The 55,669-nt window shown below is 70.6% G+C and carries 53 protein-coding genes; 32 read left to right on the forward strand and 21 right to left on the reverse strand.

The window, feature by feature from the left end; all coding sequences use genetic code 11:
• Window positions 1-107 precede the first annotated feature (107 nt).
• The 9 genes from ACH47Z_RS24440 to ACH47Z_RS24480 all read left to right on the forward strand — a co-directional run bounded on the left by ACH47Z_RS24440 (window position 108) and on the right by ACH47Z_RS24480 (window position 7,813).
• Window positions 108-764 (forward strand): HAD family hydrolase, encoded by a 657-nt coding sequence (locus tag ACH47Z_RS24440; protein ID WP_399077053.1) that lies wholly within the window; start codon window positions 108-110, stop codon window positions 762-764.
• Between the two features lie 93 nt (window positions 765-857).
• The gene (locus ACH47Z_RS24445) at window positions 858-1,559 is read left to right on the forward strand and encodes a VC0807 family protein (RefSeq protein ID WP_399077055.1); all 702 of its coding nucleotides are present in this window, start codon (window positions 858-860) and stop codon (window positions 1,557-1,559) included.
• Window positions 1,560-1,637: 78 nt separating this feature from the next.
• Window positions 1,638-2,849 carry an MFS transporter gene (locus ACH47Z_RS24450; protein ID WP_399077057.1) on the forward strand — a complete coding sequence of 404 codons (1,212 nt, stop codon included), beginning with the start codon at window positions 1,638-1,640 and terminating at the stop codon, window positions 2,847-2,849.
• Window positions 2,800-3,972, forward strand: coding sequence for an acetoin utilization protein AcuC (locus tag ACH47Z_RS24455; RefSeq protein WP_399077059.1), 1,173 nt, complete (start codon window positions 2,800-2,802; stop codon window positions 3,970-3,972). The genes ACH47Z_RS24450 and ACH47Z_RS24455 overlap by 50 nt, the downstream gene beginning before the upstream one ends.
• Window positions 3,973-4,048: 76 nt before the next feature.
• Complete coding sequence (locus ACH47Z_RS24460) at window positions 4,049-4,864, forward strand: phosphatase (RefSeq protein ID WP_399077061.1); 816 nt, start codon at window positions 4,049-4,051, stop codon at window positions 4,862-4,864.
• A gap of 129 nt (window positions 4,865-4,993) precedes the next feature.
• Window positions 4,994-5,206: a helix-turn-helix domain-containing protein gene (locus tag ACH47Z_RS24465; protein WP_121791081.1), complete on the forward strand. Its 213-nt coding sequence runs from the start codon at window positions 4,994-4,996 to the stop codon at window positions 5,204-5,206.
• A 133-nt stretch (window positions 5,207-5,339) separates the two neighbouring features.
• A complete protein-coding gene (locus tag ACH47Z_RS24470) occupies window positions 5,340-5,438 on the forward strand; it encodes a 30S ribosomal protein bS22 (RefSeq protein WP_003948845.1) in 99 nt (32 codons plus the stop codon).
• Between the two features lie 192 nt (window positions 5,439-5,630).
• Complete coding sequence (locus tag ACH47Z_RS24475; protein ID WP_399077063.1) at window positions 5,631-6,692, forward strand: NAD-dependent epimerase/dehydratase family protein; 1,062 nt, start codon at window positions 5,631-5,633, stop codon at window positions 6,690-6,692.
• Between the two features lie 14 nt (window positions 6,693-6,706).
• Window positions 6,707-7,813 (forward strand): lysophospholipid acyltransferase family protein, encoded by a 1,107-nt coding sequence (locus ACH47Z_RS24480; protein ID WP_399077065.1) that lies wholly within the window; start codon window positions 6,707-6,709, stop codon window positions 7,811-7,813.
• Between the two features lie 72 nt (window positions 7,814-7,885).
• Here ACH47Z_RS24480 and ACH47Z_RS24485 read toward each other — a convergent pair whose 3' ends face one another.
• From ACH47Z_RS24485 to ACH47Z_RS24495, 3 genes are all read right to left on the reverse strand, one after another.
• Window positions 7,886-9,112 carry a DUF5667 domain-containing protein gene (locus ACH47Z_RS24485; protein WP_399077067.1) on the reverse strand — a complete coding sequence of 409 codons (1,227 nt, stop codon included), beginning with the start codon at window positions 9,110-9,112 and terminating at the stop codon, window positions 7,886-7,888.
• Between the two features lie 237 nt (window positions 9,113-9,349).
• Window positions 9,350-10,132: an ECF subfamily RNA polymerase sigma factor, BldN family gene (locus ACH47Z_RS24490; RefSeq protein ID WP_399077069.1), complete on the reverse strand. Its 783-nt coding sequence runs from the start codon at window positions 10,130-10,132 to the stop codon at window positions 9,350-9,352.
• A 306-nt stretch (window positions 10,133-10,438) separates the two neighbouring features.
• Window positions 10,439-11,368, reverse strand: coding sequence for an HAD family hydrolase (locus ACH47Z_RS24495; RefSeq protein ID WP_399077071.1), 930 nt, complete (start codon window positions 11,366-11,368; stop codon window positions 10,439-10,441).
• A 118-nt stretch (window positions 11,369-11,486) separates the two neighbouring features.
• On the opposite strand from ACH47Z_RS24495, the gene ACH47Z_RS24500 reads away from it, so the two are divergent.
• The 5 genes from ACH47Z_RS24500 (at window position 11,487) to ACH47Z_RS24520 (ending at window position 17,181) form a co-directional block, all read left to right on the forward strand.
• Window positions 11,487-11,768, forward strand: coding sequence for a glutaredoxin family protein (locus ACH47Z_RS24500; protein ID WP_399077073.1), 282 nt, complete (start codon window positions 11,487-11,489; stop codon window positions 11,766-11,768).
• A gap of 280 nt (window positions 11,769-12,048) precedes the next feature.
• The gene (locus ACH47Z_RS24505) at window positions 12,049-12,825 is read left to right on the forward strand and encodes a redox-sensing transcriptional repressor Rex (protein WP_399077075.1); all 777 of its coding nucleotides are present in this window, start codon (window positions 12,049-12,051) and stop codon (window positions 12,823-12,825) included.
• Window positions 12,822-14,525 carry a glutamyl-tRNA reductase gene (locus tag ACH47Z_RS24510; protein ID WP_399077077.1) on the forward strand — a complete coding sequence of 568 codons (1,704 nt, stop codon included), beginning with the start codon at window positions 12,822-12,824 and terminating at the stop codon, window positions 14,523-14,525. The genes ACH47Z_RS24505 and ACH47Z_RS24510 overlap by 4 nt, the downstream gene beginning before the upstream one ends.
• On the forward strand, window positions 14,522-15,481 hold the full coding sequence (gene hemC / locus ACH47Z_RS24515) for a hydroxymethylbilane synthase (RefSeq protein WP_399077079.1): 960 nt from the start codon (window positions 14,522-14,524) through the stop codon (window positions 15,479-15,481). The genes ACH47Z_RS24510 and hemC overlap by 4 nt, the downstream gene beginning before the upstream one ends.
• Entirely contained in the window at window positions 15,478-17,181 is a 1,704-nt protein-coding gene (locus tag ACH47Z_RS24520; protein ID WP_399077081.1) for a uroporphyrinogen-III synthase, read from the forward strand. The genes hemC and ACH47Z_RS24520 overlap by 4 nt, the downstream gene beginning before the upstream one ends.
• Window positions 17,182-17,349: 168 nt before the next feature.
• Here ACH47Z_RS24520 and ACH47Z_RS24525 read toward each other — a convergent pair whose 3' ends face one another.
• Together ACH47Z_RS24525 and ACH47Z_RS24530 are read right to left on the reverse strand one after the other, a co-directional pair.
• Window positions 17,350-17,526 carry a DUF397 domain-containing protein gene (locus ACH47Z_RS24525; RefSeq protein WP_399077083.1) on the reverse strand — a complete coding sequence of 59 codons (177 nt, stop codon included), beginning with the start codon at window positions 17,524-17,526 and terminating at the stop codon, window positions 17,350-17,352.
• Window positions 17,523-18,356 carry a helix-turn-helix transcriptional regulator gene (locus ACH47Z_RS24530; protein ID WP_399077085.1) on the reverse strand — a complete coding sequence of 278 codons (834 nt, stop codon included), beginning with the start codon at window positions 18,354-18,356 and terminating at the stop codon, window positions 17,523-17,525. The genes ACH47Z_RS24525 and ACH47Z_RS24530 overlap by 4 nt, the downstream gene beginning before the upstream one ends.
• 139 nt (window positions 18,357-18,495) lie before the next feature.
• On the opposite strand from ACH47Z_RS24530, the gene ACH47Z_RS24535 reads away from it, so the two are divergent.
• The gene (locus tag ACH47Z_RS24535) at window positions 18,496-18,948 is read left to right on the forward strand and encodes an ATP-binding protein (RefSeq protein ID WP_399077087.1); all 453 of its coding nucleotides are present in this window, start codon (window positions 18,496-18,498) and stop codon (window positions 18,946-18,948) included.
• A 94-nt stretch (window positions 18,949-19,042) separates the two neighbouring features.
• The gene (locus ACH47Z_RS24540) at window positions 19,043-19,708 is read left to right on the forward strand and encodes a hypothetical protein (protein WP_399077088.1); all 666 of its coding nucleotides are present in this window, start codon (window positions 19,043-19,045) and stop codon (window positions 19,706-19,708) included.
• Between the two features lie 45 nt (window positions 19,709-19,753).
• Here the strand turns inward: ACH47Z_RS24540 and ACH47Z_RS24545 are convergent, their stop codons facing one another.
• A complete protein-coding gene (locus tag ACH47Z_RS24545; protein WP_399077090.1) occupies window positions 19,754-20,746 on the reverse strand; it encodes a phospholipase D-like domain-containing protein in 993 nt (330 codons plus the stop codon).
• Window positions 20,747-20,984: 238 nt separating this feature from the next.
• Here ACH47Z_RS24545 and hemB point away from each other — a divergent pair, with 238 nt between their 5' ends.
• The gene (gene hemB, locus ACH47Z_RS24550; protein WP_399077092.1) at window positions 20,985-21,977 is read left to right on the forward strand and encodes a porphobilinogen synthase; all 993 of its coding nucleotides are present in this window, start codon (window positions 20,985-20,987) and stop codon (window positions 21,975-21,977) included.
• A gap of 13 nt (window positions 21,978-21,990) precedes the next feature.
• Here the strand turns inward: hemB and ACH47Z_RS24555 are convergent, their stop codons facing one another.
• A complete protein-coding gene (locus ACH47Z_RS24555; RefSeq protein WP_399077094.1) occupies window positions 21,991-22,716 on the reverse strand; it encodes a DUF4232 domain-containing protein in 726 nt (241 codons plus the stop codon).
• A gap of 184 nt (window positions 22,717-22,900) precedes the next feature.
• Here ACH47Z_RS24555 and ACH47Z_RS24560 point away from each other — a divergent pair, with 184 nt between their 5' ends.
• Both ACH47Z_RS24560 and ACH47Z_RS24565 read left to right on the forward strand, forming a co-directional pair.
• On the forward strand, window positions 22,901-24,199 hold the full coding sequence (locus ACH47Z_RS24560; protein ID WP_399077096.1) for a helix-turn-helix domain-containing protein: 1,299 nt from the start codon (window positions 22,901-22,903) through the stop codon (window positions 24,197-24,199).
• Window positions 24,200-24,291: 92 nt separating this feature from the next.
• Window positions 24,292-25,515 (forward strand): PLP-dependent aminotransferase family protein, encoded by a 1,224-nt coding sequence (locus ACH47Z_RS24565; protein WP_399077098.1) that lies wholly within the window; start codon window positions 24,292-24,294, stop codon window positions 25,513-25,515.
• 12 nt (window positions 25,516-25,527) lie between these two features.
• On the opposite strand, the gene ACH47Z_RS24570 is transcribed toward ACH47Z_RS24565, so the two are convergent.
• Window positions 25,528-26,355, reverse strand: coding sequence for a DUF4253 domain-containing protein (locus ACH47Z_RS24570; RefSeq protein WP_399077099.1), 828 nt, complete (start codon window positions 26,353-26,355; stop codon window positions 25,528-25,530).
• Between the two features lie 141 nt (window positions 26,356-26,496).
• On the opposite strand from ACH47Z_RS24570, the gene ACH47Z_RS24575 reads away from it, so the two are divergent.
• Entirely contained in the window at window positions 26,497-27,654 is a 1,158-nt protein-coding gene (locus ACH47Z_RS24575; RefSeq protein WP_399077101.1) for a hypothetical protein, read from the forward strand.
• A gap of 20 nt (window positions 27,655-27,674) precedes the next feature.
• Here ACH47Z_RS24575 and ACH47Z_RS24580 read toward each other — a convergent pair whose 3' ends face one another.
• Window positions 27,675-28,337 (reverse strand): zinc ribbon domain-containing protein, encoded by a 663-nt coding sequence (locus ACH47Z_RS24580; RefSeq protein ID WP_399077103.1) that lies wholly within the window; start codon window positions 28,335-28,337, stop codon window positions 27,675-27,677.
• Between the two features lie 58 nt (window positions 28,338-28,395).
• The gene (locus ACH47Z_RS24585; protein WP_399077105.1) at window positions 28,396-28,782 is read right to left on the reverse strand and encodes a VOC family protein; all 387 of its coding nucleotides are present in this window, start codon (window positions 28,780-28,782) and stop codon (window positions 28,396-28,398) included.
• A gap of 71 nt (window positions 28,783-28,853) precedes the next feature.
• Here ACH47Z_RS24585 and ACH47Z_RS24590 point away from each other — a divergent pair, with 71 nt between their 5' ends.
• The gene (locus ACH47Z_RS24590) at window positions 28,854-29,801 is read left to right on the forward strand and encodes a helix-turn-helix transcriptional regulator (protein WP_399077107.1); all 948 of its coding nucleotides are present in this window, start codon (window positions 28,854-28,856) and stop codon (window positions 29,799-29,801) included.
• Between the two features lie 10 nt (window positions 29,802-29,811).
• Here the strand turns inward: ACH47Z_RS24590 and argS are convergent, their stop codons facing one another.
• A complete protein-coding gene (argS, locus tag ACH47Z_RS24595) occupies window positions 29,812-31,590 on the reverse strand; it encodes an arginine--tRNA ligase (protein WP_399077109.1) in 1,779 nt (592 codons plus the stop codon).
• Window positions 31,591-31,739: 149 nt separating this feature from the next.
• Between argS and lysS the strand changes: the two genes are divergently transcribed.
• On the forward strand, window positions 31,740-33,479 hold the full coding sequence (gene lysS / locus ACH47Z_RS24600; RefSeq protein WP_399077111.1) for a lysine--tRNA ligase: 1,740 nt from the start codon (window positions 31,740-31,742) through the stop codon (window positions 33,477-33,479).
• A gap of 60 nt (window positions 33,480-33,539) precedes the next feature.
• Here lysS and ACH47Z_RS24605 read toward each other — a convergent pair whose 3' ends face one another.
• The 3 genes from ACH47Z_RS24605 to ACH47Z_RS24615 all read right to left on the reverse strand — a co-directional run bounded on the left by ACH47Z_RS24605 (window position 33,540) and on the right by ACH47Z_RS24615 (window position 36,791).
• Window positions 33,540-34,781 (reverse strand): DUF2637 domain-containing protein, encoded by a 1,242-nt coding sequence (locus ACH47Z_RS24605; RefSeq protein ID WP_399077530.1) that lies wholly within the window; start codon window positions 34,779-34,781, stop codon window positions 33,540-33,542.
• Window positions 34,782-34,923: 142 nt separating this feature from the next.
• A complete protein-coding gene (locus tag ACH47Z_RS24610) occupies window positions 34,924-35,715 on the reverse strand; it encodes a DUF3558 family protein (protein WP_399077113.1) in 792 nt (263 codons plus the stop codon).
• Between the two features lie 218 nt (window positions 35,716-35,933).
• The gene (locus ACH47Z_RS24615) at window positions 35,934-36,791 is read right to left on the reverse strand and encodes a DUF3558 domain-containing protein (protein ID WP_399077115.1); all 858 of its coding nucleotides are present in this window, start codon (window positions 36,789-36,791) and stop codon (window positions 35,934-35,936) included.
• Between the two features lie 225 nt (window positions 36,792-37,016).
• On the opposite strand from ACH47Z_RS24615, the gene ACH47Z_RS24620 reads away from it, so the two are divergent.
• Window positions 37,017-38,210, forward strand: coding sequence for an RtcB family protein (locus ACH47Z_RS24620; RefSeq protein WP_399077117.1), 1,194 nt, complete (start codon window positions 37,017-37,019; stop codon window positions 38,208-38,210).
• A gap of 38 nt (window positions 38,211-38,248) precedes the next feature.
• Here ACH47Z_RS24620 and ACH47Z_RS24625 read toward each other — a convergent pair whose 3' ends face one another.
• The 4 genes from ACH47Z_RS24625 to ACH47Z_RS24640 form a co-directional block, all read right to left on the reverse strand.
• On the reverse strand, window positions 38,249-39,043 hold the full coding sequence (locus ACH47Z_RS24625) for an LAGLIDADG family homing endonuclease (RefSeq protein ID WP_399077119.1): 795 nt from the start codon (window positions 39,041-39,043) through the stop codon (window positions 38,249-38,251).
• Window positions 39,044-39,241: 198 nt separating this feature from the next.
• A complete protein-coding gene (locus tag ACH47Z_RS24630; protein WP_399077121.1) occupies window positions 39,242-39,424 on the reverse strand; it encodes a hypothetical protein in 183 nt (60 codons plus the stop codon).
• A complete protein-coding gene (locus tag ACH47Z_RS24635) occupies window positions 39,424-40,191 on the reverse strand; it encodes an SDR family NAD(P)-dependent oxidoreductase (protein WP_399077123.1) in 768 nt (255 codons plus the stop codon). The genes ACH47Z_RS24630 and ACH47Z_RS24635 overlap by 1 nt, the downstream gene beginning before the upstream one ends.
• Before the next feature lie 53 nt (window positions 40,192-40,244).
• Complete coding sequence (locus tag ACH47Z_RS24640) at window positions 40,245-40,583, reverse strand: YnfA family protein (RefSeq protein ID WP_399077125.1); 339 nt, start codon at window positions 40,581-40,583, stop codon at window positions 40,245-40,247.
• Window positions 40,584-40,693: 110 nt separating this feature from the next.
• Here ACH47Z_RS24640 and ACH47Z_RS24645 point away from each other — a divergent pair, with 110 nt between their 5' ends.
• Entirely contained in the window at window positions 40,694-41,182 is a 489-nt protein-coding gene (locus ACH47Z_RS24645; protein WP_399077127.1) for a hypothetical protein, read from the forward strand.
• Here the strand turns inward: ACH47Z_RS24645 and ACH47Z_RS24650 are convergent.
• On the reverse strand, window positions 41,170-41,574 hold the full coding sequence (locus ACH47Z_RS24650; RefSeq protein ID WP_399077129.1) for a winged helix-turn-helix transcriptional regulator: 405 nt from the start codon (window positions 41,572-41,574) through the stop codon (window positions 41,170-41,172). The genes ACH47Z_RS24645 and ACH47Z_RS24650 overlap by 13 nt on opposite strands.
• A 137-nt stretch (window positions 41,575-41,711) precedes the next feature.
• Here ACH47Z_RS24650 and ACH47Z_RS24655 point away from each other — a divergent pair, with 137 nt between their 5' ends.
• From ACH47Z_RS24655 to ACH47Z_RS24690, 8 genes are all read left to right on the forward strand, one after another.
• The gene (locus ACH47Z_RS24655; RefSeq protein WP_399077131.1) at window positions 41,712-42,602 is read left to right on the forward strand and encodes an NADP-dependent oxidoreductase; all 891 of its coding nucleotides are present in this window, start codon (window positions 41,712-41,714) and stop codon (window positions 42,600-42,602) included.
• An 86-nt stretch (window positions 42,603-42,688) separates the two neighbouring features.
• Window positions 42,689-43,786: an LLM class flavin-dependent oxidoreductase gene (locus ACH47Z_RS24660; protein ID WP_399077133.1), complete on the forward strand. Its 1,098-nt coding sequence runs from the start codon at window positions 42,689-42,691 to the stop codon at window positions 43,784-43,786.
• On the forward strand, window positions 43,783-44,358 hold the full coding sequence (locus ACH47Z_RS24665; RefSeq protein WP_399077135.1) for an FMN reductase: 576 nt from the start codon (window positions 43,783-43,785) through the stop codon (window positions 44,356-44,358). The genes ACH47Z_RS24660 and ACH47Z_RS24665 overlap by 4 nt, the downstream gene beginning before the upstream one ends.
• A gap of 170 nt (window positions 44,359-44,528) precedes the next feature.
• Window positions 44,529-45,266: a response regulator transcription factor gene (locus ACH47Z_RS24670; protein ID WP_399077137.1), complete on the forward strand. Its 738-nt coding sequence runs from the start codon at window positions 44,529-44,531 to the stop codon at window positions 45,264-45,266.
• Window positions 45,267-46,709, forward strand: a complete 1,443-nt coding sequence (locus ACH47Z_RS24675) for an ATP-binding protein (RefSeq protein ID WP_399077139.1) — start codon at window positions 45,267-45,269, stop codon at window positions 46,707-46,709.
• Between the two features lie 86 nt (window positions 46,710-46,795).
• Window positions 46,796-47,422, forward strand: coding sequence for a hypothetical protein (locus ACH47Z_RS24680; RefSeq protein WP_399077141.1), 627 nt, complete (start codon window positions 46,796-46,798; stop codon window positions 47,420-47,422).
• A 76-nt stretch (window positions 47,423-47,498) separates the two neighbouring features.
• Complete coding sequence (locus ACH47Z_RS24685; protein ID WP_399077143.1) at window positions 47,499-48,770, forward strand: ArgE/DapE family deacylase; 1,272 nt, start codon at window positions 47,499-47,501, stop codon at window positions 48,768-48,770.
• Between the two features lie 13 nt (window positions 48,771-48,783).
• On the forward strand, window positions 48,784-53,151 hold the full coding sequence (locus ACH47Z_RS24690) for a hypothetical protein (RefSeq protein WP_399077145.1): 4,368 nt from the start codon (window positions 48,784-48,786) through the stop codon (window positions 53,149-53,151).
• Here ACH47Z_RS24690 and ACH47Z_RS24695 read toward each other — a convergent pair.
• Both ACH47Z_RS24695 and ACH47Z_RS24700 read right to left on the reverse strand, forming a co-directional pair.
• Complete coding sequence (locus ACH47Z_RS24695) at window positions 53,114-54,943, reverse strand: phosphatidylglycerol lysyltransferase domain-containing protein (RefSeq protein ID WP_399077147.1); 1,830 nt, start codon at window positions 54,941-54,943, stop codon at window positions 53,114-53,116. The genes ACH47Z_RS24690 and ACH47Z_RS24695 overlap by 38 nt on opposite strands.
• 251 nt (window positions 54,944-55,194) lie before the next feature.
• Window positions 55,195-55,464 carry a hypothetical protein gene (locus ACH47Z_RS24700; RefSeq protein ID WP_399077149.1) on the reverse strand — a complete coding sequence of 90 codons (270 nt, stop codon included), beginning with the start codon at window positions 55,462-55,464 and terminating at the stop codon, window positions 55,195-55,197.
• Window positions 55,465-55,669: the final 205 nt, after the last annotated feature.

Raw genomic sequence — 55,669 nt, forward strand, 5'->3', positions numbered from 1 at the left:
ATGGTACTGCAGGGGGGACCCTGTGGGAGAGTAGGACGCCGCCGAACAAATTTTGAGAAAGGCCCACGCCATCCGGCGTGGGCCTTTCTGCGTTTATGCTCAACAGCATGCGCTACGACCTGGTCATCTTCGACAACGACGGGGTGCTCGTCGACAGCGAGCCCATATCCAATCGGCATCTCGCCGCTTATCTGACCGAGTTGGGGCACCCGACCTCGTACGAGGACTCCATCCGTGACTACATGGGGTCGGCGATGCACCGGATTCACGAGCTGGTGCTGGAGCGTACGGGGCAGCGGTTGCCCGACGACTTCGACGACGTCTTCCACGCGCGCGTGTTCGCCGCGTTCGAGCGGGAGTTGGAGCCGGTGGCCGGCGTCACCGACGTACTGGAGGAGCTGGCCGGGGACGGGGTGCCGTACTGTGTGGCCTCCTCCGGGAGTCATGCGCGGATCCGGGTGGGGCATCGGACGACCGGGCTCGACCGGTGGTTCGAGGAGGAGCGGATCTTCAGCTCGGAGGACGTGGGGCGGGGTAAGCCGTGGCCCGATCTCTTCCTCCACGCGGCCGAGCGGATGGGTGTCGCGCCGGAGCGGTGCGCGGTCGTCGAGGACTCGCCGCTCGGGGTGCTGGCGGCGCAGGCGGCCGGGATGGACGTGTACGGGTTCACCGCCATGACCCCGCCGTCGCGGCTGCTGCGCGCCGGTGCCGAGGCCGGGCAACTCTTCAGTGACATGGGGCAGTTGACTGACCTGCTGAAATGACAGCGGCCATCGGAGCGGGGCTGACAATTGTCATGCGGACCTCCGGACGATCGTTTCTACTGGCGGACCCCTCGCGGCGGCGAAGCTGAGGGCATGACGAAGAACACGGGGATCCAGAACTTCCGGCCGCTGCTCCTGGACGTGGCCGTGCCGCTCGGTTCGTACTACCTCTTCAAGGACGCCTTCGGGATGAGCACCTTCGCCTCCCTCGCCTGGAGCAGCGTGGTGCCGGCGGTGCGGACCCTGTGGGGCCTGGTGCGGGAGCGGAAGACCAACGGCCTCGCCGGTCTCATCCTGGTCGTCAACGTCGTCTCGCTGCTGCTGAGTCTCGTCTCCGGCGACCCGCGGCTGATGCTCGCCAAGGACAGTGGGGTCAGCAGTGTCATCGGCCTCGGGATCCTCGCCTCCGTCTGGCTCGGCAAGCCGATGATGACCGCCGGGATGAAGCCCTTCCTGGTGAAGGGCGACCCTGACAGGGAGGCCGCCTGGCAGCGGCTCGTCTCGGGGGCGTCGGTCCGCTCGGCCGCCTTCCGGAGCAAGGAGAAGGCCTTCTCGGCCGTCTGGGGGCTGGTGCTGCTCGCCGAGTGCGTGGCCCGCGTTGTGGGCGCGTACACCATTCCCGTGGACACGATGGTGTGGCTCGGCACCGTCTTCCTGATCGGCGCGATGGTGATCGGGTTCGTGGTCGGCGGAGGGCTGGCCGTCGGGCCGATGGAGGAGATGCTCGCCGCCGAGGTGGCGGACGGCGAGGCCCGGCAGGCGGCCGGACAGCCTGTGGTGGCTGTCGCCGCCTGAGACTCCCGATGAAGCTGAAGAAAATTCATCTTTGGCTGGATCTACCCACAGGTAGCCAGGGGCCCTACGCTCGCCGCCATGACTGATGTGCTGCGGCGCGGTAGGGCCTCGCTGGCGTTCAGCTTCTTCGCGCAGGGCGCCACCTTCGCGCTCCTGGTGACGCGGATCCCGGCCATCCAGGACCGGTACGGCGTCTCCGACGCGCTGCTGCCCGTCTTCCTGGCCGCCGTACCGATCCTGGCCGGGATCGGCAGCGTGACCACCGAGCAGCTGGTGAAGCGGATACGGCCCAGTCGGCTGCTGCGCTGCTCCCAGCCCGTGGTGCTGCTGGCGCTGTTCGGCGCCGGGGCCGGCGGGCAGATGGCCGAACTGGCCGTGGCGCTCGGGGTGTTCGGGCTGGCCGTGGGGGCACTGGACGCCTCCATGAACATGCTCGGGGTGAGCCTGCAGCGGTCGTACGGGCGCAGCATCATGCTCAGCTTCCACGCCGCGTACAGCCTGGGCGGGATCCTGGGGGCCTCGCTGGCCTGGGTCGGGGCGCACTGGCATCTCGCGCTGTGGGTGTCGTATCTGCCGGTGGTGGCCGTACTGCTGCCGGCGACGCTCGTGGCGAGCCGGTGGTACGTCGACGGGGATCCGGCGCCCTTGGAGGAGCAGGGCACCCAGGGCGGGGGCGTCGTCTTCAAGCTGCTGCTGCCGCTGTGTCTGGTGATGACCTTCGCCTACATCGGGGACTCGACCGTCTCCAACTGGAGCGCGAAGTATCTGAAGGACGTGCTGGGCAGCAGCGAGCAGTTGGCGACCGTGCCGTACAACGTGTACATGGTGACCACGTTGGTGGGGCGGGCCATCGGGGACTTCGGGGTGCGGCGGTTCGGGGCGGCGGCGGTCGTACGGCTCGGGACGCTGGTGGCGGCCGGTGGGTTCGCGGTCGTGGCCTCGGCGCCCGGGGCGTGGGTGGGGATGCTCGGGTTCACGCTGCTGGGGCTGGGGCTGTGCGTGCTGGTGCCGCAGACGTTCGCGGCGGCGGGGCGGCTGTTCCCGGGGGCTTCGGACGCGGCCGTCGCGCGGCTCAATATTTTCAATTACGTGGGTTTTCTGGTCGGTTCGCCGTTGGTGGGGGCCTTGGGCGATGCGTGGAGCTATCGCGGGGCCATGCTGGTGCCGATGGTGTTGGTGCTGGTGACGCTGGTGTACGCCAGATCGTTCGCCGCTCAACCGGACCGATACGGTGGCGGGCATGAGCGGCCGCGCACAGCTGATGTGGGACGAGGCAGTAACGGGCTATGACTTCGGCCCGGACCATCCGATGGATCCGGTCCGGCTGGCACTGACCCGGAAACTGGTGCGTGCCTTCGGGCTCGACCGGGAGATGGAGGTCGTCGCGGCGAAGCCGGCCGGGGAGTCGACGCTGCGGCTGGTGCATCGCGAGGACTACATCGACGCCGTGAAGGCCGCGTCGGCCGATCCGGCGGGCGCGGACGGGTCGTACGGGCTCGGTACGGTCGACGATCCCGCGTTCGCCGGGATGCACGAGGTGTCCGCGCTGATCGCCGGGCAGTCGGTGGGGGCGGCGGAGGCGGTGTGGCGCGGCGACGTCGAGCACGCCGTGAACTTCGCGGGCGGGCTGCATCACGCGATGCCGGGGGGCGCGTCGGGGTTCTGCATCTACAACGACGCCTCGCTGGCGATCGCCCGGCTGCTGGAGCTGGGGGCGGAGCGGGTCGCGTACGTGGATGTGGACGTGCATCACGGGGACGGGGTGCAGGCCGCGTTCTGGGAGGATCCGCGGGTTCTGACGATCTCGCTGCACGAGCATCCTCGTACGTTGTTCCCGCAGACCGGGTGGCCGGAGGAGGTCGGTGCCGGGGCCGGGGAGGGGGCCGCCGTGAATGTGGCGTTGCCCGCGGGGACCGGGGACGCGGGGTGGTTGCGGGCGTTTCACGCGGTGGTGCCGGAGCTGCTCGCCGAGTTCCGGCCGCAGGTGGTCGTGTCGCAGCACGGGGCCGACACGCACTTCGAGGATCCCCTGGCTCATCTGGCCGTTTCGCTGGACGCGCAGCGGGCGGTGCAGGTGGCGTGTCATGAGCTGGCGCACGAGTACGCCGACGGGAAGTGGGTCGCGCTGGGCGGGGGCGGGTACGCGGTGGTGGACGTCGTACCGCGGTCCTGGACGCATCTGGTGGGGATCGCCGCGGGGAAGCCGGTGGCTCCGGAGACGGTGATCCCGGAGGCGTGGCGGCGGGACGCGTTCGCTTTGACCCGGCAGTTGGGGCCGCAGCGGATGACCGATGGGCGGTGGCCGGTGAGCTGGGCGTCCTGGGAGGCGGGTTACGACCCCGCCGACCGGCTCGACCAGGCCGTACTGGCGACTCGGCGGGCGGCGTTTCCGCTGCGGGGGCTGTTGCCGTAGGAGGCCGTTACGCCAACCGTGCCCATTTCCCCCGTACCTCGTCCGCCGCCTGCCCCGATGCGCGAGCATCTCAGCCGTGGTGACCGCCGAGGGTCTGCGTGCGCATCTGGTGGCTGTGGGGCTGGCGGGGGAGGTGAGGACCTCTCGGGAGGACAGCCTGCGGAGTTATCGGTTGTTCGCTGCCCGGGATCCTCGGGTTCTGATCGGGATTGATCCCCAACGGTCGTGGGGGCAGCTGGACTTGATTGCTCTGATGGCGGAGAAGTGCGGGGTTTCGGCTGATCCTCGGCACACTTCCGGTCCCGACGTGATCGATCCGGAGCTGACCGTCGCCGCGCTGGACGCCTTCGCCGAGCGTATCCGGGACGTGGCCGGGCGGGGGGCGCCCGTGCTGTTCGGGACCGGGCATCCGGGGCGGCTGCTCGGGTTCTACGCCGGCTTGGCGGACGCGCTCTCGGCGGCGGGGTGTGAGGTGCTCACCTCGGCGCAGGGTCGCTGTGTCGACATATTGACCCGGTTCGGTCTACGTACCCACTACCTTGACTACGTTCGAGGGGTTGGCTTGGTGCGGGAACCAGGAGCCGAGCGCCCCGGTTGTGAGCCGGGTGTCCACAGTCATTCCCCGCTGCCGGTTCGGGTCGTGCTGGAGGCCGCGGCGGAGGGCGCAGGACCCCTGCCCGAACTGGTCGTCGGGGATCATGGATGGGTCTGCGGCGCAGGTCAGCTGGGGTTCGAGGCCATCGGGCTCGGTGATGTCGACGATCCCGCGCTGTTCGTGGGGGAGGCCGAGGGGGCCGTGTCCGTCGCCGTTCCGGTTGATGACGGTGTGCGGTCCGCGTACTACCGCCCGCTTACCCGCTACGTACTCAAACGAGCGTGTCTGTCACAGTAGGCCTGCGATGGGTGCACCTCTTCCCCACTCGCATCACCCGCCCCTACATTGGGGAGTGAGCACGCAGCGACGAAGAGTCACCGGAAGGGGAAGCCGGTGGCCGTCGAGTGCGGAAGGTTCAGGTGTGTCATGGCTGCAGCTGGCGAGAGGCCTCTGAACGAGGTTCAGTTCCTTACCGTGGCGGAAGTCGCCTCGGTGATGCGAGTGTCGAAGATGACCGTGTACCGGCTGGTGCACAGCGGTCATCTGCCCGCGATCCGGGTGGGACGGTCGTTCCGCGTCCCGGAGCAAGCGGTACACGAGTACCTTCGCGACAGCTATGTGGGGGTGGAAACGGCCTGACAACGCTTCCGGGAAGTTCCGGAGCACCCTCGATTACGACCTCGGCGCTCGGTTGGGTAGGCTAGCCCCTCGTAGGTCGTGTGGGCCCATGGCGCCCAAACAACCGAGTGATGAGAAGTGAGCGAGGGTAGTCGTGGGCTCTGTTATCAAGAAGCGGCGCAAGCGGATGGCCAAGAAGAAGCACCGCAAGCTGCTCAAGCGCACGCGCGTTCAGCGTCGCAACAAGAAGTAAGCGGCGGCGCGCGAGAGCGTGTCCCTGTGGCCTCCCATCACCATTGGTGGGAGGCCACAGGCATATCCGGTCGCATATTCGATCGATCCGATCGGTGAATTTCCGTCACCTCGCGCATCGGGGGGTCATCACAGCGCAACACCGACCCGCTAGGTTGACCGTACGCATCACGTACGAGGGAAGGCGCTGATCTTGGGGAAGGTCGTGCTCGTCACCGGAGTGGCCCGGCAGCTGGGCGGCCGGTTCGTACGGCGGATCCAGCGGGACCCGGAGGTCGACCGGGTGATCGCGGTGGACGCGGTGCCGCCGGCGCACCATCTGGGCGGGGCCGACTTCATCCAGGCCGACATCCGGCTGCCGACGATAGCCCGGGTGCTCGCCGAGACCGGCGCGGACACGGTGGTCCACATGGACGTGACGGGCACGGCGCTGGGCGGCGGCAACCGGGCCACGGTCAAGGAGACCAACGTCATCGGCACCATGCAGCTGCTCGGCGCCTGCCAGAAGTCGCCGGCTGTCAAGCGGCTGGTCGTCAAGTCCAGTACGAACGTCTACGGGTCCGCGCCCCGCGACCCGGCCGTGTTCACCGAGACGACGTCGGCGAAGTCGCTGCCGAGCGGCGGGTTCGCGAAGGACACCGTCGAGGTCGAGGGATACGTGCGAGGGTTCGCCCGGCGGCGGCCGGACGTCGCGGTGTGCGTGCTGCGCTTCGCCAACATCCTCGGGCCGACCGCGGACACCCCGCTCGCCTCGTACTTCGCGCTGCCCGTCCTGCCGACCGTGTTCGGCTACGACCCGCGGCTGCAGTTCGTCCACGAGGACGACGTCGTCGAGGTGCTGCGGATCGCCTCGCACGAGCCGCGCCGGGGCACCCTCAACAGCGGCACCTTCAACATCGCCGGGGACGGTGTGCTGCTGCTGTCGCAGTGCTCGCGGCGGCTCGGGCGGCCCACCGTGCCGCTGCTGCTGCCCGCGGTCACCTGGGCGGGTTCGCTGGTGCGTACGCTCGGTATGACGGACTTCTCACCGGAGCAGATCCGGCTGCTCACGCACGGGCGGGTGGTGGACACCGGGCAGATGCGCGAGACGCTCGGCTTCACGCCCCGGTACACGACGGCGGAGACGTTCGCGGACTTCGCACGCGGCCAGGGCCCGGGCCTGCTGCCGCCGGAGGCCCTCGCGGGGGCCGTCGACCGCGTCGCCGCGCTGGCCGCGAAGGGCGGCGGCCGGTCCACGACGCACAGCGCCAACTGAGGAGAGCGGCAACGATGGCGGATGCCAAGGTCATTCCGTTCGACGACGACCGGTCCCGCGGGGGCGCCGCAGCGCGCCCGGCGCGGCGCCGGAGTGCGGGCGGCCGGCGCGGCGGTCTCGGCGAGTCCGGTGAGTCCGGTGAGCGGCTGGGCGAGGTCCAGCCGCTGCCGGGGCGGGGCCGGGTGCGGGACGATGGGCGGGTGAGCCGTGCGGAGGAGCCGGAAGGGCCGGAGAAGCCGGAGGAGGCACCGGACCGGCCGTCGGGTGCCGACGGGCGGGACGGCGGTCTGGAGCGGCGTGTGGCGGCCGGGCTGGCCTTTCTGCGGCACCGGCTGACCGGGGACTACGACGTCGACGACTTCGGTTTCGACGAGGAGCTGACCGACCAGGTCCTGATGTCGCTGCTGCGGCCGGTGTACGAGAAGTACTTCCGGGTCGAGGTGAAGGGCATCGAGAACATCCCGGCCGAGGGCGGGGCGCTGATCGTCGCCAACCACTCCGGGACGCTGCCGCTGGACGGCCTGATGATGCAGGTCGCTGTCCACGACCACCATCCCGCCGACCGTCATCTACGGCTGCTCGCCGCCGACCTGGTCTTCGTGCTGCCGGTGGTGAACGAGCTGGCGCGCAAACTGGGTCACACCCTGGCGTGCGCGGAGGACGCGGAACGCCTTCTGGCGCAGGGTGAGCTGGTCGGTGTGATGCCGGAGGGGTTCAAGGGGATCGGGAAGCCCTTCGGTGAGCGGTACAAGCTCCAGCGCTTCGGCCGGGGCGGCTTCGTCTCCACGGCCCTGCGGCAGGGGGCGCCGATCATTCCCTGCTCGATCGTCGGGGCGGAGGAGATCTACCCGATGATCGGCAACGCGAAGACGCTGGCCCGGCTGCTGGGCTTCCCGTACTTCCCGCTGACGCCGACGTTTCCCTGGCTGGGCCCGTTGGGCGCGATTCCGCTGCCGACGAAGTGGACGATCCAGTTCGGCGAGCCGATCCTCACGGACGGCTATCCGCCGGAGGCCGCCGAGGACCCGATGCTGATGTTCAACCTCACCGACCAGGTGCGGGAACAGATCCAGCACACGCTGTACAAGTTGTTGGTGCAGCGGCGGTCGGTGTTCTTCTGACGTTGCCCGTACGACAGCGGGGGCGCCCATGCTCGGGTGGGGCGCCCCCGCTGTCGTAACCGGTGTACTGCCCTAGTTCGCGTCCTCACCCTCGATCCCCAGCCCCGGCAGGAGGCCGGGGAGGAGCGGGGGAAGGGTGACGTCCGGGGCCGGGGTCGAGGGGTTGCCGGTGGGTTGGGTGGTGGTGCCGCCCGTGCCTGTCCTGGGCGGGTCCAGGAGGCCGCCCGTGTTGCCGCCGAGGAGGCCGTCGCCGGTGGTGCCGGTGGCCGAGCCGGTCGGGTCGTTCGGGCGGGCGTGTTTGCCGGTGGACGGGGTGGAGCCGGACGCGCTGGGGGCGGTGGAGCCGCGGTGGTTGCCCGAGGGGTCCGGTGAGGTCGAGCCGGTGCCCTGGTGTGTCCCGGTGCCGGACGGGGGTTTCGGGAGGCGGGACTCCAGGGGGGCGACCTCTTGGTCTATGGCGTCGAAGACCGACGACACCTGCTCTTTGACGTCCCCGAGCTGCACCGGCAGCCTGTCGCTGAGCGCGCTCCAGGCCTCGCGGTGGGACCGGGAGAAGGTCGACAGGGCCTGGATGGGGCCCAGGGAGTCCGGGTCGGCCTCGTACGCCTCGTGCAGCAGCCGGTGGCCCTCGGTGACGTCGCGCTGCATGCCGGAGAGCGTGCGCCGGATCTCGCCGATGGACTCGTGGTCGAGGTGTCCGCCGCGGCCGCGCTCCATCAGCCGGCGGGCCTCGCTGAGCCGGGTGGACGCCTGGTCGAGGTAGGTCTGGCCGCGGGCGTTGTCGCCGTCGGTCAGGTAGTTGAGCTTGAAGTCCTCGATGCCGCGTTTGAGGCCGTAGAGGGAGTCACCGGGCAGGGCGTCGGAGCTGGCGGCGGCGACTCCGCCGAAGGCTCCGGCGGCCACGCCCACGCTCAGCCCGCCCGCCGCGAGCCCCTTGGTCAGCCGGGAACGGGGCCGGAGTTTGCCGAGCGGGCTCGCCCGGTGCGCACCCCGGCTTCTGGTCCGTTGTTCGGGTACCGACGCATCCGCCGCTCCGGTTCCCTCCTGGAGCATGGCCTCCATCGCGGCCACCAGCTGGGCGCGCTGGACGACCTTGACCTCGGGGTCGAGCTGCGGTTTGGGCAGCGCGCCGAGATCCGCCGCGAGGGCCAGCAGCTCGCCCTGCCCGGACGGTTCCTCGGTGGCCGGCGGTGATTCCGCCGGTGCTGACCGCTCGGCCGCCGTGTCCCGGTCGGACTGCTCGTCCAGGGCCTGGGCGAAGGCGTTCGCCCGCCGGTGCGCCGATACGTTCGCGATCACTGGCGGCACCTCCTCTCGTCATGACGGTCGACTCCCCAGGGGGTCCTGAGGGTTGCACGCCCGTGACCGATCCACACGATCGAGCGATCAGGGTCGGCCAGGACGTGACCACAGGGAGCCTGTATCCCGCACAACGACTGGCGCGGCACTTGGGTTACGGACGGCGGATGATCGGATCAGAAAGGCAACCGGCCTTCACAGAACGTGAGTTGAGCGTCGCCGAGCGTGGTGACCGTTTCAGCGGGCGTCGTCCGGCAGCAGCCGGGCCAGGGTGCGGACGGCGCGGTACTGGAGGGTCTTGATGGCGCCCTCGTTCTTGCCCATGACACGGGCGGTCTCGGCGACCGAGAGGCCCTGGAGGAAGCGGAGCGTCACGCACTCCTGCTGCTGGGGGTTGAGCCGCCGTACGGCGTCGAGCAGCGCGGCGTTCGACAGCGACTCCAGCACGGAGTCCTCGGGGGAGCGCTCGACCTCGTTGGCGTCGAGCATCTCGCCGGTCGTGACCTCCAGGCGGAAGCGGCTGGACTTGAAGTGGTCGGCGACGAGGTTCCGGGCGATGGTCACCAGCCAGGCGCCGAAGTCGCGGCCCTGCCAGGTGAACGTGCCGATCCGGCGGAGCGCCCGCAGAAAGGTCTCGCTCGTGAGGTCCTCGGCCGTGGCCCGGCCGCCGACGCGGTAGTAGATGTACCGGTACACCGTGTCGCTGTACTGGTCGTACAGCCGGCCGAAGGCCTCGGCCTCGCCGGCCTGCGCCCGCTCGACCAGGTCCATCATCCGGGCGCTGTCGCTGTCGGCGGCCGGGCGGCGGGCGGTGGTGGCGGCGCCGGAGGCGCGGCCTCGTCTGCCGACTGCGGCGCTGCCCTCGGCCAGTGCGTAGCACGGGCCGGCGGGCGCGGCGGTGGCGAAGGCGGGGACGGCGTACGCGGTCGGGACAAGGCCGCGCAGCGTCTCTTTGACCGTTGCGACTGTTGCGCGCAGCGTAGCCAGGCCCGAGGCGTCAACCCCGACGTGTGGGTACACGGGACTCCCAGAGGCAGAGCTTCCATCACGTGCAGTGCGGGACCATTCACCCGTCGTAGCGACGGAGGGGGTACCGGTTTGCGTCTGAGGAGAATAACGCTTCGTGCAGGCACTGCTACACCGAGTTGCTCAAATCATCGATTGCGTCGCTTCTGTTGCACATTGACGCCGTATCAAGTGCCGTAGCTTGATCGGTTGTTGATCGAAAACAGGCCTGTTTCGGTGAGGTACAGGGCGTGTTGAAATGGCCGCGGCATAATTCGGGCGCGCGCGGCCAGAGGTGGTTTCAGGGAGTGGTGGCGTCGCCTATCGGCGGCGTCGGCTCAGCGCGATCGCCGCCGCGGTGCCACCGGCGACCGCACCGACGCCCGCCGCCGCCGGGATGCCGACCTTCGCCGCCTTGCGGCCCGTGCGGTAGTCCCGCAGGCGCCAGTCCTTCTCCCGGGCGTGTTTGCGGAGCTTGGCGTCCGGGTTGATGGCGTAGGGGTGGCCGACCAGGGAGAGCATCGGGATGTCGTTGTGGCTGTCGCTGTAGGCCGCGCAGCGGGCGAGGTCCAGGCCCTCCGCGGCGGCCAGGGCGCGCACCGCCTCCGCCTTGGCCGGGCCGTGCAGCGGCTCGCCGACCAGCTTGCCGGTGTAGATGCCGCTGACCGACTCCGCGACCGTGCCGAGCGCGCCGGTGAGGCCGAGGCGGCGGGCGATCACCTGGGCGATCTCCACCGGGGCGGCGGTGACCAGCCAGACCTTCTGGCCCGCGTCCAGGTGGGCCTGGGCCAGGGCGCGGGTGCCGGGCCAGATGCGGTCGGCCATGTACTCGTCGTAGATCTCCTCGCCGATCGACTCCAGCTCGGCGACCCGGTGGCCCTTGACGATCGACAGCGCCGAGTCGCGGGCGTCCTGCATGTGCTCGGGGTCCTCGACGCCGGCGAGCCGGAACCACGCCTGCTGCCAGGCGAATCTGGCGAGGTCGCGGGTCTCGAAGAACTTGCGCTTGTACAGGCCGCGGCCGAAGTGGAACAGCGCGGCGCCCTGCATCACGGTGTTGTCGAGGTCGAAGAACGCGGCTGCCCTGGTGTCGCCGATGACCGGGAACTCCGGTTCCGCCCGCGCGACCGGCGCCTGCGCCTGCGCCTCCTGCGAGGACTTGCGGGCGGCCTCCGCCGAGGCCTCGCCTGCCAACACGCTCCGCGCCGTGGCGGAGCGCCTACGGGGAGTGAGCCATCCTAGAGCGGCCATGCCGTGAGCATAGCCAGTTTGTTCGGTGCTTCCGGAGTCGAGAGGTTGGAACGGTGTGAACAGTCCGCTACCGAGCCGTTAAGCAGGCGCGCGTACCGGCCGTCGGGCGCGCGCGAGAATGGCCGGCATGAGCCCACTCTTCCGCCGTAAGGCCGCCCCGCACGAGCGGCTGGTCACCCTGATCCGCAAGCCCGGCTGTCATCTGTGCGACGACGCGCAGCTGGTGATCGAGAAGGTCTGCGGTGACCTGGGGGTCCCCGTCGAGCAGAAGGACATCACCCAGGACCAGGCGCTGCACGATCAGTACTGGGAGCAGATTCCGGTCGTACTGATCGATGGTGAACAGCACACCTTCTGGCGCGTGAACGAGGAGCGACTGCGCCGGGCACTGACCGACTAGTCCAAACTGGCCGGAAAGTCGCTTAGGATCGACGGCGGTTTGGTCTCGGGGGCGGGATTTGTGAGGAGAGTGTGCGGTTTTGCCCCCTATACCGAAGGAACGGATGTGGTCGTGCGCCGGTTCCCGCCGAGGGTGCCGCGGTCGCGTGACCCCGGTCACTTCTGCCGGGCAAATCGGACACCATCTTTGTGCACGCGTTCACAAAGACATAGCCTGCTGTCGACGGGGCGGTCTGGGGACGTATGACCGCCTGCAGCCCCGCTCTACCCGCAGGAGCACCGTGGCAACTGGCCGAACACACCGACCGGCGACCCGTGGCCGAGGGATTCCCGAGGCCACCGTCGCCCGGCTTCCGCTGTACCTCCGAGCCCTGACCGCACTGTCGGAGCGCTCGGTACCCACGGTCTCCTCCGAGGAGCTCGCGGCCGCGGCGGGGGTCAACTCCGCCAAGCTGCGCAAGGACTTCTCGTACCTGGGCTCCTACGGAACGCGCGGTGTCGGCTACGACGTGGAGTATCTCGTCTACCAGATCTCCCGCGAACTCGGCCTGACCCAGGACTGGCCGGTCGTGATCGTCGGTATCGGTAACCTCGGCGCCGCGCTGGCCAATTACGGCGGTTTCGCCTCCCGTGGCTTCCGCGTCGCCGCGCTGATCGACGCCGATCCGGCGATGGCGGGCAAGCCTGTCGCCGGCATCCCGGTGCAGCACACCGACGACCTCGAGAAGATCATCAAGGACAACGGGGTCTCCATCGGCGTCATCGCCACCCCGGCCGGCGCCGCCCAGCCGGTCTGCGACCGCCTCGTGAGCGCCGGGGTCACCTCCATCCTGAACTTCGCGCCGACCGTGCTGTCCGTCCCCGACGGCGTCGACGTGCGCAAGGTCGACCTGTCGATCGAACTCCAGATCCTCGCCTTCCACGAGCAGCGCAAGGCCGGCGAGGAGACCACCATGGAGACCGCGGCCGGTGACGTCGGCTCCCTGCCCGCCGGCACCCGTGACGACTCCGCCGATCAAGGGCCCGACGGGGACGTACCCGCCGTGATGCCGGCATGAGTCTCCTCGTCGTCGGACTGAGCCACCGCAGCGCTCCGGTGAGCGTGCTGGAGCGGGCCGCGCTGAGCGCGGACGCCCAGATCAAGCTGCTGCAGGACACGGTCGCCGTCGAACCCGCCACCGAGGCCGCGGTGCTGGCCACCTGCAACCGCATCGAGCTGTACGCCGACGTGGACAAGTTCCACGCCGGTGTCGCCGAGCTGTCCACGCTGCTCGCCCAGCACAGCGGCGTCGGCCTCGAGGAGCTGACCCCCTACCTCTACGTGCACTACGAGGACCGGGCCGTCCACCATCTGTTCTCGGTGGCCTGCGGTCTGGACTCGATGGTCGTCGGCGAGGGGCAGATCCTCGGCCAGATCAAGGACTCCCTGGCCAAGGCGCAGGAGCTGCACACCGCCGGCCGCCTCCTCAACGACCTGTTCCAGCAGGCCCTGCGAGTCGGCAAGCGCGCCCACTCCGAGACCGGCATCGACCGGGCCGGCCAGTCCCTGGTCACCTTCGGCCTGGAGCAGCTGGCCGCCGGGACCGAGGTCCCCGGCTGGGCGCGGGGCAAGAAGGCGCTGGTCATCGGCGCCGGGTCGATGTCCTCACTGGCCGCCGCCACGCTCGCGCGGGCCGGGGTCGCCGAGGTCGTCGTCGCCAACCGCACCTTCGACCGCGCCGAGCGCCTGGCTCACCTGCTCGAAGAGCAATATGGACACAGCCTGACCGACGCCGACGACAACGCGGTCACCGCCCGCGCGGTCGAGATGTCCGCCGTGCCGGACGAGCTGACACGTGCCGACGTCGTCGTCTCCTGTACCGGGGCGACGGGCCTGGTGCTGACGGCGGAGGCGATCGTGCGGGCGGTCGAGGGACGCACCGGGCAGGCTGTCGCCGAGACCGCGTTCACCGCGGTGAGCACGAAGACGTTGCCCGCGCCCGCCGGCGCCTCCGCCGACGAGAACTGCCCCCTGGACCTGGCCGCCGTACAGCCCGGGTTCTCGCTCATGGGCGAGGCCGCCGTCGCCGGGATGGACGCGGCCACCCTGGAGCAGCACGCGGCCTGGGTCGCGGGCGGCACGGTGGACCGCCGGGAGCGTCGTACGCCCGAGGCGGATGCCGAGCTGATCACCGCGCTCGCCGCGACCGCCGCCACGGTGGGCCGGATCCCCGAGCGGCGCAGGCCGGAGCCGGTGGCCGAGCGCCCGGCGCCCTTCCTCTTCCTCCTCGACCTGGCCATGCCCCGCGACATCGACGCGGCCGTGCACCGGCTGGCCGGGGTGCGGCTGGTGGACATCGAGTCGCTGGCGGAAGCCTCCGCCGACGCGCCGATGGCGGCCGATGTGGACCAGGTCCGGCGTATCGTCTCCGACGAGGTCGCGGCCTTCGGCGCGGCACAGCGGGCGGCGCACATCACGCCGACCGTGGTCGCGCTGCGCACCATGGCCGCCGACGTCGTCGCCGGTGAGATCGCGCGGCTCGACGGCCGCCTGCCCGACCTGGACGAACGCCAGCGCGGTGAGATCCGGCAGGCCGTGCACCGGGTCGTCGACAAGCTGCTGCACGCGCCGACCGTACGGGTCAAGCAGCTCGCAGCCGAGCCCGGCGGCGCCGGGTACGCGGACGCGCTGCGCACCCTGTTCGACCTCGACCCCGAGACGGTCGCCTCCGTCTCCCGGGCCGAGGACAGCACAGACACGAAGGACCGACCGGCATGACTGAGAAGGCACTGAGGCTGGGGACCAGGCGCAGCAAGCTCGCCATGGCCCAGTCCGGCCAGGTGGCGGAGGCCGTCCGCCAGGTGACCGGGCGGCCCGTGGAGCTGGTCGAGATCACGACGTACGGCGATGTCTCCCGCGAGGCCCTCGCGCAGATCGGCGGCACCGGCGTCTTCGTGACGGCGCTGCGGGACGCGTTGATACGCGGCGAGGTCGACTTCGCGGTTCACTCGCTCAAGGACCTCCCGACCGCGCAGCCCGAGGAACTGGTCCTGGCCGCCGTACCGGAGCGCGAGGACCCGCGCGACGTGATCGTCGCGCGCGATGCCCTGAAGTTCACGGACCTGCCCCGCGGCGCGCGCATCGGCACCGGTTCGCCGCGTCGCATGGCGCAGCTGAACGCGTACGCCCGCACCCACGGCCTGGACATCGAGACGGTCCCGATCCGCGGGAATGTGGATACGCGGATCGGGTATGTGCGGGACGGCGAGCTGGATGCCGTCGTGCTCGCCGCGGCCGGACTGAACCGGATCGGCCGGATCGACGAGGTGACCGACTTCCTGTCGGTCGACACGGTTTTGCCCGCCCCCGGCCAGGGGGCACTGGCGATCGAGTGTGCCGCGGACAACGCTGCCCTGATCGCCGCGCTCGGTGAGCTCGACGACCCGTTCACGCGGGTCGCCGTGACCGCCGAACGGTCACTGCTCGCCGCCCTGGAGGCCGGTTGCAGCGCCCCTGTGGGCGCGCTGGCCGACCTCCTGGCCGACGGGCAGATTGTCAAGGAAATGCGCCTGCGCGGCGTCGTCGGCACGACCGACGGCACCCGCATGGTGCAGTTGTCCACCACCGGTCCCGTGCCCCAGACGGAGACCCAGGCGATCGCACTCGGCCGCGACCTCGCGACCCGGATGCTCGCCCAGGGCGCGGCCGGTCTGATGGGGGAGCGAGCACATTGAGCCCCACCACCCTTCCCGCCGGCCTCGAACACGGGCACGTCACCTTCCTCGGTGCCGGACCCGGGGATCCGGGACTGCTGACTCTGCGCGCCGTGGAGGCACTGTCGCACGCGGACGTCCTGATCGCCGAGCACGAGGTGCTCGACGTCATCCGGACGCACGCACGGCAGGGCGTCTCCGTCGTGTCGACGGACGCTTCTTCCATGTCGCCGCCGGGCACGGGCACGCCGCAGCTCACGGTCGTTGACGGCACGTCAACACCCGCCGCTGCCCCGTCTCCTGCCCGGGATGCCGCTCATCTTGTCATGGAGGCCGCGCGGGGCGGCAGGCGGGTCGTCCGTGCGGTGTCCGGGGACCCGGGACTTGATACGTACGCGGCCGAGGAAATGCTCGCCTGCGCCGCCGCCGGTGTGCCCTTCGAGGTCGTACCGGGTGTGGCGGCCGCGGTCGGCGTGCCCGCGTACGCCGGTGTGCCGCTGCGGGACGCGCAGGGCGCGGACGTCCGGTTCGTGGACGCCCGTACGGCCTCCGGCCGCTGCTGGACGGAGGTGGGCGCCTCCGACGGCACGGTGGTCGTGTCCACGACCCTGGACGCGGTGGCCGCGGCAGCGGGCGAACTGGTCTCGGCGGGCCGTAAGCCGGACACTCCGCTGACGGTCACGATCGCCGGTACGACGACGCGCCAGCGCACGTGGACGGCGACGCTCGGCACGATCGCGCAGACGCTGAAGCAGGCGAAGGTCCTGCCGTCCCCCGACGGCGGCCGGCCGGTGATAGCCGTGGTCGGTGAGCGTTCCGCCGCCGCCCAGCGCGACCAGCTGTCGTGGTTCGAGTCCAAGCCGCTGTTCGGCTGGAAGGTGCTCGTGCCGCGCACGAAGGAGCAGGCGGCGTCGCTCTCCGACCAGCTGCGGTCCTACGGCGCCGTGCCGCACGAGGTCCCGACGATCGCGGTGGAGCCCCCGCGCACCCCGCAGCAGATGGAGCGCGCGGTCAAGGGTCTGGTGACCGGCCGCTACGAGTGGATCGCGTTCACGTCGGTCAACGCGGTGAAGGCGGTCCGGGAGAAGTTCGAGGAGTACGGCCTTGATGCTCGGGCTTTTGCGGGTATCAAGGTGGCTGCGGTGGGCGAGCAGACGGCGAAGGCGCTGGTCGCCTTCGGCGTGAAGCCGGACCTCGTGCCGAGCGGTGAGCAGTCCGCGGCGGGCCTCCTGGAGGACTGGCCGCCGTACGACCCGGTCTTCGACCCCATCGACCGTGTCTTCCTCCCCCGTGCGGACATCGCCACGGAGACTCTGGTGGCCGGTCTGATCGAGCTGGGCTGGGAGGTCGACGACGTCACGGCCTACCGGACCGTGCGCGCCTCGCCGCCGCCGGCGGAGACGCGGGAGGCGATCAAGGGCGGCGGCTTCGACGCGGTCCTCTTCACGTCCTCGTCCACGGTCCGGAACCTGGTCGGCATCGCGGGCAAGCCGCACAACGTGACGGTGATCGCCTGCATCGGCCCGGCTACGGCGAAGACGGCCGAGGAACACGGTCTGCGGGTCGACGTCATGGCCCCGGAACCGTCCGTCCACAAGCTGGCGGAAGCGCTGGCGGAGTACGGCATGAAGCGGCGCGCTGCCGCCGCGGAGGCCGGGGACCCGGTGACGCGGCCGAGCGAGCGGCGACCGGGGGCTCGGCGGCGCCGTACGACGACCTGACGTTGCCCACCCGCCCACCCGAAGCTGTTGGCTGGAGGGTGGGCGGGTGAGCGGGGACGAGGCCGGGGATCAGGCATCGGGGCGGAGTGCGATCACGCCCGCGTACGCCTCTGGCGTCAGAGCCAGGGCGACACGCCCGCGCGGTACGGATCCGCCCATCCTCGTGCGTCAGCGCCCGGAGGCGTACGGCAGGAAGGTCGCCCAGGCTGTGGGGGTGAGGGCGAGGCGGGGGCCGGTGGGGTTCTTGGAGTCGCGGACGAGGATCTGGTCGGGGACGGTTGCGACCTCGACGCAGGACGGCCCGTCGTCCGTGCTGTAGCTGCTCTTTATCCACTCCAGCTTCATGTCTCTCCAAGCACTTTCTCGATGAGGGCCATCGACTCCCGTGGACTGAGAGCCTGTGCCCGGATGATTCCATAGCGCATGTCGAGGAGTTGGGCCTCTTTCGGGTCTGCGATCACCCGGCTGATGTGCTGCACCTCGACGAGTCCGACCGTGGTGCCGTCCTTGAGCCTGAGCATCCTGAACGAGCCGGCCAGCCCTGAGTTCTCCTCGCGACCCAGCGGAAGCACCTGGAGGTCGACGTTATGGAACTCGGCTGCCTCCAGTAGTCGTTCGAGCTGCCCACGCATGACCATCTTGCCGCCGATGGGCCGACGGAGCGTCGACTCACACTGGACAAAATTGAAGACGGGCCGAGCCGTCCTGTCGTCGATGATCCCCTGGCGTGCCACACGGGCCGCCAGTCGACGCTCCAACTCGTCCGCGGTGAAGGGCGGCCGACGAGCGCTGAACACTGACCGCGCGTACGCCTCGGTCTGCAACAACCCGTCAATGACAGAGTTGTTGTACGCGCACAACTCGACCGCGTCCGCCTCCAGCTTCTTCAGATCCCGCACCTTCTTCGGGTACCGGGCCTCCGCCACGTCCTTCTTCATCGCCGCGATCTTGCCGCCCGCACCCAGGACCTCGTCCGCCGCGTCCAGATACTCCGGCCGTGGAATGCGCCGCATCCGCTCCACGGAGGAGACCGACTCCTCCTCGTATCCGATCGCCGCCCCGAACTGGGCCTGGGTGAGGCCCGCCGCCTCTCGCCACAGCTTCAGTTGCCGTACGACGGCTCGCATCGCGCCCCCGGCCTCGTCGTCGTCCAGCCCTGCGTCCCAGTCGCTCACGTCCGCCGTCCTCCCGCCGCACCTTCCCCGCCCAGCCACCCCGTACGGCCCGGACCGAACCGGACACCGCACGGACAGTAACCGTCCGCACGGGCTGCCGTTCTTCACAAGCTATGCATGCGTGGACACGCTGAGTGATGTGAATGAGCAAATCTCCACCCTCCGCACCCCAACGCACCGGTTCTTCGTCCCTCTCTCCCCGACCCGTCGCGGCGCCCGTCTCGCCCGGCTGCTCGCGGCCGAGCAACTGCGTTCGTGGGAGCTGCCGTTGGACCCGGCTCGGCTGATCGTCGCCGAACTGGTGGCGAACGCGGCGCTCCACGGCCGCGTGCCCGGCCGGAGTTTTCGGCTCACACTCTCCGTCACGGCCCCGCGACTCCTGCGCATCGAGGTGACCGACGCCCGAGGTGATCACCCGCCTGCTCTCGGTACCTCGGCCGACGTACCCGCCGAGTCCGGCTATGGGCTGCTGCTGGTCGAGACGTTGGCCGACCGCTGGGGCGTCCAGCGCGGGCCGGTGCCGTGCAAGACGGTGTGGGCGGAACTGGATCTCCCCGCTGCCGCTGTCTGCGATGCTGACCCGCATGGGTGAGGGAGATCGGGAGCGGCGCTCGGGTGGGGCTCATTGGTTACGGCGTCGTGCCGCCGCATTGGTGTTGACATGCGTCGGCGCAGGACTCGCGGTCGTGCACGTCCTGGCGCCCAGCCTGCGGATCGACGGGGTCACGGTGACGCTGCTGGTGGTGGCCGTGGTGCCGTGGCTCAGCGAGTTGTTCCGGAGCATCGAGGTGCCGGGCATCGGGAGGATCGAGTTCCGGGACATCGAGCGCAGGATCGAGGCCGTCCAGCGGACGGCGAACGCGGCGCTCGTCGGTGACGGTCCCGAGGGCGGGACCGTGGACGACACCGCCGCCTGGGACGCGGTCCGGGAACTGGCCGCCGAATACGTGAACGTACGTCTGCAGCGGCGCAGCGGCCCGGCGCGGAATCACCGGATGGACCAGATCTTCGCCCGCTTGGTGCGCGCGACACAGCGGGTGCGTGACTTCGACGCCGGCGCGTTGCTCGGCTCCCAGGACGCCGGACTGCGCCTGGCGGCCTACGCGCGCCTGTACGCGCTGCCGGAGCCGGAGGTGCTCGGCGCGCTGGTGGAGGCGGCGACCGGCGAACCGTTGCCCTTCAACCAGTACTGGGCGCTTCAGGCGGTGGGCAGATGCGTGGACGACATGGAGGCGGAGCGGGTTCCGCTCAGTGTGATCCGCCGCCTGGAGCAATTCCGTTCCGGGCTGCTGCGCGCCAACGACCGGAGGGAGATCGTCGATCGTGTGCTCGCGGGGTTCGGTGGACGCTGAGGGGCGGGTGGGTGCCCAGGTCGGCACCCAGCCGCCCCTCTTCGGTCACGCCCCCGTGCCGCCCGCGTAGTCGCCGGCGAACGTCGTCTCGATCGTCTGCGCCACCGGCTGGGCCACGCCCGTGCCGGTCAGGATGATGCCCAACTCCCGGTTGTTGCTCAGGGAGTTGCTGCTGATGTTCATGGAGCCGGCCTCGACCTCCTGGGTGGCGAGGCCGTAGTCGGCGACCATCGCCTTGGCGTGGATGTAGAAGCCGTTGGGGTCGGAGTAGCCGACGACCGTGCCGCCGGCGGCCTTGATCTCGGAGACCTCGGTGGAGTAGCTGGAAGGACTCTCCAGGACCACGCGGACCGTCACGCCGGCCTTGGCGCGGGCCACGATCGCGTTGACGACCGTGCTGTCGCTGAACTCGAGTTCCTCCACGTCCAGGGTCTTGGTCGCGGAGTTGATGAAGGACACCAGGCGGCTGCGGGCGTCCGTGGGGGACCACAGGAGGTGGTCGCCGTCGGTGGGGGTGACCGAGGTGCCGGCGTAGTCGGCGTTGAAGACCTTCTCTATCGCCGCCACATCCCGCGTGTCGTCGGTGAAGACGCCGTAGTCGCGGCCGGTCGGGTAGTACTGCGAGGTCAGGTTCCCGGTCAGGATCAGGGACTTGACGCCGTCGACCGTGATCGTCTTCTGGTGGGTGTAGACGTAGGCGGAGGAGGACCAGACGACGCCTATGCCCGCGTTCTTCAGGGACGTGTAGGCCGAGCTGTTGGCGCTCTGGTGCTGGCGGTCGAGGACGACCCGGACCGTGACGCCCTTGTTCTTCAGGGCTATGAGGTCGTTGACGGCCGTCGTGTCCTCCAGCTCGTACATCGTCATGTCGAGGGAGGTGGTGGCCGAGTTGATGAAGTCGTAGATCTGGGGCTGGCCGGTCGTCCGGGAGAAGGCGAACGCCGAGTAGCTCGCCGCGTTCGCGGGGACGGCGGTGACGACCACGGCCGCACCGGCGGTCAGGGCGATGGCCGCACGGGTGAGGACCTTCCGCAGCATGCGTGACTCCTGTGGGTGGGGAGAATGCGCCGGAGTGGGGGTGGCGCGGGCATGACACCACGCGCGTAGAACGCTGGGGAGGCCCGCGGTTCCAGAGACGGCCAGGGGAGCGCAAAGACTTCGTATGCGGGGGCCGCTATGCCCGTGAATGCGGTGTCTGTGGGTTCTCTATGGGCCCTTGACCGGGCCGACACCGTGTTGGCAAAGGGGGGTGCGGGGCGGGCGTAGCGTAGAAGGCATGACGAAGTACGGATCCTTTCCCGGTACGCGTCCCCGGCGGCTGCGGACCTCGCCCGTCATGCGCCGGATGGTCGCCGAGACCCGCCTGCATCCCGCCGACTTCATCCTTCCGGCGTTCGTCCGGGAGGGCGTGAGCGAGCCCGTGCCGATCGCCGCCATGCCCGGGGTCGTGCAGCACACCCGCGACAGCCTGAAGAAGGCCGCCGTGGAGGCCGTCGAGGCCGGTGTCTCCGGGATCATGCTGTTCGGCGTGCCGGAGGAGGGGAAGAAGGACGCCCTCGGGACCCCGGGGACGGACCCGGACGGCATCCTTCAGGTCGCCATCCGGGACGTACGCGCCGAGGTCGGCGACGATCTGCTCGTCATGTCCGACCTGTGTCTCGACGAGACGACCGATCACGGGCACTGCGGTGTGCTCGACGCGCAGGGGCGGGTCGACAACGACGCCACCCTGGAGCGGTACGCCGAGATGGCCCAGGTACAGGCCGACGCCGGAGCCCATGTCGTGGGCCCCAGCGGGATGATGGACGGCCAGATCGGCGTCGTCCGCGACGCGCTCGACCAGATCGGGCGGGAGGACGTGGCGATCCTCGCCTACACCGCCAAGTACTCCTCCGCGTTCTACGGCCCCTTCCGCGAGGCCGTCGCCTCCTCGCTCGAGGGTGACCGCAAGACGTACCAGCAGGACCCGGCCAACTGGCGCGAGTCCCTACGGGAGTTGGAGCTGGACCTGGCCGAGGGCGCCGACATGGTGATGGTCAAGCCGGCCGGGCCGTACCTCGACATCCTCGCCCGGGTCGCCGACAGCGTGGACGTGCCCGTCGCCGCGTACCAGATCTCCGGCGAGTACTCCATGATCGAGGCCGCCGCAGAGAAGGGCTGGGTGGACCGGGACCGGGCCATCTTCGAGACCCTGACGGGCATCAAGCGGGCCGGCGCCCGGAACATCCTCACCTACTGGGCGACGGAAGCGGCGCAGAAGCTGCGCTAGTCCCTTGCGGGGCTCACCAGTTGAGGGCGTCTTCCCGGTTCTGCTGCCAGTACGTCACGGTCAGCGAGCTGTCGTAGTAGACACCCTTCGCCGGCAGGGCCGGGATCGCGGCCGGGCCGCCGTCGCTGTTCGGCGTGCGGCCCTGGAACATCACCGTCAGCCGGTGACCGGTCGTCCCGCCCTCGCCGCTGCCGTCGGCGGCCGACAGCAGCACGCCCGCGTACCCCGACTCGCCGGGCTTCAGCGTCGTCACCGCCTGCGGCTGGGTGGCCTTCGCCCCCTGCGGCGCCCACTGCATCTCGTCGAAGCGCAGCACCGGGTAGTACGGCAGCTCACAGGTCCTGCTGCCCGTGTTCGTCACCGTGATCAGCATGTGGTTCAGGGGGCGGGTGACCGACCGGGCGGTGACGCGGGTGTTCGCGCCGTTGCAGAGGACGGGCGAGGAAGCGGTGCCGCTACCCGTGCCGGGTCCGGTTCCGGTCGTCTTGCCGCCGCCGCCCGGCTTGGTGCCCGGCCCGTGGGTGCTGGTCACGGACGTGCCGTTCGCCGTGCCTGCGCCGGCCGCGGTGGTGGGGGTGGCGGAGGGGGTCTGGCCGGCTGCCGCCGACGTCGTCGGGGACCCCGACCGCGCGGCGCCCTCGTCCTTCGTCCCCGTCCCGTTGCCGCCACACGCGCTGAGCGCGAGGGCGGTCACCGCGGTGCCGGTGGCGGCGAGCAGACGGATGTGGCGCATACGCATGGCAAGTCCTCTTTCGGGCTGGGCCGGTTGGCGTGTTTGGATGAGTCACAGCCTGTGCGGAGCCTTGTCCCGGCGGCCAGGGCCTACCGGCAATCCGGGACGCTGGAACGCCCGCATAGGCACTGACCTGCGCAAACATTCCCTCCCTGGAACGCCGGGATGGGACGAGGGGGAGAGGGAGACGGTGGCGGACAGCACCATGGACAGCGGTTTCGCCGGCCTGTTGCGGGAGTTGAAGAACCGCTCCGGACACAGTTACGGCACGCTCGCCAAGCGGCTCCACATGAGTACGTCGACGCTCCACCGCTACTGCAACGGGGACGCCGTACCGACCGACTACGCCCCCGTCGAACGCCTCGCCCGCCTGTGCAGGGCCACGCCGGAGGAACTGGTGGAGCTGCATCGGCGGTGGGTGCTGGCGGACGCCGGGCGGGGGAGGAAGGAGCCGGGTCCGGGTGTCCCGGAGGCGGAGCCGGAGCCGGAGCCGGAGGCGGTGCCTGTCCCGGAGCCCGAGGCGGTGTCCGTCCCGGAGCTGGTGCCGCCCGTGTCCGATGTCCCCGACCCGGTGTCCGACGCCCGGCCCCGCTCCCGGCGCCGTACCCGCACCGTCGTACTCCTCGCCGCCCTCGCCTGCACCGCCCTGCTCGGCACCGCGGCGCTCGCCCTCAGCCGGCCCTCCGCCGGCCCGGACATGGACGGAAACGGAAAGGGCGGCTCGGCCACCGCGGGTTCCGCCCCCGTACGGCAGAAGGCGCCGACGGCCGGTGCGGAGCACGGGACGGACTCCCCCCGCTCGGCCACACCGTCCTCCCCGTCCCGCACGTCGACCCCGCCCGGTGACAAGCCGAGCGGCGCCTCGGACACCGCCACCGGCGTGCCCCTCACGGTCACCACCCACCCGTACTCCTGGCAGAGCCCCTGCTCCCAGCACTATCTGATCGACCGCGCGCCGAACGACGTCTCCCCGCCCCCGCTGGAGCAGGACGCGCCCGCCTGGGTGGCCGTGCACAAGGCGGTGTCGGCGGGGGAGCAGTACGTCACGCTCACCGTGCAGGGAACCGGCGCCGACACGGTCGTACTCGAGGGGATGTCCGTACGCACGGCCGGCCGGCGGGCGCCGCTCGCCTGGAACGACTACGCCATGGGCTATCCGGGCGTGGGCTGCGGCGGGGGCGTGCCGACGCGTTCCTTCACGGTCGCCCTGGACGCCCTGCGCCCCCAGGTCGTACCGGAGTCCGGACACCAGAACTTCCCGTTCAAGGTGAGCCGTTCGGACCCCGAGGTCATCTATGTCACGGCCGACGCCTCCGCGTACGACGTCAGCTGGTACCTGGAGCTGTCATGGTCCAGCGGGACGCGGCACGGCACGCTGCTGATCGGCGACGACGGCCGGCCGTTCCGCACCAGCGGCGACAACGGGCGGCCCGGGTACGCCTTCCCGCTGGGCGGTGACACCTGGAAGCCGGCGGCCGAAGCCAACTGAGGGTCCGCATCTCGGAATTACCGGTGTAGACGGCACGCACCTTCTCTAAGGTGGCCGGATCCAGAACCGAAGCGCCGAAGGAGAGCCGCGCCATGCCCCTCACCGAGCCAGCCCCTGCCCCTGCCCTCGCTGAAAGAGCACCCGCCCCCGTCCCGCCGCTCGCCGCACGCGCCCGTACGGTGGGCGGATCGCCGGTGCGGGACATCCTCGCGGTCACCGCGCGCCCCGAGGTGATCAACTTCGCGGGCGGGCTGCCGGCGCCGGAACTCTTCGACCGCGAGGGCATCGCGGCGGCCTTCGAGGAGGTCCTGGCGCAGAGCCCGGCGCAGGCACTCCAGTACTCCACGACGGAGGGCGAACCGACGCTCCGCGCCGCCCTGGCCGCGCGCGTCACCGACCGGGGCCTGCCCACCGCCCCCGACGACCTGCTGATCACCACCGGCTCCCAGCAGGCCCTGTCCCTCCTCGCCACCGCCCTGCTCGAACCCGGCGACACCGTCCTCGTCGAAGACCCCTGCTATCTGGCGGCACTTCAGGTCTTCGGCCTCGCCGGCGCGCGCGTGGTCGCCGTGCCGGGCGACGCGGACGGGGTGGATCCGGCCGCCCTGGAGGAGACGGTCCGCCGCGAGCGCCCCAAGCTGCTCTACCTCGTCCCCACCTTCCAGAACCCCACCGGCCGTACGATGCCCGCGCCGCGCCGCGCGGCGATCGCCGCCGTGGCCGCCCGCGCGGGCCTGTGGATCGTCGAGGACGACCCGTACGGCGAACTCCGCTACGACGGCGAGCACGTCCCCTGGATCGCCTCCCTGCCCGGCGCCGAGGACCGGACGGTCCTGCTCGGCTCCCTCTCCAAGGTCATGGCCCCCGGACTGCGCCTCGGCTGGCTGCGCGCCCCGGCCGGGCTGCGCCGGGCGTGCGCGGTGGCCAAGCAGGCGGCGGACCTGCACACCCCGACGCTCAACCAGCTCGCGGCGGCACGGTACCTGCCCGGCCTGGACGCCCATGTCGCCCGGATACGCGAGGTCTACGGCGCCCGCCGGGACGCCCTGCTGGCGGGCCTGCCCGACGCCCTGCCGGCCGGCTCGCGGTGGAACCGGCCCGAGGGCGGCATGTTCCTGTGGGTCCGGCTGCCACCGTCGTACGACACCGTCGCCCTGCTGCCGCGCGTCGTGGAGCACAACGTGGCGTACGTCCCCGGCGCGCCCTTCTACGCCGGCACCCCCGACCCCGCCACCCTCCGGCTGTGCTTCGTCACCCAGACACCGGAGGAGATCGCGGAGGGGCTGCGGAGGCTGGAGCGGGGGCTCAGCGGCTGAGTCACGGGCGGGTCAGTCCCACCAGAAGGTCCAGAGGGGCTCGCCGATCAGGGACTTGGCGTACGCGCGCAGGCTCTCGGCGTCGTCGTACTCACCGTGGACGATGTTGTCCGGGCACAGCGCGAAGTGCTCCGCCGCGACCGCCTCGGCGGCCTCCTGGGTGGTCGGCGGGGCGGCGACGGACACGACGAGGGCGTCCAGGCCGAGGGCGACGACGCGGATGCCGAACCGGTCCTCCCAGGAGCGCAGGACCGCGCACATCCGGGCCACGTCGCTCTCGTAGTTCACCGGGCCGGTCCAGCCGATCGCCGCCGGTATGTCGGCGGACCGGCGGGCCGGGACCAGGGCGAGATGCGCCTCCTCGATCAGCATGCCCGGCCCGCTCTCCAGGGCGTCGGCGACCTGGGCGGCCCGGGTTTCCGGGTCGGCGGCGAGCTGCCCGGCGGGCGCGAGCCCGGGCCACTCGTCCCCGAACGGCGCGATCTCCGCACCGTCCGCCAGCTCCGCCGTCTCCTCCTCCCAGTACTCCCCGAGGACGACCTCGGCGTCGTGGTCGCCCGGATACGAGGGCTCGCCGGGCAGCAGTCCCCAGTCCTCCGGGCCGCTTCGACAAGCGCCCAGATCCACGAGCACGGGCAGGAGACCGACCCGGGCGCCCGGCGTGCCCAGTGCCTTCCAGGTGCCGGGCGCGGCCGGCTTCTCCGCGTGCCACAGCAGAGGCTCGTGCCAGGGCCCGTCGTCCGTCGCGTCGACCAGCCGTCCGGGAGGAAGCTGTAGTCCCAGGGAACGCCCGCTGGGGTCGGTGGAAAGTCTGGGCAGCGGGTTGGGAAGAGTCGCCATGCCCGTGACTGTAGGGGGACCCACTGACAATCCCGTTACCGAAGACCGGCACGATGAACCTGCGGCCCCTGTGGCCCCTCTTAACAGGCGGTGCAGTGACGGGAAGGACGGATACGAGACGTGCGGCTCGGGAATAGCCCGGTGCGGTGGCACATTGTGCTGCTCACGTTGTGGACGGCCGTGTGGTTCGTGGTGGCCGAACGCCACGCGGCCGTGTCCTGGCACTATCTGCGCGAGGGCGAGCAACTGCTCTTCGGCCAGCGGGGCGGTGGTGGCCTGGCCCTCTACGCCAACCACCCCGAGCTGCAGATAGGCCCCGTCAGCTTCCTGGTGGCCGGGCTCTTCGCACCCTTCCCCGACGCGATGGGCGAGAAACTCGCCGACGCGTTCATGTCCGGCCTCGGCCTGTACATGCTGGTGCTGATCGGCCGCGCGGCGGCGGACTACAACCGGGGCACGGGCCTGAACCACAAACGCCTCCAGCAACGGGTCCTGGTCGCGGGTGCGGCCTTCATCCCGATGTGGGTGGAGGTCTCGGTCCGCTTCGCGCATCTCGACGACGTCCTGGCGCTGTTCTTCACGACGCTCGCGATACGTGCGCTGGTGCGGGGCAATGCCACGGCGGTAGGCGTCTTCCTGGCCCTCGCGGTGGACTCGAAACCCTGGGCGGTGGGCTTCCTCCCCCTGCTCCTGGCCGTCCCCCGCCCGAACCGGCTGCGCTCGGCGTTCTGGGCGTTCGGCCTGGTGGCGGTGGCGTGGCTGCCCTTCTACCTGACCCACCTGGAAACCCTGCACGCCGCCCGCTTCACCATCCCCAACCAACCGGCGTCCGCCCTGCGCTGGTTCGGCGTGAACGACCCCGCGACACCCCCGTGGGACCGCCCCGCCCAGATGGCCCTCGGCGTGGCCCTGGGCGCCCTGGCCGTACGCCGCAACCGCTGGCCGGCGGTGGTGTTCCTGGCGGTCGACGCCCGCATCATGCTGGACCCGAGCGTGTACACGTACTACAACGCCTCGGTCCTCCTGGGCACCCTGTTGTGGGACTCCATCGGCCAACGCCGCCTGGTCCCCTGGGTCAGCTGGATCGCCCTCATCTCCCTCTACGGCAGCGCCCTGGTGGTCCCGTCCGACTCCACCAGGGGCCTCATCCGGCTGGCCTTCTGCATCGGGTCGGCGGCGTACGTCCTGCTGTGGCCCCAACGGACCCCACGGGCGAAACGGGGCCGACGGTCAGGTGAGCCGGGCCCGGGCGGAGGGAACGAGATGCGGGAGCGGCCGGTGGGAGGAGCCGTTCTCTGATTCCTCCCCGCGCCCCGCCGTCAGCGTCTGGTGCCGCAGGACGGGCAGAAGGCGGCGTCGTCCGGGAGGGCGCTGTTGCAGGACGAGCAGTGCGTGGTCTGCGCGAGACGGTGGCCGCAGCCATGGCAGAACGCGCCGCCCCTCGTCTCCGTACGGCAGTGGGGGCAGACCAGCTGGCGCGGGCTCGCGACGTCGTACCCGGTGCCCTGCTGCTGGCCGGCGTCGTACGCCCGCTGGGTGACCATGTCGTTCAGCCCCCGCTGCTGTGCAGCCTGCGCTTCCGCCGCGGTGTCCGGGGAGCAGTTCAGGCACAGCCCCTGCCCCGCGTTCCAGCAGCGGGCGCAGACGTAACTGGTGCAGCGCGCACAGCGGTTGAAGTGGCTCTGCGCGTTCCCGATCGCGCGGGTGAACGCCGCGTCCCGCTGGTTGCCGAAGCTCGCCCCCGCGAGCCCGTCCGCGGCATTGGTCACGCCCTGCGTGGCGCTGCCGCCGACGAGTGACCACGCCGCGTTCACGCCCCGGGACAGCCACCCGGCGACCTGCCCGGCCCGGAACGGCTCGAACGGCGACCGCCAGGTGTCCCAGCAACGCGAGCAGTTGAACTCGAACTGGAAACCCGCCCCTGTGCCGTGCTCTACGGACAGGTCACGGTAGTTGTTGCTGAAGTAGATCTCGGTGCCCATGGCGACCGTCCCCCCAGAGAAATGGAGCCCCCGCGGGGAGTGTATAGCCGGGGTGTCGTCAGACCAGGGTCGTGATGCAGAACGGGTGCCCGGCCGGGTCCAGCAGTACCCGCCAGCGGTCCGGCTGCGGCTGGAACTCCGGCTTGGTGGCGCCCAGTTCGAGCAGATGCTTCTCGGCGATGTCCAGGTCGTCCACGCCCAGCTCGATGTGCGCCTGCTTCTCCTGCGCCGGGTCCGGCCAGGTGGGCGGGCGGTAGTCGGCGAGGCGGTTGAAGCCGAGGCCGGCCGCGCCCTCCTTGCCGAGGAGGACGAAGTCGTCGCTGGAGTACAGGACCGGGAAGCCGAGCAACTCGCCGTAGAAGCGGGCCATTTCGGCGGGGTCGGCGCAGTCGAAGGTGACGGCGGCGTAGCGGAACGCGGGCGCGGAAGGGGTGTCTGTGCTCATGGGGACGACGCTAGGACATGACCAGGACAGTTCCGGTCCTGGTTGTCCCGATCGTGTGTGAGACTTCGGCCGTGATCGCCGCGTCCGCCCGCCTGCTCCGGCTGCTCTCGCTCCTCTCCTCCCGCCCGTCCTGGACCTGCGCCGAACTGGCCGAGCGCATGGAGGTCACCGACCGCACGGTCCGCCGGGATGTGGCGAGACTCAGGGAACTCGGCTACACGGTGGACTCCGAGGCCGGCCCCTGGGGCGGTTACCGCCTCCGCGCCGGCTCCCACCTGCCCCCTCTGATCCTGGACGACGAGGAGGCGCTGGCCGTGGCGGTGGGGTTGAGCGAGGCGGCGCTGGGCGGCGACCAGGCGGCCCTGTCCGCGATGCTGAAGCTGCGCCAGGTCCTGCCCCGGCGCATCGCCGACCGTCTCGGCGAGCTGGACGACGCCTTCGTACGGCTCCCGGGGACCGACGGACCACAGATCAGCCCCGGCCTGCTGCTGGAGCTGGCGGCGGCGTGCCGGCGAGGAGAGCGGGCCCGGCTGTCGTACACGGACGGAGCGGGGCGGGCCACCGTCCGGGACATCGACCCGTACCGCCTGGTCCACACCGGCCGGCGCTGGTACTTCGTCGCGCGGGACGTGGCCCGGGGCCAGTGGCGCACCTTCCGCGCCGACCGCGTCGACCGCGTCCAGCCCACCGGCCACCCGGCGGACCTCACCGACCCGCCGGACCCGGCCCACCTGGTCTCCCGCAACATCGCCAACGGCCCCTACCCGCTGACGGCGACCATCCGCCTCCCCGTCCCCCTCCGGGAAGCCCTGCGCCTCATCCCCGCCACGACCGGCACCCACCACCCCGACGGCCCGGACGCGACGGTCGTCGACATCGGCGGCCCGGACGCGGACGGCCTCGCCCGCTACCTCCTGGGCCTGGCAACACCCCTGCGCGTCCTCGCCCCGGACGCCGTACGACACGCCCTGGCCCGCCGCGCCCGGGAGCTCGCCGAGGAGAACGCGGCTCGCCCCTGAGGGCCCCGGGTCAGAGCTTTTCCGGGGTCCTGATGCCCAGGAGGGCCATGCCCCGGTGCAGGGTGCGGGCCGTGACGTCGCAGAGGAAGAGGCGGTTCTCCACCTGCTCCGGCGTCTCGGCCTTCAGGACCGGGCACTTGTCGTAGAAGGTCGTGTAGAGGGAGGCCAGCTGGTAGAGGTACGCCGCCAGCTTGTGGGGGGCGTGCTCCGACGCCGCCTCCGCCACCGTCTCCGCGAAGGCGTCCGCGTGGAGGCCCAGCGCGCGCTCCGCCGCCGCCAGTTCCAGCTCCGGGTGCGCGGCCGGACGGGTGTCGCCGGCCTTGCGGAGGATGGACCGGATACGGGCGTAGGCGTACTGGAGGTAGACGCTCGTGTCGCCGTTCAGCGAGACCATCTGGTCCAGGTCGAACTTGTAGTCCCGGTTCGCCGACGTCGACAGGTCCGCGTACTTCACCGCGCCGATGCCCACCTGGGCGCCCCGCTCGGCGATCTCCTCCGCGGACAGGTCCTGGGCCTTCTCCCGGACCACGGCCGAGGCGCGGTCGATCGCCTCGTCCAGCAGGTCGACCAGACGGACCGTCTCGCCCTCACGCGTCTTGAACGGCTTGCCGTCCTTGCCGAGAACCGTGCCGAACGCCAGCTGCACCGCCGTGACGTCGTCGTTCAGCCAGCCGGCCCGGCGCGCCGTCTCGAAGACCATCCGGAAATGCAGGGCCTGGCGGGCGTCCACGACATAGAGGAGCGTGCTCGCCTTCAGGTTGAAGACACGATCACGGATCGCCGACAGGTCCGTCGCCGCGTAGCCGTAGCCGCCGTCCGACTTCTGCACGATCAGCGGGACCGGGTTGCCGTCCGGGCCCAAGATGTCCTCGAAGAAGACACACAGGGCGCCCTCGGAGCGGACCGCCACGCCCGACTCCTCCAGCAGGCGGCAGGTCTCCGCCAGCATGTCGTTGTAGCCCGACTCGCCGACGATGTCCGCGTCCTGGATCTCCATGTCCAGCTTCTCGAAGACGGAGAAGAAGTAGATCTTCGACTCGTCCACGAACTTCTGCCACGTGGCGAGGGTCTTCGGGTCACCCGCCTGGAGGTCCACCACCCGGCGGCGGGAGCGCGTCTTGAACTCCTCGTCCGCGTCGAACTTCTTCCTCGCCGCCTTGTAGAGGCGGTCCAGGTTCGACATCGCCTCCTCGCCGGAGGCGGCCGTGTCCTCGGCGGACGCCTTGTGGTCCAGCTCGTGCGGGTGCTCCTCCAGGTACTGGATGAGCATGCCGAACTGGGTGCCCCAGTCGCCGATGTGGTGGCGGCGGACCACGTTCTCGCCGGTGAACTCGAGAAGCTGGACCACCGAGTCGCCGATCACCGCGGAGCGCAGGTGGCCTACGTGCATCTCCTTCGCCACGTTCGGCTGCGCGTAGTCGACCACCGTCGTACCCGGCCGGTCCGAGGTGGGCACGCCGAGGCGGCCCGTCTCGTCCGCGTACCGCGCGGCCAGGTTCCCGGTGATCGCCCGGTCCGCGATCGTGATGTTCAGGAAGCCGGGGCCCGAGACCTCGACATCCTTGATCAGCTCGTCACCCGTCACCACCTGGGAGACGACCTGCGTCGCCAGCTCCCGGGGGTTCGCCTTCGCCTTCTTGGCCAGGGCCAGGATCCCGTTGGCCTGGAAGTCGGCCCGGTCGCTTCGTCGCAGCAGCGGGTCCGCGCCGGCGGCCTCCGGCAGGGTGGCCGAGAGGGCGGACGCGAGGTGCTGCTGGACGGAATCGCTGAGGGACGTGACCGAGGCCATAGGAATGGGTGCCGTTCTCCTCGTGGGGATGGATAGTCCCAGCCAGTATCCCATGTTGGGTAAAGCGGTTTTCGCGGGCGCGATCCGGTCTGTGAGAATGGAGTGTCACCCCGATCAGATGGAGTGCCACCCCGTTCAGAAAGAAGGACGTGCCGATCGTGGCTCAGAGCACCGAGACCGCCGACTGGGTCTCCCGTTTCGCGGATGACGTCATCGAGGAGTCGGAGCGCCGAGCCCCCGGCAAACCCGTGGTCGTCGCGTCCGGTCTCTCCCCCTCCGGCCCGATCCACCTGGGCAATCTCCGCGAGGTCATGACCCCCCACCTGGTCGCGGACGAGATCCGCCGCCGTGGGTACGAGGTCCGGCACCTGATCTCCTGGGACGACTACGACCGCTACCGCAAGGTCCCGGCCGGCATCGAGGGCGTCGACGAGTCCTGGGCCCAGCACATCGGCAAGCCGCTGACCTCCGTCCCGGCACCGCAGGGGTCGTCCTACCCGAACTGGGCCGAGCACTTCAAGGCCGCCATGATCGCCTCGCTCGCCGAGCTGGGCGTCGAGTTCGACGGGATCAGCCAGACCGCGCAGTACACCTCCGGTGTCTACCGCGAGCAGATCCTGCACGCCATGAAGCACCGCGGCGACATCGACGCGGTCCTCGCCCAGTACCGCACGAAGAAGGCCCCGAAGAAGCCCCAGCAGAAGGCCGTCGACGAGGCCGAGCTGGAGGCCGAGGAGGGCTCCGGCGCGGCGAGCGAGGACGACGGCTCGTCCGGCTCCGCCGGCTACTTCCCGTACAAGCCGTACTGCGGCACCTGCGAGAAGGACCTGACGACCGTCACGTCGTACGACGACGACAGCACCGAGCTGGCGTACGTCTGCAACGACTGCGGCCACGCCGAGACCGTCCGGCTCAGCGAGTTCAACCGCGGCAAGCTGGTCTGGAAGGTCGACTGGCCGATGCGCTGGGCGTACGAGGGCGTGATCTTCGAGCCCAGCGGTGTCGACCACTCGTCTCCCGGGTCGTCCTTCCAGGTCGGCGGACAGATCGTCGGGATCTTCGGCGGCAAGCAGCCGATCGGCCCCATGTACGCCTTCGTCGGCATCTCCGGCATGGCGAAGATGTCGTCGTCGCGTGGTGGCGTGCCCACCCCCGCCGACGCGCTGAAGATCATGGAGCCGCAGATCCTGCGCTGGCTCTACGCCCGCCGCAGGCCCAACCAGTCCTTCAAGATCGCCTTCGACCAGGAGATCCAGCGGCTCTACGACGAGTGGGACAAGCTCGCGGCCAAGGTCGCCGACGGTTCCGCCCTGCCGGCCGACATCGCCGCGTACACGCGTGCCGTCGGTACGGCCGCCGGCGAGCTGCCGAAGACGTCGCGCGCGCTGCCGTACCGCACGCTCGCGTCCGTCGCCGACATCACCGCCGGCCACGAGGACCAGGCACTGCGGATCCTCTCCGAGCTGGACCCGGACCAGCCGCTCGCCTCGCTCGACGAGGCCCGGCCCCGGTACGACAAGGCCGAGGCCTGGATCAACACGCACGTCCCGGCCGACCAGCGCACCATCGTCCGGGACGAGCCCGACGCCGAACTGCTGAAGTCCCTCGACGAGGCGTCCCAGCAGTCCGTACGACTGCTGCTCGACGGCCTCGCCGAGCACTGGTCGCTCGACGGGCTGACCCACCTCGTCTACGGCGTGCCGAAGGTGCAGGCCGGGTTCTCCGCCGACGCCACGCCCAAGGAGCTGCCGCCGGAGATCAAGACCGCCCAGCGCACCTTCTTCGCCCTGCTGTACCACCTGCTCGTCGGGCGGGACACCGGGCCGCGACTGCCCACGCTGCTGCTCGCCGTGGGGCAGGAGCGGGTGCGGCGCCTGCTCGGGGAGTAGGGCCGCCGCTACGGCGATGAAGGCGCCCGGTGCCGTTCGGCACCGGGCGCCTTCTGCTGTTCATGCGATGTGGTCCTCTTCCAGTTCCGCGGTGTGGCGGACGGTGAAGTTGCTGACCATGCGCTTGGCCTCCGGGTCGGGGAGGCTGATGCCGAACTCGGCCTGCACGTTGTCGACGAACTGACCGGGGGTCGGGTAGCTGCCGTTGATCGACTGGCGAAAGACCTGGTAGTACGCCTCCTCGTCCGGTTCGGAGCCGCCTCCCTCCCCCAGTTCACGGGTGCGGTTCGCGGTGACCGGGATGGGGAAGCTGCCGGTCTCCTCCGGGGAAGGCTGCTGGAACTGCTCCGGCGGCTGGTCCTCGTACCACTCCCCGTACTCCTCTTCCGGGACGTACTGAGGCTCCGGGGGCGGGTCGTAGCTGGGGTCGTAGCCGCCGTGGTACTCCAGCTGCTGCTGGGCCTGGAACCAAGGGCTCTGGTCGTCCACGTCCGCGGGAGGTGCGGGGCGCTGCTCGCTGGGAAGCGCCGCCTGCTGGGGGACGGGCGCCGCCCCAGCGGCACGATCGCCCGCAGTCACGGCAGGCACGTCGGCCGCCGCCAGCTGCGGCTGCCGCGGCGCCGGCGGGAGCAGGACCGGCTCGATGCCCGCCGCCGCCAAGCCCGCCGGGGCCGTCTCCGTCAGCGGGACGCCGTACCGTGCCAGCCTCAGCGGCATCAGGGACTCCACCGGAGCCTTCCTGCGCCACGCCCGGCCGAAGCGGGAGTGCAGACGGGCCTGGTAGACGAGACGTTCCTGCTCCAGCTTGATGACCTGGTCGTAGGAGCGCAGTTCCCACAGCTTCATGCGGCGCCACAGGAGGAACGTCGGGACCGGGGAGAGCAGCCAGCGGGTGAGGCGGACGCCCTCCATGTGCTTGTCGGCCGTGATGTCGGCGATGCGGCCCACGGCGTGGCGGGCGGCCTCGACCGCGACCACGAACAGGATCGGGATCACCGCGTGCATACCCACACCCAGCGGGTCCGGCCAGGCGGCGGCGCCGTTGAACGCGATCGTCGCCGCCGTCAGCAGCCACGCCGTCTGACGCAGCAGCGGGAAGGGGATACGGATCCAGGTCAGCAGCAGGTCCAGGGACAGCAGGACACAGATGCCCGCGTCGATGCCCACCGGGAACACGTACGAGAAGTTCCCGAAGCCCTTCTTGAGTGCCAGCTCACGGACGGCCGCGTACGAGCCGGCGAAACCGATGCCGGCGATGATCAAGGCGCCGGTCACCACCACGCCGATGAGTACGCGGTGCATCCGGGTCAGCTGCGGTGGCGCGGCCACTCGTACTCCCCTCCCCTTGCCTGTCGTTCGCGCAACAGGGTGGCACACGCATGCGGCGAACGTGGCATCGGTCGGGAGTTCACCGACGCCACGCCCATCGGAGAGGGTCCCGCGGTCAGCCCTTCTTGTCCGCCGGCTTGGACGCGGACGCGCTGGAAGAGGGCGACGCGGACGCCGACTTGGAGGGGGAAGGAGAAGAAGAGGACGACGAACCGGACGACGACGAGGAGGAGCCGCCGTTGGCGGAGGACACCGCGCCGACCGCCTCCTTGACCGCCTTCTCCGCCGACTGCGTCAGATCGTCCGCGTCCGGCGTCTTGTCACCCGCGAGACCGGCACCGTTGAAGTCGAGCGTGACGACCACGTTCTCGACCCGGGCGACCACCGTCTGCTGCTTGAAGAGACCTTCCTTCTTCTGCAGGTCGTAGCGCACCGCCGCCGCCTCCGAACCCGTGCCGGACAGCGGCACCTCCTTGGTGTTCTTCGCGCCGTCCACCGCCTGGGCGTCCTTGACCTGCTGCGCGAAGTACGTGTGCGCCTGCGCCTCACCGGTGCCACGCGTGCTGTTCGAGTCGAACCGCAGCAGCGAGACGTTCAGCCAGCGGAACTGCGAGCCCTTCACACCGTTGTTGTCCAGGCTGCTCCAGGAGCAGGACGAGCGCAACGAGGGGTCGTCCGAACTGCCCTTCTTGCCCGAAATACCCTTCGGCACCAGGTCGGTGAGGGTGTTCTTCGACAGCACCGCGCACGGGTCGGGAAGCCTGCCGTACGCCGCCGCCTGCACCGTCGGGGACGCGCTCGCCGACGACTGCGTACCGGACGCGTCCACGGACTGCGTCGTACCGCTGCCGCCACCCTTGCTCTTGGAGTCACCCGAGTCCGACGAACAGGCGGCGGTGATCAGCATCGCGGGAACGGCTGCCGCGCAGACAAGCACACGGCTCAGGCGCTTGCCACGCACTGCTTGCTGGGCACGGTCGTGTCGCTGGGCTGCTCGCTGCATGGTTCCTTCACTACGCTCGGTGCTGGTGCGGGTTCCTGCCGGGCCACGGTACGCGGTGAAGGAGCTGTGCGGTTTCCGTTCGCGTTCATTGCGAGCGGGGCAACGGCGGGGTGCGCCGGGCGTCAGCCGCCCAGCGCGTCATCGAGCCTGGAGGCCAGATTACGGGCCCTGTCCTGCATTTCCTTGCTGTCCGGGACCGTTCCCGTCGCCGTCGGCTGCTCCTCGTACACGAGGGTGACGAGCACGTTGGACGTGCGGAACACCACAGTCACCGTCCGCTGTTCGGCCGTCGAACCGGACGCGGCGAGCTGGTCGTCCAGATACGCGTCGTCACCGAGATCGGTCAGCACACGCGGCTGCAGATCGGCCGGAGTGGAACCGGGGGACGACGACGCCGAACCGGAAGGAGAGCCGGAGGGGCTGCCGCTCGGGGAGTTGGACGGGGAACCCGACGGGGAGCCCGAGGGGGAGGGGGAGCCGGACGGGGTGCCACCGGAGTGGGACGAGGACGGGGACGGCGTCCCGCTCGGCACCGGCAGATCGGCCGCCGACTCCATGTCCGCGAACAGCTTCTTCGCCTGGTCGTCGTCGCTGACCCTGTTGTCGTACGACACCACGCGCTCGAAGTCGATCGACAGGCGGTCGGTGGCGTCGTCGGAGTCGACCTTCCAATGGCACCCGACCTTGCGGTCCGTGTCGTACGTCAGCTCCGCGTCGCCCTGATAGGCCTTGTCCTGCTGGCCGGGGTCGGTCATCTGCTTGATGCCGGGCAGCAGCGTGCCGAGGGTGTCGTGACCGACCGCGCCACAGGGCTCCGGCAGCGTACGGTACTTGCCCGGCTGCGCGGCGGCCGTCGTCGTACCGGCCTCGCCCGGGTTGGCGTTGTCCGTCGAGCCGTCGCCGCCGGAGCCGCTCGTGCAGCCGGCCAGCAGCGCCGCGAGGAGGGCGGCGGTGCCGGATACGTACGCCTTCCGCTGCACGGACGGGCTCCTCTCGGTGGGTCTGCGCTCGCATGCTGCTCCAGTGTCCCCGCTGGTTAATCGCTTGCCGCAGCGGGGCGCCCCCTGGAGACAATGTGTATCGCACGCACCGCGGTGGACGCCGGTCCCCTGTCCCATTTCACCTTCCTTGGCACTTGTTTTCCGCTATGCCGTGCTTGTTGCTTTTAAGCCTTTTGTTGTCGTAACCGGGGGAACGAGGAACGTATGTCGTACGTGGAGATGCCGGGCGCGAAGGTCCCGATCCGGATGTGGACGGACCCCGCGACGGTCGAGGACGTGGCCCTGCGCCAGCTGCAGAACGTGGCCACCCTGCCGTGGATCAAGGGCCTGGCCGTCATGCCGGACGTGCACTACGGCAAGGGTGCGACGGTCGGCTCGGTGATCGCGATGCAGGGTGCGGTGTGCCCGGCGGCGGTCGGGGTGGACATCGGCTGCGGGATGTCGGCGGTGAAGACGTCGTTGACGGCGAATGACCTGCCGGGGGATCTGTCGCGGCTGCGGTCGAAGATCGAGCAGGCGATTCCGGTGGGGCGGGGGATGCATGAGGATCCGGTGGAGCCGGGGGATTTCCATGGGCTCGCTACGGCGGGGTGGGGGGAGTTCTGGGGGCGGTTTGAGGGGGTTGCGGAGGCGGTCAAATTCCGTCAGGAACGGGCACATAAGCAGATGGGAACGCTCGGATCCGGGAACCACATGATCGAATTGTGTCTTGATCAGTCAGATTCGATCTGGCTCATGCTGCACTCCGGTTCCCGCAACATCGGCAAGGAACTGGCCGAGCACCACATCGGTGTCGCACAGAAGCTTCCGCACAACCAGGGTCTGGTCGACCGTGACTTGGCGGTGTTCGTTTCGGACACCCCGCAGATGGCGGCCTACAGGAACGATCTCTACTGGGCGCAGGAGTACGCCAAGTACAACCGTGCGCTCATGATGGCGCTCTTGAAGGATGTGATCCGCAAGGAGTTCAAGAAGGCCAAGCCGACCTTCGAACCGGAGATCTCCTGTCACCATAACTACGTTTCGGAGGAGCGGTACGAGGGCATGGACCTGCTCGTCACCCGCAAGGGAGCGATCCGGGCCGGCTCCGGTGAGTTCGGGATCATCCCGGGATCGATGGGCACCAGCTCGTACATCGTGAAGGGGCTCGGGAACGAGAAGGCCTTCAATTCCGCGTCGCATGGGGCGGGTCGGCGTATGAGCCGTAACGCGGCGAAGCGGCACTTCACGACCAAGGACCTGGAGGAGCAGACGCGAGGCGTGGAGTGCCGAAAGGACTCCGGGGTACTGGATGAGATTCCGGGTGCCTACAAGAACATCGACCAGGTGATGGCGCAGCAGCGTGACCTTGTGGAGGTCGTGGCGAAGCTGAAGCAGTTCGTCTGTGTGAAGGGCTAGCCAGGGAGCGGGGCGTTGCGCCTCACCCCCTGCGCTGGCTAGTCGGGAAGAGGGACCGCGCCGTCGAGCAATTTCGTGAGGCGCGCTCGACAGGCGTTCTGGGAGTGGCCCAACTCGGCGCAGGCGTCGTCGATTGTCGGTGCAGAGAGCAGGATCCTGTCCTTGTCGGAAGTCCACTCGATGCGTTCCGGACCGGGTTTCTTGGCTGGCGGACGGACCCAGTTCGTGATCCTGTCGGCGACAGCCTGCTTGCGCCCCAGGGAGAGGCCGTCCGGGTAGTAAAGGCGAGAAGTCAGTGCTTGCGCGGCCTTGCCTGTATAGAAGATGTTGTAGATGTCGTCGCGGGCATTGCGCTTGAGGATGCGCTCGGCACCCGACACGTCTCGGGCGTAGTCGCGCAGGCAGGACGCGATGGCGTCACTGGCCGTCGTCAGGGAGACGAAGGGGAACCCTTTGCTGGTGAAGCCGACTGACCCGTCTGCGTCGATCAGGCCTCGCAGATAGTCTCGACGTGAGAATTCGACGTCGGGCGGACCGATCGTCTTTGATTTGCGGCCGTACGGCAGGCCCAGCTCGTTGATCCTGGTCCTGGCTTCCAGGGAACACAGGCTCCAGACGGCGGCGTTGTGGGTTTCGGCGAAGTTGGTCGATCGGGTGCGCTCGGTGATGCTGCTGTTGTAGGGCGTCAGCTTCTGGAACTCCCGCAGGAGATCTATGTCTTGGGCGCTGATTTCGACGGCCAGTCGCCCTCGTTGCCGCGACTGTTGGGACAGATGCCCATCCGCCTGCAAGAACCCGAACATGTACGCGTACTCGGGCACCGTGAGGTCCATGAACCGGTGCGCGTTAGGCTCGCATTCAGCCACAGGAAGCCTCCACTTCCATGCTGGTGAGGCCCTCGGCCGGGACTGCCATCCCTGCCGAGGGCCGTCGAATTGATCGTGTGGCGCGAGCCTAGGGTGCCTGTTCGGTTGGTGATCGGGTGATCGGCGAGGTTCCCTCGTGTGAGTGAACGGAGCTGGACCGGCAGGTTACTTGCCGTGGCGGACGGCGTAGATCATGACGAAGGCCACGATGTGGATGCCGAAGAGGAAGTAGCCCAGGAACCACCAGACCCTTCGTTCGTCCTTCTTCTCCTGGGCCAGGCGGCGTTGTTCGAGGGTTTTTTCCAGAGAATCGAGGGAGTCGCGGGGCTCGGAGGCTTCTTCGGGCATCACAGCTCCCGGTGGACCTTGGTGTTGGAGGCCTGGGCGCGGGGGCGCAGGACCAGGAGGTCGACGTTGACGTGGCTGGGGCGGGTGACCGCCCAGGTGATGGTGTCCGCCACGTCGTCCGCAGTGAGCGGTTCCGCCACGCCCTGGTAGACCTTCTCCGCCTTCTCCTTGTCGCCTCCGAAGCGGGTCAGGGCGAACTCGTCCGTCTTGACCATGCCGGGCGCGATCTCGACGACGCGGACCGGGCGGCCCACGATCTCCAGGCGGAGGGTCTCGGCGAGGACGTGGGCGCCGTGCTTGGCGGCCACATAGCCCCCGCCGCCCTCGTACGTGCCGTGGCCCGCGGTGGAGGACACGACCACGATCACGCCGTCGCCGCTCGCCTCGAGCCTGGGGAGCAGGGCCTGGGTGACGTTCAGGGTGCCGATGACGTTCGTCTCGTACATCGTGCGCCAGTCCGCCGGGTCGCCGGTGGCCACCGGGTCCGCGCCGAGGGCGCCGCCCGCGTTGTTGACCAGGACGCCGATCGTCTGGAACGCCGTGGCGAACTCGTCCACCGCCGCGCGGTCCGTCACGTCCAGCGGGTACGCCGTCGCCGAGTGGCCCGCCTTCGTCAGCTCCTCGGCCAGCGCCTCGATGCGGTCCTTGCGGCGGGCGGTGAGGACGACGCGGTAGCCGGCCTCGGCGAGCTGCCGGGCCGTGGCGGCTCCGATGCCGCTGCTCGCACCGGTGACGACGGCGATGCGGGAGGCGGGGGCCGGGGCCATGGGCAGCTCCTGGGGTGTGGTCGTGGTGGGGCTGCGTCCAGCGTAAGTGAGGCTCAGGCGCCGTTCCTCGGCGCCCACATGATCACGGCCATTCCGGCGAGGCAGATCAGCGCCCCGGTGACGTCCCAGCGGTCGGGGCGGTAGCCGTCGGCGATCATCCCCCACAGGATCGAGCCGGCCACGAAGATCCCGCCGTACGCGGCCAGGATGCGGCCGAAGTGGGCGTCGGGCTGGAAGGTGGCGACGAAGCCGTACGCGCCGAGGGCCAGGACTCCGCCGGTCACCCACAGCCAGCCGCGGTGTTCGCGTACGCCCTGCCAGATCAGCCAGGCGCCGCCGATCTCGAAGAGCGCGGCGACGACGAACAGGGCGGCGGAGCGGAGGATCGGCATGGGGACCAGCTTGTCATCCGAGCTTGTCACCTGTTGGAGGGCGCCTGAGGGGCTGCCTCGGTGGCATACATCCGTACGACTGTCCGATCTTTCGTGAGGGTGGAGTGCGGGTGAGTGGCGTGCGGATGCGGATGCGGATGCGGGTGTGGGTGGTGTCGGGGGTGTGTGCCGGGGCCGGCCTGGTGGCGGGGGCGGCTGCCGTGGCCGCTCCCTTGCCCGAGGCCGATCTGGCCTTTCACGGGACCGCGCAGATGGCCGGGGACATGGTGGACGTGCGGCTGACGCCCCGGAACAACGGGCCCGCCGCCGTGACGGACGCGACCGTGCGGCTGCGCTGGTCGGTGCCGCTGGCCGTGGAGCAGCAGTTGCCCGCCCGGTGTGCGCGGGAGGACGAGCGGACGGTGGTGTGCTCGACGGGCGCGCTGGCGGCGAACGCGGTGGGGGAGCAGGTGGAGGTGCCGGTGCGGCTGAGCCAGAAGCCGTCGGACGTCACGCTGTCGGTCGACACGGCGTGGGGCGGGGGCGCGGTGGACAGGGATCACACGAACGACCAGGTGAAGGTGCTCGTGCTGGACACCGGGGACGCCTACGCGTTCTGAACGGTGTCGTAGCGCTCGCGGGCGTCGCGTACCTCCTCGAAGTGGGTCTCGGCCCACTCCTTCACGGCGGTGAGCAGGCCGGCGAGGCTGGTGCCGAGCGGGGTGAGGGCGTAGTCGACGCGGACCGGGACGGACGGGGTGACCGTGCGGCTGATGATGCCGTCCCGTTCGAGGGTGCGCAGGGTCTGGGTGAGCATCTTGGGGCTGACGCCCGCGATCCTGCGGCCGATGTCGCTGTAGCGCATGGGGCCGGGGGTCAGGGCGGCGACGACGAGGCTGACCCACTTGTCGCTGAGCCGGCCGAGGAGCTGGTTGGTGGGGCACTCGCGCAGGAAGGCGTCGTAGTCGGCGCGGGCCTGTTCGCGTCGCTCGGCGGCGGTCATGGTCGCCATGGGGGCTCTCTCCTTCGGGTCAGCTACGCACTCTCAGGTAACTACTACCTTATGGATAGTAGCTCTCCTACGGTTGGCGGTGCGGCCGGAAAGTGCCGCGAACGTCATCAAATGCCGTGAAAATGAGGAGAGTTGTCATGCGTGCTGCTGTGGTGCGGACGTTCGGTGGTCCCGAGGTCGTGGAGGTCGCGGACGCGGCGGTGCCCGAGCCGGGGCCGCGGCAGGTGCGGATCAAGGTGTCGGCCGGTGCGCTGAACCCGGTGGACGCGGCCGTGCGGGCCGGTTTCTTCGGCGGGGCCGGCAAGGCGCTCGGGCTCGGCTGGGACGCGGCCGGCACGGTGGACGCCGTGGGCGCGCCCGCCGCCTGGCAGGTCGGTGATCCGGTGGTGGCGCTGGTGCCGGGGGTGGACGTGCCGCTCGGCGGGCACGCGGAGTACGTCGTGGTCGACGCGGGCGCGGTGGCCAGGGCGCCGGAGTCGGTGGACGCGGTGCACGCGGGCACTCTGCCGCTGAACGGGCTGACCGCGATCCAGGCCCTGGACCTGCTGGATCTCGCGCCGGGGTCCACCCTGCTGGTGACCGGGGCGGCGGGTGCGGTCGGCGGGTTCGCGGTGCAGCTGGCCGCACGCCGGGGGATCGAGGTCGTCGGGCACGCCCGGGCGGGGGACGAGGAGCTGGTGCGGTCGCTGGGGGCGGCGCGCTTCACGGCGGACGGGGTCGAGCCGGGTGGCGTGGACGCGGTGCTGGACGCGGCGGTGCTCGGGGAGCGGGCGCTGGAGTGGGTGCGGGACGGCGGTGTGTACATCGGGGTGCGGCCCGGTGAGCACCCGGGTGCGGTGCGCGGGGTGCGGACGGGTTCCGTGGCGGTCCAGGCGGACGGGGCGCGGCTGGCGGAGCTGGTCCGGCTGGTGGACGAGGGGGCGCTGACGCTGCGGGTGGCCGAGACGTACGCCCTGGAGGACGCGGCGGAGGCGCATGCGCGGCTGGCGGAGGGCGGGCTGCGGGGGCGGCTGGTGCTGGTGCCCTGAGGGTGGCCTTGAGGGGGAATACCGCCGGGTGGGTGACCGTTGGAGGGGTATAGTTGAACGGTCAACAACCTGGAGGGTGAGCGACCATGCAGTTCGGGATCTTCACGGTCGGCGACGTCACGCCGGACCCCACCACGGGACGTACGCCGACCGAGGCGGAGCGGATCAAGGCCATGGTCGCCATCGCGCTCAAGGCCGAGGAGGTCGGCCTGGACGTCTTCGCGACCGGTGAGCACCACAACCCGCCGTTCGTGCCGTCGTCGCCGACCACGATGCTCGGCTACATCGCGGCACGGACCGAGAACCTGATCCTGTCCACGTCCACCACGCTGATCACCACCAACGACCCGGTGAAGATCGCGGAGGACTTCGCGATGCTCCAGCACCTGGCCGACGGGCGGGTGGACCTGATGATGGGCCGCGGCAACACCGGGCCGGTGTATCCGTGGTTCGGGCAGGACATCCGGCAGGGCATCAACCTCGCCATCGAGAACTACGCCCTGCTGCGCCGGCTGTGGCGCGAGGACGTCGTGGACTGGGAGGGGAAGTTCCGCTCCCCGCTGCAGGGCTTCACCTCCACCCCGCGCCCGCTGGACGGGGTGCCGCCCTTCGTCTGGCACGGCTCGATCCGCTCACCGGAGATCGCCGAGCAGGCGGCGTACTACGGCGACGGGTTCTTCCACAACAACATCTTCTGGCCCGCCGACCACACCAAGCGCATGGTCGAGCTGTACCGGACCCGGTACGCCCACTACGGGCACGGCACACCCGAGCAGGCGATCGTCGGCCTGGGCGGCCAGGTGTTCATGCGGAAGAACTCGCAGGACGCGGTGCGGGAGTTCCGGCCGTACTTCGACAACGCGCCGGTGTACGGCCACGGGCCCTCGCTGGAGGACTTCACCGAGCAGACCCCGCTGACGGTCGGCTCGCCGCAGCAGGTGATCGAGAAGACGCTGGCGTTCCGTGAGTACGCCGGTGACTACCAGCGCCAGCTGTTCCTCCTGGACCATGCGGGGCTGCCGCTGAAGACCGTGCTGGAGCAGCTCGACATGCTGGGCGAGGAGGTCGTACCGGTGCTGCGCAAGGAGTTCGCCGTCGGCCGCCCGGCGGACGTGCCGGAGGCGCCGACGCACGCGTCGCTGCTCAAGGCTCAGGAAGCTCAGGAAGGGGTGACCGTCGCATGAAGCTCGTCGTCGTCTCGGCGGGGCTGAGCGTGCCGTCGTCCACCCGGCTGCTGGGGGACCGGCTGGCCGCGGCGGTGGAACGGCAGGCCTCGGCCGGCGTCGAGGTCCAGGTCGTGGAGCTGCGCGAGCTCGCGGTGGAGATCGCGCACAACTTCACCAACGGGTTCGCGGGGCGTGCCCTGGCCGCCGCGCAGGAGGCGGTGTCGGGGGCGGACGGGCTGATCGTCGTGACTCCGGTGTTCAGCGCGTCGTACAGCGGGCTGTTCAAGTCGTTCTTCGATGTGCTGGACAAGGAGGCGCTGGCCGGCAAGCCGGTGCTGATCGCCGCGACGGGGGGTACGGGGCGGCACTCGCTGGTGCTGGAGCACGCCCTGCGGCCGCTGTTCGCCTATCTGCGGGCCGTTGTCGTGCCGACCGGGGTCTACGCGGCGTCGGAGGACTGGGGCGCGGAGGGGCTCGCTGAGCGGATCGAGCGGGCCGCGGGGGAGTTGGCCGCGCTGATGCCGCTGGCGGTGCGGGGGGCGGCGCCCGCGGTGGTGCCGTTCGCGGAGCAGCTGGCGGCACTGCGGTAACGCGGAGCCGGCAGCCCCCGGGATCGGTCTCCCCCCGAGCCCCTGTGTCGGTGAGAGGACGGTAGGGGGCAGGGGTGGGTTCCCCTGTGACGGTGAGAGAGGGGTAAAAAGGGTGATCGTAGGCCCGCCCGTCCCGGTCGAACCGCCGGAGGCCTTGGCAGACTGGGGACGTGCCCCAGACTGTGCTGCTCGCCGAAGACGACCGTGCCATCCGTCATGCCCTGGAGCGTGCCCTGACCCTGGAGGGCTACGCGGTGACGGCGGTCGCCGATGGCGTCGAAGCGCTGGCGCAGGCCCACAAGACGCCGCCCGACGTGCTCGTGCTCGATGTGATGATGCCCGGCATCGACGGGCTCCAGGTGTGCCGGGTGCTGCGTGCCGAGGGCAACCGCACCCCGATCCTCATGCTCACCGCCCTCGTGGAGACCGCCGACCGTATCGCGGGGCTGGACGCCGGCGCCGACGACTACGTCGTCAAGCCGTTCGACGTGGAGGAAGTGTTCGCGCGGCTGCGTGCGCTGCTGCGTCGTACCAGCCCCGTGCCCGCCGCGGCCGCTACCAGCGGTGGCGCCAGTGAGTCCCCGCGCGCCGACGTCCAGATCTCCGACCGGCAGGTCGAGGCCGCCGGTATCCGTATGGACCTCCAGGCCCGCCGCGCCTGGCGTGGCAAGCGTGAGCTGGAGCTGACCCGTACCGAGTTCGAGCTGCTCGAGCTGCTGGTGCGCAATGCCGGGATCGTTCTGGATCACTCCACCATCTACGACCGGATCTGGGGATACGACTTCGGTCCCGGGTCGAAGAACCTCGCCGTGTACGTCGGCTACCTGCGCCGCAAGCTCGACGAGCCCGGCGCGCCGCAGCTGATCCACACCGTGCGGGGCGTGGGTTACGTGCTCCGGGAGGACTGAGTGGGCCGCCTCAGGCGGCTCAGGCGGTTGCTGGCCCGGCGCCGGCCGGGGCTCGTCTCCCTGCGCACCACCTTCGTCGTCTCCTTCGCGGCCGTCACCGCGGCGGTCACGATCCTCGTCGGCATCCTGTCGTACAGCTCCGCCGCCCGTCTCGTCCGCGTCGACCAGCAGACGGTGTTCTCGCAGGTCGTGCAGGACGTACGGGACGAGGTGCGGCAGCACGAGATGGTTCCGGAGGACTTCTCGTCGTCGCGGCCCGGGCATGATCTGGTGCGGCCCGCCCGTACCGATGTGCAGGTGCTGGGAGCGCAGGGGCAGATCGTGGACCGCGGCGATCCGCGGCTGCCCGTCACCTCCCGCGACAAGGCGATGGCCCTCGCGCAGACCGCCGGGAAGGTGGTCCAGCACAAGGACGTGCCGGTGGACTCGGACCTGTACCGCATCGCCACCGTGTCGCTCGGTGACGGGCGGGGCGCGGTGCAGGTCGCGCAGGAGTTCAGCGACACCGAGGACCTGCTGCGCACGCTGCAGCGGCGCACGCTGGTGCTGATGGTCGTGGTCGTGCTCGCGGCCGGGCTGTTCGGCTGGTGGCTGGCCCGGCGGATCACACGGCGGCTGGTGATCCTGACCACCGCCGCCGAGGACGTGGCCCGCACCCGGCAGCTCGGCATCGAGGTGCCGGTGGCCGGACTGGACGAGGTCGGTCGGCTCGGACGCGCCTTCGACCGCATGCTGGGGCGGCTCGCCCAGTCGGAGGAGGACCAGCGGCGGCTGGTGCAGGACGCCGGTCATGAGCTGCGCACGCCGCTGACCTCCCTGCGCACCAACATCTCCCTGCTGCGCCGCATCGACGAGCTGCCCCCCGCCACCCGCGAGGAACTCGTCGCCGACCTCACCCAGGAGGCCCGGGAGCTGACCGACCTGGTCAACGAGCTGGTCGACCTCGCCGCCGGGCAGTCCGACACCGAGCCGCCGCAGCGCGTGGACCTCGCCGACATCGCCGAGGAGGTGGTGGGGCTGGCCAGGCGCCGTACCGGCCGTCAGATCGTGCTGCACACCAGCGGCGACACGACCACCGACGGGCGGCCCGGGATGCTCCAGCGGGCCATGTCCAACCTGGTCGAGAACGCGGCCAAGTTCGACCGGGGCGGGAAAGCGCCCATCGAGGTCAACATCACCGGGCCCGCGCGGCCGGGGACCGTACGGGTGGAGGTGCTGGACCGGGGCCCGGGCATCGCCGAGGGCGACCTCATCCGCATCTTCGACCGCTTCTACCGCGCCGCCGACGCCCGCTCCCTGCCCGGCTCGGGCCTCGGGCTGTCCATCGTCCGTGAGGTCGCCATGGCCCATGGCGGAGCCCCGTTCGCCTTCCGGCGCGCGGGGGGCGGCGCGGTCATCGGGTTCACCGTGGGCGGGGGGATCGTGAAGAGCGGCGGCAGCTGACCTGCCCGAGTTGAGTACGGGTACCCAGGCCCGGACGGGTAGCCGCGCCCATCCGCCGGGCCCTGCCGGGCGCCTACGGTCCCCGTATGCCCGAGCAGACCACACCCACCCACACCCGCGCCCTCGGCTTCGGATGCGGTGCCATCGCGCTCGCCGTCATTCTCGCCCTGGGCGCCTGGATCATCGGCAACGCCCAGCAGACGGACTATCCCCGGGTCGCGCCCGGCGAGCGGGCGCGCCAGGTCTTCCGGTACTCCCAGGAGGCGTACGACGTCCTGGGGTTCACGCGTGCGGCGGGGAACACGTTCAGTGCCGCGCTCTGCTACGACAACGGTCCGCTGGGCATGGAGGACAAGACCGTCGACGGCGCCTACCAGCTGGGCCACGAATGGGCGCTGGAGCACGTGCCCGAGAGCCAGGCCGTCTCCGGGCTGCGGCGGCTGCGTGACCGGTTGACGGACGAGGGCTGGCGGATCACGGGGTACCGCGAGGGGCGGGCGGGCGGGGACGTGGAGCTCTACGCCCAGCGGGACGGCGGGGACGCGCGGATGACGTTCGTCTGGTACGCGCACCGGGAGTACTTCACGGGGTTCGCGTCCGTGCCCTGCGCGTACGTCCCCGGGCGGCGGACCGATGACGTCGGGTACTGGGACCCCGACTCCGTCCTCGACTCCGTGCCAGCGTCCGCTCTCGGTCCCTCGCCCGCCCACTGACCGCCCGCTGTTCGGGGCGGCCGGCGCGGGTAATGATCGGGAAAGAAACCGACGGAGTCGATGGGGAGGCCGCAGGATGCTCACCGATGCGGAGGCCGCCGCGGTCGCGTGTGTGGACGAGGGGGCGCTCGGGCGGACGCTGCTGGAGCTGATCTCCGTGCCGAGCGTGACCGGGAGCGCGGCCGAGTCGGAGCTTCAGCAGCGGCTGGCCGGGCGGCTGGAGCGGCTCGGGCTGGACGTCGATCTGTGGTCCATGGACCTGCCCGCGCTGCGCGCCGACCCGGGCTTCCCGGGGGCGGAGGTGGCCCGGGAGGAGGCGTGGGGGCTGGTCGGATACACGGCGGAGGGTGAGGACGACGGGCCGACACTGATCCTGCAGGGGCACGTGGACGTCGTACCGCCCGGGGATCCGCGGGCGTGGGACGGGGATCCGTTCGTGCCGCGGGTCGTGGGCGAGGTGGTGTACGGGCGCGGGGCCTGCGACATGAAGGCGGGGCTGGCGGCGCACCTGGCCGCGCTGGCGGCGATACGGGCCGCCGGGGTGCGGCTGCGCGGACGGGTCGCCGTGCACTTCGTCGTGGGGGAGGAGGACGGCGGGCTCGGGGCGTTCGGGACGTTGCGGCGCGGGCACACCGGGGACGCGTGCGTGATCACCGAGCCGACGGCGGGCACGCTCGTCACCGCCAACGCCGGTGCTCTGACCTTCCGGCTCACCGTGCCCGGCCGGGCCGCCCACGCCAGTTCGCGGGAGGCCGGGGTCAGTGCCGTGGACGCGTATCTGCCGCTGCACCGGGCGCTGGCGGAACTGGAGACCGAGCGCAACCGGGACCCCTCCCCGCTGATGGCCGAGTACCCGATTCCCTACGCCCTCTCCGTCGGGACCGTACGGGCCGGCGACTGGGCCAGCAGCGTGCCGGACCTGCTGGTCGCGGAGGGGCGGCTCGGGGTGCGGCTGGGTGAGGAACCGGCGGCGGCCCGGGCCGAGTTCGAGCGGTGCGTGGCACGGGCGTGCGCCGGGGATCCGTGGCTGCGCGAGCATCCGGCCCACGTCGGCTGGCCGGGCGGGCAGTTCGCGAGCGGGCGGCTCCCGGAGGGGCATCGGCTGCGGGACGAGGTGCGCGACGCGTGCGCCGACGTGGCCGGCTGGGCCGCCCGGCCCCGGGAGCGCGGGGCGCCGTACGGCAGCGATCTGCGGTTGTACGCCGGTGCCGGCATCCCCACCCTGCAGTACGGGCCGGGGGATGTGCGGGTGGCGCACAGCGCGGGTGAGTGTGTCTCGTTGGGTGAAGTGGTGGCTGTGGCACGGGTGTTGGTGGTTACGGTGATGCGGACGGTCGGGGTGAGGTAGGGAGGGCGCGGGGGTGCAGTACGAGGAGCGGCTGAGGCGGCTGCGGAAGGCGGCGGGAGAGCCCACTGCACAGTTGCTGTCCGACAAGGTGGGGATTCCCGCGCGGACCGTCGGCGACTGGCTCGACTGCGAGGTGGTACCGCGGTGGTCGCCCAGGGTGCAGTTGTTCCTTCAGGAGCTGGAGTCCCTGGCCGGGGAGCGGTCGGGGCTGTCCCGGAGCGGGTGGGGCAGGCTGCTGAAGGAGGCCCGACAGAGGCTGCAGGGGCGGCGAGGGGTGCCGGAGGCGGCCGTTCGCAGTGGGACGCGGGGAGACTGGCTGAACGCGGCCGAGGGATCGCAGGCCTGGAAGCTGGTCTCTCCCGCGTGGGCGGGAGAGGTCGGTGCGGTCAGGGAGCGCACGCTCGAGGTGATCGACCGGCTCGCCGAACTGCGCGACCGCAAGGAGGAGTTGCTCGGCCGGGACCCCTGGTACGACCCACATCTGCCCGTGCGCACCGTGGATCGCGTCGATCGTCGGCTGGCGGGCATCAAGTTCCCGGAGCAGCAGGGGACTTTGTCGCCGGCCGAGGCCGCACTGATCGTGCTTCTGCCGTTCCTGCACCAGGTGCGGCTCGCGTGGACCGCGGACCAGCTTCACGACGTGGATCCGGGCGACCTGGACACTCGGAAGCAGGGGAGTCCGGAGCGGGCCGCCTACAACCAGGTGCTGCTCGAGCACAAATGGCTCATCCGCCAGGCGCAGCGCGGAGACGCCCTGCCGGACCGGAACGACGGGCGGCGCGAGGTGGGCTGGTGGCTGTTCCACCAGTGGGTGCGACCGCGCACGGAGCAGAAGGCCCGGCTGGACGACGTACTGGACGCCCTGGGAGTCGTCGCGGACGACATGGGGCCCCTGCTGGAGCCGTCCCTGCTCGGCCGGCTGCTGGACAGCGCGCATCAGGGGGCACGCGAGCTGTTCGACACGAAACGGGCAGGGGCGCTGGACGAGAACCACTTCGAGGTGCACTTCCCCGGCCAGGACACCCAGGAGGTGCGGGAGCGTCTGGTGGGTCCCCTGTTCGCGATCGCCCATGCCATGGCGGTCGAGGTGACGGCCCTGCCGTCGGTGGTCGTCAAGCATGTGGGGATTCCGGACCCCGTCGATCCGGAGCAGTTGCTCGGCAGGCTGGAGGAGGCTCACTGGAAGAAGGTCGGTGACACACTCTCCCTCTGTGCCGACTGCGATCACCCCGCGGTCGTGGCCGCGCTGACCGAACACACGGGACGCGTGGACGCGTTGCTGCGTGAGGCACACCGGAGCACCGTCCAGGAACTCGCCGCGCTCCCCGCGTACGCGCACGCCGACGGCGTCCGCGAGGTCGACCACTCGGGAGCGCCCCGGCAGACGGGCGAGGTGATCCGTTTCCGGCTGGACGAGGAGCGGGTCCAGGAACTCCTCATGGGCGAGAACCTGTACCGCGACCGCAGCCTCGCCATCCGGGAGCTGTACCAGAACGCGCTGGATGCCTGCCGGTACCGGCGCGCGATCGAACGCAAGCGGAACAGCGGGAACCCGTTCCAGGGCGAGATCACGTTTTGGCAGGGAGTCGAGGGGCAGCGGCACTTCCTGGAATGCGAGGACAACGGCATCGGCATGGACGAGACCGTGCTGGCCGAGGTCTTCTCCCGGGCCGGGGTCCGGTTCAGCGAACATGCCCGTTTCCGGGAGGAGCCGTTGCTGTCGGGCGACGGCAGGATCAAGGCCCGGGCGAACAGCAGGTTCGGCATCGGCGTGCTCAGCTACTTCATGCTGGCGGACGAGATCGAGGTCACGACCCGCCCGATGGTCACAGGGAACGTCCGCCCGGAGAAGCTGACGGTGCTGATCACCGGGCCGGGGCATTACTTCCGGGTGTCGCGGACCGGGGAGGATCCGGGGTGGATCGGCACCAAGGTTCGTCTCTATCTACGGGACGAGGGCAACGCGCCTTCCTGCGTACGGGAGTTGAGACGCCTGCTCGGTATCGCGGAGTTCGCGACCGAGGCCCGTCATGAGGCCCAGAAGGTGCCGTGGGCACCCGGCGCCCTCCAGCCCAGGCAGGCCATGGGGGAGCGGGCGGACGGTGTCGTCGCCCACGGGCGTACGGTCTCCTGGCCGCCCGAGGGTGACGTCCGGTGCCTCGACGGCCAGGTGGTGTGGTGCGAACACGGGGGCGGCATCCTCGCCGACGGCATCTTCATCGAGCCACGGGTACGCAAGGGGGTGCTGGCCGGGCCGGGGGAGCACGGCCGGTTGCGCGGGGCCGTGGTGAACCTGACGGGGGAGACCCGGCCCGAGGACCTGTCCGTGGACCGTGCGGAGATCCTGGACCCGGATGTGGACCACGTGGTCGAGCGGTTGATCAAGGAGGCGCTCCCGGCTCTGTTCGCGGCGGATCCGCCTCTGCTGACGGGCGAGTGGCTGGCCGAGGTGGCCGAGAGCAGTCCCCGCCTCGCGGACCTCGTGACCGAGGCGGCGGGAGCGGCGGGCGTCGAGCTCGAGGTGAACGGGCATACCGCGCCGGTGGCGACCGTGGGGTTCTTTCCACCGGACGTCGATCTCGTCCACTGGGGCGGCGGGGACGCTCAGCGACGCGATCGGCCCATCCGGCGCCGGTACGAGCAGCAGAGCGCCGTCACCGTGCTGTGGCGGCTGCTCGCGCATGCGCCGAATGCCGAACTGGCGGCACTGACCAGTGTCGTTCCGGAGTTGTCCCGCGTCCGCGCCGTACTGCCGGCGAAGCCGTCGGACGTCCTGACGTGTGCCATGGACCGACGGGGCGATCCCTGGAAGGAGCGGTCCGAGCCCGCGAAGGCCGACGAGTCGGTCAAGCCGGGGGACGTTCTCAGACTGGCCCTGACCTGTGGCATGGCGTACGAGGAGGTCCTCACGCGCATGGCGCAGCTTCGCCTGCCCGTTCCGGCGTGGCCCAGTGCCCCGGTCGTCCTCGACGCCACCACGGCCGCGCTGCTGGAGTACCGGTTGCGATTCGGCGAGAGCATGCGGGTGTACAACGCGCTCGACCCCACGAGGCCCGTGCCGCCCGGACACCTCGTCAAAGCGAACGTGGAGCTGAACGTCGGCATCGGCGAGGCGGCCGGCCGGATGAAGGCGCTGGGCTTCGGCGTGCCTGGGACCATGAGGACCGACATGCCCGAGGACTGGGTGGCGCGTCTGCTCAGTAACCAGCTGGACGGTTCGCCCCGGTGGCTGGATTCCGGACGCGTTCGAGCGGGCCACGTGCTCCGGGCCGTGCGCGATCTGGGCCGCGAACCGTCCGAGATCGTCGAGCGGCTGGAGGACTATGGATTCCGCCCCGCGATGGGTTCGCTGGACGAGCGGTCGGCGCGGGAACTGCTGTGGCTGAGCGCCGAGTGGGGGTGGGACGAGTCGGTGATGAGCGAGCTCGACGCGGAGACGGACATACAGCCGGGATTTCTGGTTCTCGCGTCCCTCCGGTCGGGTGTCGCTCTGGCCGACATCGCACGCCGTGTGCGGGAGTTGGGCTTTCCCGTCGGCATGCTGCCCGACCGGATCGCGGCCACGGACGAGGCACTCCTCGGCCTCCGCGAGAACCCCGAACGCACGCCGGTGGCCGGGGCGGAGGTATCCCTGCACGCACTGGTGCAGCGTGCGGCCGACAGTGGGCTGTCGCCTCAGGAGACGGCCGAACGCCTGAGCGCGTACGGTCTGTTGCCGCGGTACGTCGTACTCCCCGAGGACACGGGGGCCCGTGACGGGGAGATTCTCACCAGCGTCTACGCCGAACTGCCCCTCGGCGAGGACGACCTGACCACCTGCACCGTGCCCATGCTCCGGATCCTTTTGGCCGCCGGAGAAGCGCGCGTGTCTCCGCAGGTCGTCATCGACTGTCTGCGCCGCTACGGCGTGCGCACGTCGCATGCCGCGGGACCGGCGCGGCGGAGCATGAATTACCGGGAGCTGGCCCGTCTCAGGACGCGCGGCGAATACCTCGACTGGGACGCACCGGTGCCGCTGTTCCACCTCGTCGCCGCCTCGTCCGCGCTCCTGATGGACTGGGAAGAGGTCATCGGGCGACTGGTCGAGTTCGGGCTGGATGTCCCGGTGCACGAACTCGCCGGGCTGACCGATGAAGATCTCCGTCTGTGCCAGGAGAACTTCGGACCGGATCAGGAATCACTTCCGCTGGAGCTGGACGCCCCGATCGAGGACTTCCTCATCATCGCCCGCGAGGCCGACCGCCCCCTCGACGACCTCCTCCCGTCCCTCACCCGCCTCGGCGTGGACCTGGGGAAGGTCGCCGAAGCCGTCCAGGCGGCCCTTCCCCACGTCCCCGGACTCGTCATGGCGCCGGAGGACGACCCATCCCCGGCAACGTGAGGAACCCCTCCGCACGGGCGCTCGCCAGGCCGATCCGCGGGATGTCGCTGGACTTGGCGAAGAGCAGGAAGCGCGGTTCCCAGACGGGGCGGTACTTGGCGTTGGCCCGGTACAGGGACTCGATCTGCCACCAGCGGGAGAAGAAGGTGAGGGTGGAGCGCCACAGGCGCAGGACCGGGCCGGCGCCGAGGCGGGCGCCGCGTTCGAAGACCGAGCGGAACATGGCGAAGTTCAACGACACCCGCTTGATGCCCAACTCCTTCGCCTGGAGCAGGAGTTCCACGACCATGTACTCCATCAGACCGTTCTCGCAGTCGCGGTCGCGGCGCATCAGGTCCAGGGAGAGTCCGTGCTCGCCCCAGGGGACGAAGCTGAGCAGGGCGCGGGGTTCGTCGTTCGCGTCGCGGCACTCCAGCATCACGCAGCGGCCGTCCGCCGGGTCGCCGAGCCGGCCGAGGGCCATGGAGAAGCCGCGTTCGGTGGCGCCGTCGCGCCAGGCGTCGGCGCGCTCCATGAGGACGGTCATCTCCTCGGCGGGGATGTCCTCGTGGCGGCGGACCCGGACGGTGTAGCCGGCCCGCTTGACCCGGTTGTGGGCCTGGCGGACCACGCGCATCGCCCGGCCGTCCAGGGTGAAGTCCGCGATGTCGACGATCGCCTCGTCGCCGAGTTCCAGCGCGTCCAGGCCGTGGCGGGCGTAGATCGTGCCGGCCTCCTCGCTGGCGCCCATGACGGCGGGTGTCCAGGCGTGGCGGCGGGCCTCGGTCAGCCAGGCGTCGATGGCGCCGGGCCAGGCCTCGGGGTCGCCGATGGGGTCGCCGGAGGCGAGGGAGACCGCGCCGACGACGCGGTAGGTGACGGCCGCCTTGCCGGTGGGGGAGAAGACGACGGCCTTGTCGCGGCGCAGCGCGAAGTAGCCGAGGGAGTCGCGGGCGCCGTGCTTGTCCAGCAGGGCCCGCAGGCGCGACTCGTCCTCCTCGGTGAGCAGCTTCCGGCCGCGCGGGGAGCGGAAGCAGGCGTACAGGACCAGGCAGAAGGCGGCCGCCAGCAGGAGGTTGACGATGATGTCGGCCCAGCGGGGCGCGTGCACGGAGTCGACCCGGTCGGCGAGCGGGCCGACGCTGATGCCGCGCAGCAGGGTGTAGGCCAGCTCTTCGAGCACGGGCGCGTGGGGCAGCTTGTTGGTGGCGTGCACGAGCAGCGTGCCGAGCCCGCCGGTGAGCAGGAGCCCGCCGGCGCCGACGGCCAGCGCGAGCTTCGGGTTGGAGGGGTCGCCCACGGCGTTGAACTCGCGGCGGCCGATCAGCAGCGCGGCCACGAAGAGGCCGGTGAGGGCGGCGGAGACCCAGTTGAAGACGTGGTCGCGGTACGGGTGCTGGGTGAGCGCGAGGGCGTACAGCACGAACAGGGGGCCGGCGAGCAGCAGGTTGACGACCCACGCGGCCCGCTTGCCGCGGCGCATCACCAGTGCCAGGAAGATCGCCGCGGCGGCCGAGGCCAGGCCCGCGGTGGCCAGGTACGGGGTGAAGAACTGGCCGGCGTGGTGCGTGTGCGCGTGCACATGGCGGGCGGTGAAGATCTTGCCGTCGTTGTGCTCCTCCACCTCCTTGCGGAACGGCAGGGACATCACCGCGATGATGTTGAAGACGGCGAGGAGCCGCAGGTACCACACGGTGGCCGTGGCCGCTCCCGAGCGCAGCCGGGGGCTGGGCCTCGGGATCTGGAACTCGCGGCGCGTACCGCGCTGACCGGGGACCTCTGCGGAGGTCACGGTCGTCTGCTGTGCGGGCATGGTGACTGGTCACCTTGTGGGGAGGGGACGGGGCAAACGCTGACCCTACAGCTCGTAAGGTAAGCGCGGGTAGCGCGTGAGCGCGGCCCCGATGCCGGCGGCATTCACCGGATTCATACCGAGCGGGCGGAAATCGTCCCGGCGCCGAGGCTATCGGGAGCGTACCGGCATCCGCTCTTACCCGGATCTCCCCGTGCCCGCCTTCCTGAGAAGTCCCTGTGCTCGCCTTACCCGGACTTACCTGAGCGGACTCATCTGCCCGCGCCGCGGCGGGACGCCGTCAGATGCCAGGCCAGGTTGCCCACCGCCGCGCCGGCCGCCACCGCGGCGACGATCACCCCGCCGGTCGCGAGGCCGTCGCTGAACAGATGGGGGCGCCGGTCGAGGCTGTGCAGCCCGAAGCCGCACAGCTCGTACACGCCCACGGCGGCGATGATCAGGCTGACGACCAGCAGGGTCACGGTCGGCGCGAGGCTGTGCGCGCAGACGTCCCCGCCGGCTTTCGTCTCGGTGTCCTGCATGGCTCCCCCGTTGCACAGACGTGTGGCCGCTGCCGGTTGGGAACCTACAATACGTAGGGTTTCCGGGTGGTGCCGCCGGGCCGCCATGGCCCCCTCTCTCGTGCTCCCGCGTTCCCACGTTTCTCACGGTTCCCTTGCCCTCATCCATGAGCGCCCTCTACTGTTCCTCACGGATGACATTCCTTCTATCCGTGAGGTGAGCAGC

Source organism: Streptomyces sp. NPDC020192, from assembly GCF_044388685.1.
Lineage (GTDB): Bacteria > Actinomycetota > Actinomycetes > Streptomycetales > Streptomycetaceae > Streptomyces.

Bases quoted from the DNA above. Each gene is read 5' to 3' on its own strand.
- ACH47Z_RS24440 (WP_399077053.1), top strand. From the start codon at position 108: ATGCGCTACGACCTGGTCATCTTCGACAACGACGGGGTGCTCGTCGAC.
- ACH47Z_RS24640 (WP_399077125.1), bottom strand. From the start codon at position 40,583: ATGCCGATCCTCCGCTCCGCCGCCCTGTTCGTCGTCGCCGCGCTCTTC.
- ACH47Z_RS24510 (WP_399077077.1), top strand. From the start codon at position 12,822: ATGAGTCTCCTCGTCGTCGGACTGAGCCACCGCAGCGCTCCGGTGAGC.
- ACH47Z_RS24495 (WP_399077071.1), bottom strand. From the start codon at position 11,368: ATGGCCGCTCTAGGATGGCTCACTCCCCGTAGGCGCTCCGCCACGGCG.
- hemC (WP_399077079.1), top strand. From the start codon at position 14,522: ATGACTGAGAAGGCACTGAGGCTGGGGACCAGGCGCAGCAAGCTCGCC.
- ACH47Z_RS24635 (WP_399077123.1), bottom strand. From the start codon at position 40,191: ATGGCCCCGGCCCCCGCCTCCCGCATCGCCGTCGTCACCGGTGCGAGC.
- ACH47Z_RS24585 (WP_399077105.1), bottom strand. From the start codon at position 28,782: ATGAGCACAGACACCCCTTCCGCGCCCGCGTTCCGCTACGCCGCCGTC.
- ACH47Z_RS24555 (WP_399077094.1), bottom strand. From the start codon at position 22,716: ATGCGTATGCGCCACATCCGTCTGCTCGCCGCCACCGGCACCGCGGTG.
- ACH47Z_RS24465 (WP_121791081.1), top strand. From the start codon at position 4,994: ATGGCTGCAGCTGGCGAGAGGCCTCTGAACGAGGTTCAGTTCCTTACC.
- ACH47Z_RS24445 (WP_399077055.1), top strand. From the start codon at position 858: ATGACGAAGAACACGGGGATCCAGAACTTCCGGCCGCTGCTCCTGGAC.
- ACH47Z_RS24565 (WP_399077098.1), top strand. From the start codon at position 24,292: ATGCCCCTCACCGAGCCAGCCCCTGCCCCTGCCCTCGCTGAAAGAGCA.
- ACH47Z_RS24630 (WP_399077121.1), bottom strand. From the start codon at position 39,424: ATGCCCGAAGAAGCCTCCGAGCCCCGCGACTCCCTCGATTCTCTGGAA.
- ACH47Z_RS24480 (WP_399077065.1), top strand. From the start codon at position 6,707: ATGGCGGATGCCAAGGTCATTCCGTTCGACGACGACCGGTCCCGCGGG.
- ACH47Z_RS24450 (WP_399077057.1), top strand. From the start codon at position 1,638: ATGACTGATGTGCTGCGGCGCGGTAGGGCCTCGCTGGCGTTCAGCTTC.
- ACH47Z_RS24685 (WP_399077143.1), top strand. From the start codon at position 47,499: ATGCTCACCGATGCGGAGGCCGCCGCGGTCGCGTGTGTGGACGAGGGG.
- ACH47Z_RS24610 (WP_399077113.1), bottom strand. From the start codon at position 35,715: ATGCTGATCACCGCCGCCTGTTCGTCGGACTCGGGTGACTCCAAGAGC.
- ACH47Z_RS24620 (WP_399077117.1), top strand. From the start codon at position 37,017: ATGTCGTACGTGGAGATGCCGGGCGCGAAGGTCCCGATCCGGATGTGG.
- ACH47Z_RS24625 (WP_399077119.1), bottom strand. From the start codon at position 39,043: ATGGACCTCACGGTGCCCGAGTACGCGTACATGTTCGGGTTCTTGCAG.
- ACH47Z_RS24500 (WP_399077073.1), top strand. From the start codon at position 11,487: ATGGCCGGCATGAGCCCACTCTTCCGCCGTAAGGCCGCCCCGCACGAG.
- ACH47Z_RS24580 (WP_399077103.1), bottom strand. From the start codon at position 28,337: ATGGGCACCGAGATCTACTTCAGCAACAACTACCGTGACCTGTCCGTA.
- ACH47Z_RS24545 (WP_399077090.1), bottom strand. From the start codon at position 20,746: ATGCTGCGGAAGGTCCTCACCCGTGCGGCCATCGCCCTGACCGCCGGT.
- ACH47Z_RS24570 (WP_399077099.1), bottom strand. From the start codon at position 26,355: ATGGCGACTCTTCCCAACCCGCTGCCCAGACTTTCCACCGACCCCAGC.
- ACH47Z_RS24695 (WP_399077147.1), bottom strand. From the start codon at position 54,943: ATGCCCGCACAGCAGACGACCGTGACCTCCGCAGAGGTCCCCGGTCAG.
- ACH47Z_RS24650 (WP_399077129.1), bottom strand. From the start codon at position 41,574: ATGGCGACCATGACCGCCGCCGAGCGACGCGAACAGGCCCGCGCCGAC.
- hemB (WP_399077092.1), top strand. From the start codon at position 20,985: ATGACGAAGTACGGATCCTTTCCCGGTACGCGTCCCCGGCGGCTGCGG.
- ACH47Z_RS24655 (WP_399077131.1), top strand. From the start codon at position 41,712: ATGCGTGCTGCTGTGGTGCGGACGTTCGGTGGTCCCGAGGTCGTGGAG.
- argS (WP_399077109.1), bottom strand. From the start codon at position 31,590: ATGGCCTCGGTCACGTCCCTCAGCGATTCCGTCCAGCAGCACCTCGCG.
- ACH47Z_RS24660 (WP_399077133.1), top strand. From the start codon at position 42,689: ATGCAGTTCGGGATCTTCACGGTCGGCGACGTCACGCCGGACCCCACC.
- ACH47Z_RS24665 (WP_399077135.1), top strand. From the start codon at position 43,783: ATGAAGCTCGTCGTCGTCTCGGCGGGGCTGAGCGTGCCGTCGTCCACC.
- ACH47Z_RS24700 (WP_399077149.1), bottom strand. From the start codon at position 55,464: ATGCAGGACACCGAGACGAAAGCCGGCGGGGACGTCTGCGCGCACAGC.
- ACH47Z_RS24680 (WP_399077141.1), top strand. From the start codon at position 46,796: ATGCCCGAGCAGACCACACCCACCCACACCCGCGCCCTCGGCTTCGGA.
- ACH47Z_RS24455 (WP_399077059.1), top strand. From the start codon at position 2,800: ATGAGCGGCCGCGCACAGCTGATGTGGGACGAGGCAGTAACGGGCTAT.
- ACH47Z_RS24605 (WP_399077530.1), bottom strand. From the start codon at position 34,781: ATGCACCGCGTACTCATCGGCGTGGTGGTGACCGGCGCCTTGATCATC.
- ACH47Z_RS24525 (WP_399077083.1), bottom strand. From the start codon at position 17,526: ATGAAGCTGGAGTGGATAAAGAGCAGCTACAGCACGGACGACGGGCCG.